The organism is Eilatimonas milleporae, assembly GCF_003688555.1.
GTDB lineage: Bacteria > Pseudomonadota > Alphaproteobacteria > Sphingomonadales > Kordiimonadaceae > Eilatimonas > Eilatimonas milleporae.
Map to the genome: position 1 here is coordinate 692,058 of NZ_REFR01000009.1, position 57,671 is coordinate 749,728.

The 57,671-nt window shown below is 62.5% G+C and carries 49 protein-coding genes and 1 tRNA gene (2 of these 50 cut by a window edge); 22 read left to right on the forward strand and 28 right to left on the reverse strand.

What is annotated here, in order from left to right:
- Positions 1 to 327 carry the 5' end (the start) of a patatin-like phospholipase family protein gene (locus BXY39_RS03840; RefSeq protein WP_170163602.1) on the reverse strand. 1,485 nt of this gene lie to the left of the window's left edge, so 327 of the gene's 1,812 nt are visible here — the first part of the coding sequence; it begins with the start codon at positions 325 to 327; its stop codon lies off the left edge, out of view.
- Between the two features lie 183 nt (positions 328 to 510).
- On the opposite strand from BXY39_RS03840, the gene BXY39_RS19285 reads away from it, so the two are divergent.
- A complete protein-coding gene (locus BXY39_RS19285; RefSeq protein WP_170163603.1) occupies positions 511 to 669 on the forward strand; it encodes a hypothetical protein in 159 nt (52 codons plus the stop codon).
- A 77-nt stretch (positions 670 to 746) separates the two neighbouring features.
- Here the strand turns inward: BXY39_RS19285 and BXY39_RS03845 are convergent.
- Both BXY39_RS03845 and BXY39_RS03850 read right to left on the reverse strand, forming a co-directional pair.
- Positions 747 to 823, reverse strand: a tRNA-Ile gene (locus BXY39_RS03845).
- Between the two features lie 109 nt (positions 824 to 932).
- Positions 933 to 1,151 (reverse strand): hypothetical protein, encoded by a 219-nt coding sequence (locus tag BXY39_RS03850; RefSeq protein ID WP_121937484.1) that lies wholly within the window; start codon positions 1,149 to 1,151, stop codon positions 933 to 935.
- Between the two features lie 416 nt (positions 1,152 to 1,567).
- Between BXY39_RS03850 and BXY39_RS03855 the strand changes: the two genes are divergently transcribed.
- Positions 1,568 to 2,401 (forward strand): flagellin, encoded by an 834-nt coding sequence (locus BXY39_RS03855; protein ID WP_121937485.1) that lies wholly within the window; start codon positions 1,568 to 1,570, stop codon positions 2,399 to 2,401.
- A 150-nt stretch (positions 2,402 to 2,551) separates the two neighbouring features.
- Here BXY39_RS03855 and BXY39_RS03860 read toward each other — a convergent pair whose 3' ends face one another.
- From BXY39_RS03860 to BXY39_RS03875, 4 genes are all read right to left on the reverse strand, one after another.
- The gene (locus tag BXY39_RS03860; protein WP_170163604.1) at positions 2,552 to 3,547 is read right to left on the reverse strand and encodes an aspartyl protease family protein; all 996 of its coding nucleotides are present in this window, start codon (positions 3,545 to 3,547) and stop codon (positions 2,552 to 2,554) included.
- 33 nt (positions 3,548 to 3,580) lie between these two features.
- The gene (gene rpoD, locus BXY39_RS03865) at positions 3,581 to 5,719 is read right to left on the reverse strand and encodes an RNA polymerase sigma factor RpoD (protein ID WP_121937487.1); all 2,139 of its coding nucleotides are present in this window, start codon (positions 5,717 to 5,719) and stop codon (positions 3,581 to 3,583) included.
- A 68-nt stretch (positions 5,720 to 5,787) separates the two neighbouring features.
- Positions 5,788 to 7,770 (reverse strand): DNA primase, encoded by a 1,983-nt coding sequence (dnaG, locus tag BXY39_RS03870; protein ID WP_121937488.1) that lies wholly within the window; start codon positions 7,768 to 7,770, stop codon positions 5,788 to 5,790.
- 374 nt (positions 7,771 to 8,144) lie between these two features.
- Positions 8,145 to 8,600: a GatB/YqeY domain-containing protein gene (locus BXY39_RS03875; RefSeq protein ID WP_121937489.1), complete on the reverse strand. Its 456-nt coding sequence runs from the start codon at positions 8,598 to 8,600 to the stop codon at positions 8,145 to 8,147.
- A gap of 305 nt (positions 8,601 to 8,905) precedes the next feature.
- Here BXY39_RS03875 and carA point away from each other — a divergent pair, with 305 nt between their 5' ends.
- The 3 genes from carA to greA all read left to right on the forward strand — a co-directional run bounded on the left by carA (position 8,906) and on the right by greA (position 14,058).
- The gene (carA, locus tag BXY39_RS03880; RefSeq protein ID WP_121937490.1) at positions 8,906 to 10,117 is read left to right on the forward strand and encodes a glutamine-hydrolyzing carbamoyl-phosphate synthase small subunit; all 1,212 of its coding nucleotides are present in this window, start codon (positions 8,906 to 8,908) and stop codon (positions 10,115 to 10,117) included.
- Between the two features lie 23 nt (positions 10,118 to 10,140).
- Complete coding sequence (gene carB, locus BXY39_RS03885; protein WP_121937491.1) at positions 10,141 to 13,392, forward strand: carbamoyl-phosphate synthase large subunit; 3,252 nt, start codon at positions 10,141 to 10,143, stop codon at positions 13,390 to 13,392.
- Positions 13,393 to 13,584: 192 nt separating this feature from the next.
- Positions 13,585 to 14,058, forward strand: coding sequence for a transcription elongation factor GreA (gene greA / locus BXY39_RS03890; RefSeq protein ID WP_121937492.1), 474 nt, complete (start codon positions 13,585 to 13,587; stop codon positions 14,056 to 14,058).
- Between the two features lie 215 nt (positions 14,059 to 14,273).
- On the opposite strand, the gene BXY39_RS03895 is transcribed toward greA, so the two are convergent.
- Positions 14,274 to 14,747, reverse strand: a complete 474-nt coding sequence (locus tag BXY39_RS03895; RefSeq protein ID WP_121937493.1) for an Lrp/AsnC family transcriptional regulator — start codon at positions 14,745 to 14,747, stop codon at positions 14,274 to 14,276.
- 469 nt (positions 14,748 to 15,216) lie between these two features.
- Here BXY39_RS03895 and BXY39_RS03905 point away from each other — a divergent pair, with 469 nt between their 5' ends.
- The 4 genes from BXY39_RS03905 (at position 15,217) to BXY39_RS03920 (ending at position 20,469) form a co-directional block, all read left to right on the forward strand.
- Positions 15,217 to 16,953 carry a PAS domain-containing protein gene (locus BXY39_RS03905; RefSeq protein ID WP_121937495.1) on the forward strand — a complete coding sequence of 579 codons (1,737 nt, stop codon included), beginning with the start codon at positions 15,217 to 15,219 and terminating at the stop codon, positions 16,951 to 16,953.
- A gap of 472 nt (positions 16,954 to 17,425) precedes the next feature.
- A complete protein-coding gene (locus tag BXY39_RS03910) occupies positions 17,426 to 18,031 on the forward strand; it encodes a peroxiredoxin (protein WP_121937496.1) in 606 nt (201 codons plus the stop codon).
- A 240-nt stretch (positions 18,032 to 18,271) separates the two neighbouring features.
- On the forward strand, positions 18,272 to 19,237 hold the full coding sequence (gene trxB, locus BXY39_RS03915; protein ID WP_121937497.1) for a thioredoxin-disulfide reductase: 966 nt from the start codon (positions 18,272 to 18,274) through the stop codon (positions 19,235 to 19,237).
- Positions 19,238 to 19,569: 332 nt separating this feature from the next.
- Entirely contained in the window at positions 19,570 to 20,469 is a 900-nt protein-coding gene (locus BXY39_RS03920) for a LysR family transcriptional regulator (protein ID WP_245998955.1), read from the forward strand.
- Between the two features lie 500 nt (positions 20,470 to 20,969).
- Here the strand turns inward: BXY39_RS03920 and proC are convergent, their stop codons facing one another.
- From proC to BXY39_RS03935, 3 genes are all read right to left on the reverse strand, one after another.
- Positions 20,970 to 21,842 (reverse strand): pyrroline-5-carboxylate reductase, encoded by an 873-nt coding sequence (gene proC / locus BXY39_RS03925; RefSeq protein WP_121937730.1) that lies wholly within the window; start codon positions 21,840 to 21,842, stop codon positions 20,970 to 20,972.
- A gap of 216 nt (positions 21,843 to 22,058) precedes the next feature.
- Positions 22,059 to 22,571 (reverse strand): type III secretion system chaperone family protein, encoded by a 513-nt coding sequence (locus BXY39_RS03930; RefSeq protein ID WP_121937498.1) that lies wholly within the window; start codon positions 22,569 to 22,571, stop codon positions 22,059 to 22,061.
- 290 nt (positions 22,572 to 22,861) lie between these two features.
- Complete coding sequence (locus tag BXY39_RS03935) at positions 22,862 to 23,206, reverse strand: accessory factor UbiK family protein (RefSeq protein ID WP_121937499.1); 345 nt, start codon at positions 23,204 to 23,206, stop codon at positions 22,862 to 22,864.
- A gap of 435 nt (positions 23,207 to 23,641) precedes the next feature.
- On the opposite strand from BXY39_RS03935, the gene lgt reads away from it, so the two are divergent.
- The 4 genes from lgt (at position 23,642) to BXY39_RS03960 (ending at position 27,549) form a co-directional block, all read left to right on the forward strand.
- Positions 23,642 to 24,478 carry a prolipoprotein diacylglyceryl transferase gene (lgt, locus tag BXY39_RS03945; RefSeq protein ID WP_121937501.1) on the forward strand — a complete coding sequence of 279 codons (837 nt, stop codon included), beginning with the start codon at positions 23,642 to 23,644 and terminating at the stop codon, positions 24,476 to 24,478.
- A gap of 21 nt (positions 24,479 to 24,499) precedes the next feature.
- A complete protein-coding gene (locus BXY39_RS03950) occupies positions 24,500 to 25,573 on the forward strand; it encodes a class I SAM-dependent methyltransferase (protein ID WP_121937731.1) in 1,074 nt (357 codons plus the stop codon).
- 4 nt (positions 25,574 to 25,577) lie between these two features.
- Complete coding sequence (pgeF, locus tag BXY39_RS03955; RefSeq protein ID WP_211332073.1) at positions 25,578 to 26,354, forward strand: peptidoglycan editing factor PgeF; 777 nt, start codon at positions 25,578 to 25,580, stop codon at positions 26,352 to 26,354.
- A 262-nt stretch (positions 26,355 to 26,616) separates the two neighbouring features.
- Positions 26,617 to 27,549, forward strand: a complete 933-nt coding sequence (locus tag BXY39_RS03960; protein WP_121937733.1) for a ribose-phosphate pyrophosphokinase — start codon at positions 26,617 to 26,619, stop codon at positions 27,547 to 27,549.
- A gap of 152 nt (positions 27,550 to 27,701) precedes the next feature.
- On the opposite strand, the gene BXY39_RS03965 is transcribed toward BXY39_RS03960, so the two are convergent.
- Positions 27,702 to 29,468: a methyl-accepting chemotaxis protein gene (locus BXY39_RS03965; RefSeq protein ID WP_121937502.1), complete on the reverse strand. Its 1,767-nt coding sequence runs from the start codon at positions 29,466 to 29,468 to the stop codon at positions 27,702 to 27,704.
- Between the two features lie 534 nt (positions 29,469 to 30,002).
- On the opposite strand from BXY39_RS03965, the gene BXY39_RS03970 reads away from it, so the two are divergent.
- From BXY39_RS03970 to ychF, 3 genes are read left to right on the forward strand one after another with little or no spacing between them, the layout of a single operon-like run.
- A complete protein-coding gene (locus tag BXY39_RS03970; protein WP_121937503.1) occupies positions 30,003 to 30,644 on the forward strand; it encodes a 50S ribosomal protein L25/general stress protein Ctc in 642 nt (213 codons plus the stop codon).
- 42 nt (positions 30,645 to 30,686) lie between these two features.
- A complete protein-coding gene (gene pth / locus BXY39_RS03975; RefSeq protein ID WP_121937504.1) occupies positions 30,687 to 31,439 on the forward strand; it encodes an aminoacyl-tRNA hydrolase in 753 nt (250 codons plus the stop codon).
- 3 nt (positions 31,440 to 31,442) lie between these two features.
- Positions 31,443 to 32,546 carry a redox-regulated ATPase YchF gene (ychF, locus tag BXY39_RS03980; RefSeq protein ID WP_121937505.1) on the forward strand — a complete coding sequence of 368 codons (1,104 nt, stop codon included), beginning with the start codon at positions 31,443 to 31,445 and terminating at the stop codon, positions 32,544 to 32,546.
- 57 nt (positions 32,547 to 32,603) lie between these two features.
- Here the strand turns inward: ychF and BXY39_RS03985 are convergent, their stop codons facing one another.
- Together BXY39_RS03985 and BXY39_RS03990 are read right to left on the reverse strand one after the other, a co-directional pair.
- A complete protein-coding gene (locus tag BXY39_RS03985; RefSeq protein ID WP_121937506.1) occupies positions 32,604 to 33,107 on the reverse strand; it encodes an SRPBCC family protein in 504 nt (167 codons plus the stop codon).
- A complete protein-coding gene (locus tag BXY39_RS03990) occupies positions 33,100 to 33,429 on the reverse strand; it encodes an ArsR/SmtB family transcription factor (protein ID WP_121937507.1) in 330 nt (109 codons plus the stop codon). Before BXY39_RS03990 ends, BXY39_RS03985 begins: the two co-directional genes overlap by 8 nt.
- 136 nt (positions 33,430 to 33,565) lie before the next feature.
- Here BXY39_RS03990 and BXY39_RS03995 point away from each other — a divergent pair, with 136 nt between their 5' ends.
- Entirely contained in the window at positions 33,566 to 34,729 is a 1,164-nt protein-coding gene (locus BXY39_RS03995; protein ID WP_121937734.1) for a P1 family peptidase, read from the forward strand.
- A gap of 21 nt (positions 34,730 to 34,750) precedes the next feature.
- On the opposite strand, the gene BXY39_RS04000 is transcribed toward BXY39_RS03995, so the two are convergent.
- The 3 genes from BXY39_RS04000 to BXY39_RS04010 all read right to left on the reverse strand — a co-directional run bounded on the left by BXY39_RS04000 (position 34,751) and on the right by BXY39_RS04010 (position 37,965).
- Positions 34,751 to 35,404, reverse strand: a complete 654-nt coding sequence (locus BXY39_RS04000) for a hypothetical protein (RefSeq protein WP_147453459.1) — start codon at positions 35,402 to 35,404, stop codon at positions 34,751 to 34,753.
- A 188-nt stretch (positions 35,405 to 35,592) separates the two neighbouring features.
- Complete coding sequence (locus BXY39_RS04005) at positions 35,593 to 36,906, reverse strand: metal-dependent hydrolase family protein (RefSeq protein ID WP_121937509.1); 1,314 nt, start codon at positions 36,904 to 36,906, stop codon at positions 35,593 to 35,595.
- A gap of 102 nt (positions 36,907 to 37,008) precedes the next feature.
- The gene (locus BXY39_RS04010) at positions 37,009 to 37,965 is read right to left on the reverse strand and encodes a DUF3108 domain-containing protein (protein WP_121937510.1); all 957 of its coding nucleotides are present in this window, start codon (positions 37,963 to 37,965) and stop codon (positions 37,009 to 37,011) included.
- 110 nt (positions 37,966 to 38,075) lie between these two features.
- On the opposite strand from BXY39_RS04010, the gene BXY39_RS04015 reads away from it, so the two are divergent.
- On the forward strand, positions 38,076 to 38,537 hold the full coding sequence (locus BXY39_RS04015) for a MaoC family dehydratase (protein ID WP_121937511.1): 462 nt from the start codon (positions 38,076 to 38,078) through the stop codon (positions 38,535 to 38,537).
- Positions 38,538 to 38,689: 152 nt separating this feature from the next.
- Here the strand turns inward: BXY39_RS04015 and BXY39_RS04020 are convergent, their stop codons facing one another.
- Positions 38,690 to 39,352 (reverse strand): protein-methionine-sulfoxide reductase heme-binding subunit MsrQ, encoded by a 663-nt coding sequence (locus tag BXY39_RS04020; protein WP_121937512.1) that lies wholly within the window; start codon positions 39,350 to 39,352, stop codon positions 38,690 to 38,692.
- Entirely contained in the window at positions 39,352 to 40,305 is a 954-nt protein-coding gene (gene msrP, locus BXY39_RS04025; RefSeq protein WP_121937513.1) for a protein-methionine-sulfoxide reductase catalytic subunit MsrP, read from the reverse strand. Before msrP ends, BXY39_RS04020 begins: the two co-directional genes overlap by 1 nt.
- Before the next feature lie 177 nt (positions 40,306 to 40,482).
- Here msrP and BXY39_RS04030 point away from each other — a divergent pair, with 177 nt between their 5' ends.
- Positions 40,483 to 41,115: a PAS domain-containing protein gene (locus tag BXY39_RS04030; RefSeq protein WP_170163605.1), complete on the forward strand. Its 633-nt coding sequence runs from the start codon at positions 40,483 to 40,485 to the stop codon at positions 41,113 to 41,115.
- 50 nt (positions 41,116 to 41,165) lie between these two features.
- On the opposite strand, the gene astB is transcribed toward BXY39_RS04030, so the two are convergent.
- The 4 genes from astB to BXY39_RS04050 are packed head-to-tail and all read right to left on the reverse strand — an operon-like array spanning position 41,166 to position 46,482.
- Positions 41,166 to 42,494: an N-succinylarginine dihydrolase gene (astB, locus tag BXY39_RS04035; RefSeq protein ID WP_121937515.1), complete on the reverse strand. Its 1,329-nt coding sequence runs from the start codon at positions 42,492 to 42,494 to the stop codon at positions 41,166 to 41,168.
- Positions 42,495 to 42,540: 46 nt separating this feature from the next.
- Positions 42,541 to 44,049, reverse strand: coding sequence for a succinylglutamate-semialdehyde dehydrogenase (gene astD / locus BXY39_RS04040; protein ID WP_245998959.1), 1,509 nt, complete (start codon positions 44,047 to 44,049; stop codon positions 42,541 to 42,543).
- Complete coding sequence (locus BXY39_RS04045; RefSeq protein WP_121937517.1) at positions 44,033 to 45,160, reverse strand: arginine N-succinyltransferase; 1,128 nt, start codon at positions 45,158 to 45,160, stop codon at positions 44,033 to 44,035. Before BXY39_RS04045 ends, astD begins: the two co-directional genes overlap by 17 nt.
- 47 nt (positions 45,161 to 45,207) lie before the next feature.
- A complete protein-coding gene (locus BXY39_RS04050) occupies positions 45,208 to 46,482 on the reverse strand; it encodes a hydrolase (RefSeq protein WP_245998960.1) in 1,275 nt (424 codons plus the stop codon).
- Positions 46,483 to 46,742: 260 nt separating this feature from the next.
- Between BXY39_RS04050 and BXY39_RS04055 the strand changes: the two genes are divergently transcribed.
- On the forward strand, positions 46,743 to 47,486 hold the full coding sequence (locus BXY39_RS04055; protein WP_170163606.1) for a response regulator transcription factor: 744 nt from the start codon (positions 46,743 to 46,745) through the stop codon (positions 47,484 to 47,486).
- Between the two features lie 76 nt (positions 47,487 to 47,562).
- Here the strand turns inward: BXY39_RS04055 and mmsB are convergent, their stop codons facing one another.
- From mmsB to BXY39_RS04080, 5 genes are all read right to left on the reverse strand, one after another.
- Positions 47,563 to 48,453 carry a 3-hydroxyisobutyrate dehydrogenase gene (mmsB, locus tag BXY39_RS04060; protein WP_121937520.1) on the reverse strand — a complete coding sequence of 297 codons (891 nt, stop codon included), beginning with the start codon at positions 48,451 to 48,453 and terminating at the stop codon, positions 47,563 to 47,565.
- A gap of 28 nt (positions 48,454 to 48,481) precedes the next feature.
- A complete protein-coding gene (locus BXY39_RS04065) occupies positions 48,482 to 49,552 on the reverse strand; it encodes an enoyl-CoA hydratase/isomerase family protein (RefSeq protein WP_121937521.1) in 1,071 nt (356 codons plus the stop codon).
- Between the two features lie 24 nt (positions 49,553 to 49,576).
- Positions 49,577 to 50,716, reverse strand: coding sequence for an acyl-CoA dehydrogenase family protein (locus BXY39_RS04070; protein WP_121937522.1), 1,140 nt, complete (start codon positions 50,714 to 50,716; stop codon positions 49,577 to 49,579).
- A 184-nt stretch (positions 50,717 to 50,900) separates the two neighbouring features.
- Positions 50,901 to 52,868, reverse strand: coding sequence for a S9 family peptidase (locus BXY39_RS04075; RefSeq protein ID WP_211332075.1), 1,968 nt, complete (start codon positions 52,866 to 52,868; stop codon positions 50,901 to 50,903).
- Between the two features lie 83 nt (positions 52,869 to 52,951).
- Entirely contained in the window at positions 52,952 to 55,765 is a 2,814-nt protein-coding gene (locus tag BXY39_RS04080) for a M16 family metallopeptidase (protein ID WP_121937523.1), read from the reverse strand.
- A 441-nt stretch (positions 55,766 to 56,206) separates the two neighbouring features.
- On the opposite strand from BXY39_RS04080, the gene BXY39_RS04085 reads away from it, so the two are divergent.
- Both BXY39_RS04085 and glmU read left to right on the forward strand, forming a co-directional pair.
- Complete coding sequence (locus BXY39_RS04085) at positions 56,207 to 57,232, forward strand: phytanoyl-CoA dioxygenase family protein (RefSeq protein WP_170163607.1); 1,026 nt, start codon at positions 56,207 to 56,209, stop codon at positions 57,230 to 57,232.
- A 71-nt stretch (positions 57,233 to 57,303) separates the two neighbouring features.
- Positions 57,304 to 57,671: the 5' portion of a bifunctional UDP-N-acetylglucosamine diphosphorylase/glucosamine-1-phosphate N-acetyltransferase GlmU gene (gene glmU, locus BXY39_RS04090; RefSeq protein WP_121937525.1), read on the forward strand. It continues 1,006 nt past the right edge of the window; the window shows 368 of its 1,374 coding nt (coding positions 1-368); its start codon is at positions 57,304 to 57,306; its stop codon lies off the right edge, out of view.

Consider the following 57,671-nt stretch of genomic DNA (forward strand, 5'->3'; position numbering starts at 1 on the left):
TTTGACGGGCGGAAACCGATGACGACAGGACGCCGCGAAGATGGCTCCGCAAACACCGCCGCCCGAGGCGCCGGTGATGATGCGCAATTTCACATGATGGCGGGGGACCATCGTGTCATCGTTCGCCTGCGCTCTTTCCTTCTCCTGATGCCAGCAATCCAGGGCCTCTATAAGAAAATCAAGGACACCGGCTGTATAAGCACCGGCGGAAACTGTGCCGCCGAGGACGAGACCGAATTCGAATGTTTTTTCCGGCACAGCATGGGGACCACTGCGATCATACGGATACCATTCACGTATATCGTCGATTTCGTGAGGTAGGGTCATGGCTCCCTCGTTTTCAAAAGTAACATTATTCATTAATATACAATTTTAGCGTTAATTTCTCCATTAAATACTGCCAAAAATCGCTATGCCCCTTTTTCGGATTGACAGGAAAACTGTAAAAAGCTGTCTAATCTCGCTGTATTCGACAGCAAGATGCGGTTTTGGTGTGATAACGCGGGACTGATGGACCGGCCCAGTGACGGCTTGCACAAAGCCATCGTTAGGCGCCTGGCGGAAGCGGACGCAACGGAAGAGGAAATCGCCGCTATCCTTGGTGACAGCGTACGAACCGCAGCGATCTACACGGGCGCGGGGCTGTCAAAACTGGACGGGTCGGAGTGATTTTTTACACCAATCTTGTAATCCGGTTGGTGTAAAATCAAAATTAAATATTATAAATCAATAACTTAAAATCTGCGTGGTGGGCCCGGAGGGACTCGAACCCCCGACCAAGCCGTTATGAGCGGCCCGCTCTAACCAACTGAGCTACAGGCCCATCCACGGCCCCGTGCCTAGCAAACACCGGCGGCTCCGCGCAACGGAAAATGCACGGCGGCGTTCACCTGCCCCGAAACAGGCCAGGCACGGGACAGGGGACACGCGCGTTACAGCGCGTCGATTTCCTCTTTCAGGCGGCTGGTTTTGTCGGTGACGATCCGTTCCAGAACGCGGATGCGGTCTTCCAGCGCGGCGATGCGCTTGTCCGTGGCCGCGTCCAGGGTTGCGGACTCGGCCAGTTTTTCCTTGGTTTTCAGCCATTTCTGGATGACGCTGGCGCCGACGGCGATAAACACCACCAGCACCACCATTTCAAACGGTCCCATGATGATCGGTCTCCCCCTCGCATATCGTTGTTATGTAAGACTGTCGTTCTTGTGAAACACTCGAAACTGTCTGGCAATATGGGGCGCGCCGGGGCCGGTTTCAACAGCCGCCGCCCTCGCCTTTTCATCTCCTGTATGCCCTGATACCCCGTGTGTCCCATGCCTCCACAGGGTCCTGAAGGGCGGGAGGGTTTTCATTTTGCGCCCCCCGCGCGGCCCATGGGGTCAATTTTAACCATCTGTTCGCAAAAATCCGTTAGTCTGCTAGGCAGGGTGCGGCAGAACGGCCCCCGCAAATCGTTGGCATGCCCTGTCGGGAACATCATCAGGGCGCGCCGCTGGGATAGACTATCGGAACAGGCCGTCTGCCATGAAACAAGTGAACTCTCACAAATTTACCAAGTCAGGGTGCGACCATGGTTGATTCAGTGAACACCAATGCAGGGGCCCTGACGGGCCTGCAATTCCTCGGCCAGACCAACCGGTCCAACGCCGCCACACGCAATCAGATTTCCAGCGGCCTGCGCATTTCGGGCGCGCGCGACGGCGCCGCCACCTTCGCCATTGCCCAGCAGCAGCGGGCCGAGGGTGCCGGGCTGCGGGCCGTCGGCGATTCGGTGGCGCGGGGCCAGTCCACGGCGGATGTGGCGCTGGCCGCCGGCGGCGAGGTCTCCAGCCTGTTGCTGCAACTGCGCGAAACCGCGGTCGCCGCATCGGACGAAGGGCTGGACGACGCCAGCCGCCAGGCCTTGAACGAACAGTTCACCGTCCTGCGCGATCAGATCACCACCACGGTGAACGGCGCCGAATTCAACGGCACCAACCCGCTGGCCCCCGGCGGCGGCGACATCGCCGCCATCACCAACGCCGACGGCACCGAGACCCTGTCGGTTTCCAATCAGGACTTTTCGCTTGGCGGCGGCACCGTCAGCCTTGGCGCGGGGCAGGAAATCGCCACCGCCGCCGACGCGCAGAGCGCCGTGGCCGCCATCGACGCGTCGCTGTCGGCGGTCAATGCGTCACTGTCCAGCATCGGCGCCGGCGCCGAACGGCTGGAACAGGTGGAAACCTTCAACCGCACGCTGGCCGACACGAACGAGGTCGGCATCGGCAATCTGGTGGACGCCAATCTGGCCGAGGCCGACGCCGAACTGGAAGCCGGCCAGGTCCGCGAACAGCTCGGCGTGCTGGCCCTGAACATCGCCAACCGCCAGCCGCAATCGATTTTAAGCCTGTTCAACAACGGCTGACCGGGCACACGAACACCGCGTTTACAGGGCCGTGCGGGCAGGGATGCCGGCACGGCCTTTTTCATGCGTCTTGCCCGTCCCCACCATCGCCCGCCACACACATCACACGCCTTACACATCACACTGGCCGCATAGGGCCTTGGGGACCTGTCAGTCGTCCGCCTCCGGCGGGCGGTTGCCGGCCTGGGTGATGAACAGGCGCCACTGGCGGAAGTCGATCGCCATTTTGTCCTGAAACAGGAAATCGGCGCCGAGGATCATCGCCGGCACCTTGTGCGCGTAAAAGGAACTGAACACAGGCAGGTCCGAGACCAGAACCCGGGGCAAATTCAGCGCCACGTCGCTGAACAGCGGCCGGTCCAGCAGCAACTCCCGCGCGCCGACCTGACCGTTCGCCGATTCGACAAACACGGTCTTGCCGTAGCGGGCGCTGTTCTCGGCCGTCAGGGCGTCCGCCGCCGGCACATTGACAACGCTGCGTTCCGCCCCCGTATCGACAATGGCGGGAATTTCCACCGTGCCCACCCGCAAATCCAGGGCCAGCGAGCCATAGCCCACCGGCCGCCCGTGCAGGACAGTCCAGTCCAGGTCCGGCAGGGCGCCGCCATGGGGCAACAAGCGCACACCGCCCGCCTCGCCCAGAAAGGCCAGCACGCCGCCGCGCAGAAATTCCAGCCCGATCAGGCCCTGCGGCTCCGCGCGCGGCACGCGGTACCGGCTTTGCGGCAGGGCGACGGTGCGGCGCAGCAGCACGGAGCGTCCCAGCGCCTCGACCCGGCCCAGCCGGTACAACGGCAGGCGGCGCGGCCCCGTCGCCGTCATCACCCGGCGCGAGCGGAAATCGTCCAGCGGCAGGCGCAGATGCCGCGCCAGGTCCTCGAACAGAACCGTCTTGCTCGCCGCGCTGTCGACGACAAAGGGAAAGGGGCCGCGCCCGTCCACCATGGCCAGCACCATGACACGGCCGGCATAATCCCGCTGGAACAGAAACGTATCCGTGTCCGCCGCGTCGGCCGCGTGCGCACGCGGCAGGACAACGACCGGCAGCCAGGCCAGCACAAGCAGAACAAGACGCACCATGACGGACAGCATAAGGCCCCCGGCGCCGCGCGGCGTCAAGGGCCTTGCCATATCCGCGACAGGCACGCCCGGTCCCTGTCCGGGCATGACCCGTGCCGGTCAGTTGTCGAGGAAACTTCTCAGCTGGCGTGAACGCGACGGGTGCTTCAGTTTTCTCAGCGCCTTGGCCTCGATCTGGCGGATACGTTCCCGCGTCACGGAAAACTGCTGACCCACCTCTTCCAGCGTGTGGTCGGTGTTCATGCCGATGCCGAAGCGCATGCGCAGCACCCGCTCCTCCCTCGGGGTCAGCGAGGCGAGGACCCGCGTCGTCGTCTCGCGCAGGTTGGACTGGATCGCCGCGTCCACCGGCAGGACGGCATTCTTGTCCTCGATGAAATCGCCGAGATGGCTGTCTTCCTCGTCGCCGATGGGGGTCTCCAGGCTGATCGGTTCCTTGGCGATCTTCATCACCTTGCGCACTTTTTCCAGCGGCATGGACAGACGCTCGGCCAGCTCTTCCGGCGTCGCCTCGCGGCCGATTTCATGCAGCATCTGCCGGCCGGTGCGCACCAGCTTGTTGATGGTCTCGATCATATGGACGGGGATACGGATGGTCCGCGCCTGATCGGCGATGGACCGGGTGATCGCCTGCCGGATCCACCAGGTGGCATAGGTGGAAAATTTGTACCCCCGGCGGTATTCGAATTTGTCCACCGCCTTCATCAGGCCGATATTGCCTTCCTGAATCAGGTCCAGGAACTGCAAACCCCGGTTGGTGTATTTCTTGGCGATGGAAATCACCAGCCGCAAATTGGCCTCGACCATTTCCTTCTTGGCGATGCGGGCTTCCTTTTCGCCCTTCTGCACCGTGCGCACGATACGGCGGAACTCAGCCGCGTGCAGACCGGTGCGGGACAGGATTTCCGACACCTGTTCGCGCAGATTGATCACCGCGCCGCCTTCCTCGGCGGCAAAGGCGGCCCAGCCGCGCCCTTTCAGGCCCGCGACCCGCTCCAGCCAGCCGTCTTCCAGCTCATTGCCTTCATATTCGGTCAGGAACGCCTGCCGGCTGACCTTGTGGCGCTCGGCCAGACGCAGCAGCCGGCCGGACAGGCTCATCAGCCGCTTGTTCAGGCCGTACAGCTCGTCGACCAGTTCCTCGATGCGGAAATTGTTGAACTTGACCGAGCTGACCAGCTCGATCAGTTCGCTGCGCAGCTTCTTGAACCGCCGCTCCTGCGCCGCGCTCAACTCCTCGCCCTGCACCGCGGCGGCCAGGCGGGCATCCTGCAACTTGGCGTATTTCTTGTGGGTGGCGGTGATCAGCTGAAACTTCTCGATCGTGTCCGGCTTCAGATGCGCCTCCATGGCGCTGAGGGACATGGCGACCTCGTCCTCCTCGTCCGCCGCGCCGTTGGCATCGGATGACCCTTCGCCGCCCTCGCCGTTTTCACCGGCTTCGCCATTGGCGGCACCGTCGGCGGCGCCCTCTTTCTGCTGTCCGTCGGCGCCCTGTGCGGCGGTGGCCCCACCGTTCACGGCCTCGCCGTCCACGGCTTTGCCGTTCGCGCCCCCGCTGTTACCGTCCGCGCCGTTACCGTCCGCACCGGCTTCATCCGTCACCGGCGCGGCGGCCTCGGCCATCACATCGCCGGCATTCTCATTTTCCAGATCGCTGGAATCCGGTTCCTTGCCCAGGGTCGCTTCCAGGTCGATGATGTCGCGCAGCAGCATCTGCTCGTTTTCAAGCCGCTCGGCCCAGTCGATGATCGCCTGAAAGGTCAGCGGGCTCATGCACAGCCCTTCGATCATGGTGGCACGCCCGGCCTCGATCCGTTTGGCGATGGCGATCTCGCCCTCGCGCGACAACAGCTCGACCGAGCCCATTTCGCGCAGATACATGCGCACGGGATCGTCCGTGCGGTCGCCGGCCTCGCGCTTTTTCTCGGTGGTCTTGAACTCTTCCTGCTCGGCGGCTTCTTCTTCCTGCGCGCCGCCTTCGCCCTCGTCCGGCTCGTCACCCTCGATGACATTGATGCCCATCTCGGACAGCATGGTCATGATGTCCTCGATCTTTTCCGAAGACATTTCCTCGGTCGGCAGGGCCGCGTTCAGCTCATCGTAGGAGATGTAGCCCCGCTCCTTCGCCTTGGCGATCATCTTCTTGACAGCGGCTTCCGTGGTATCGACCAGGGGGCTGTTGCCCTCTTCGCGTCCGACGTCCTTTTCTTCTTCTTGATTCGCCGTGGTGGCCATCCATTCGTCTCCGGATTTCGTGTAAACGACTCGCGTCTGCGACGCGACTCGCGTCTATAGCATAAATCTCAACTGCGTAAGCGGTTTGATTCGAGGCCGTAGCCCGGTTTGTCCACCGCCGTTTCCTCGGCCGCGCGAAACGCTTCCTGCGCGGCGAAAAACCGCGTCTGGGCCTCTTCGCTCATATCGGCCCGGTAATCGGCCTCCGCCGCCTTGTAGGCTCCCCAGGCCTGCGTCACATGGGCATAGCGCGCCATGACATGCTCGAACCCCGTAATGGCATCGGACAAGGCCGCGTCTTCCCAGGCGAACCATTCATTCCGCAAAACAGGGTCGGCCTTCAGTTTTGTCAGCCAGTCCCCCGCTCCCTGCGTGATCAGATGGGTTGCCACCCGCTCGCGGTCAAGGGGGCCGGCCCCGTTACCGGCCGGCGCATCCGCCGGATCGCCCTTCAGGCCGTCCATCAGGCATTCCAGCAGCAGGTCGCGCAGACGGTCCAGCCCCGGCACGGTGAACTGGGTCTCGGCCACCGCCTCCTCATGGCGCACCAGAATCTGCGGATGATGGACCAGCGTCAGGATCATCAGCCGTTCCAGCCGTTCCAGAACCGGGCTGTCGCCGGCGGTGCGCCCCAAGGCAGTGCCCTTGATGCCGCCGTCCTGCTGCCAGGCATACCCCGGATTGATCCCGCCCTTCATGCGGCCTTTCGCGGCATGGGCGCCGCGCCCGCTCCGGCGTGCCGGCCCGCCGCGTGGTCGCCGCCCGGCGCCGTCACGGCCGAAGGTCTCGTTCAACCGGCGCCGGAAATCCTGCTGGTACAGTTTGCGAATCGTCTCGTCGTCAATCTCGGCCAGGCGGGTGAACACCGCCTTTTCCAGCCCGGCGCGGCGCTCCGGCGTGTCCGCCGGCACCCCGTCGCTCAGGCCGTGCCACAGCATGTCGGCCAGTGGCGCGGCCCTGTCCATCAGCGCCTCGAACGCCCCGCGTCCCTCGCGGCGGACCAGGCTGTCGGGGTCGTCCCCCTCGGGCAGGAACAGAAACCGCAGGGACTTGCCCGGCTTCAACAGGGGCAGCGCCCGCTCCACCGCCCGGTTCGCCGCCCGCCGGCCCGCCTTGTCGCCGTCGAACGCCAGCACCGGCTCGTCCGCCATGGCCCACAGATGGGCGATCTGTTCTTCCGTCAGCGCGGTGCCCAGCGGCGCGACCGCGGCGTGCAGGCCGGCCTCGCTCAGGGCGATGACATCCATATAGCCCTCGCCCACGATCACATGGCCGACGTCATAGGCCGCCTTGCGCGCCTCGGCCCAGTTGTACAGGGTGCGGCCCTTGTGAAACAGGGTGGTCTCGGGGCTGTTCAGGTATTTCGCCTTCACGTCCGCCGACAGCGCCCGCCCGCCAAAGGCGATCACCCGGCCCTGACGGTCGGTGATGGGAAACATCAGCCGGCCGCGAAACCGGTCATAGGGCTCGAACGGCTCGCCGCCGTCCTCGGGTGCGATCAGCATGCCGGTGGCGATCAGGTCCTTTTCCGCGATGCCGCGCTCGGCCATGGCGGTTTTCAGGGCCGTGCGGCTGTCCGGGGCATAACCCAGGCCGAACCGGGCCACCGTGTCGTCCGACAGGCCGCGCCCGCGCACATAGTCCAGCGCCGCCCGCCCGCCGGCGCCGTGCAGCTGGCGCCGGTACCATTCGGCCGCCACGCCCATCACCTCGGACAGGGTCAGCCGTTCCTTCTGGCGCTCGGTCTCCTCGCGGGTCTGGCGCGGCATCTCCATCCCGGCTTCCGTCGCCAGCCGATCGACCGCCTCCAGAAACTCCAGCCCTTCGGTGTCCATGACGAAATCGATGACCGACCCGTGCGCCCCGCAGCCGAAACAATGGTAAAAGCCCTTCTGGTCGTTGACGGTGAAGCTGGGCGTCTTTTCATTGTGAAACGGGCACAGGCCGCTGAACTCGCGCCCGGCACGGCGCAGCTTGACCCGCCGGCCGATCACGTCGGACAGGGTGAAGCGGGCTTTCAGCTCTTCCAGAAATTGGGGTCCCAGCGCCATCGGCGCAATCTTCCTTAACCACCAGCGCCATCGGCGCGATCTTCCTTAACCATCGGCGCCATCGGCGCAATCTTCCTGAACCATCAGCGCCATCGGCGCATCCTGCCTAACAGTTCGGCGCCACGGGGCGCGTGGTCTTTACGAACGGCCGAAGGGTAAAACACCAAGGGATGCGCCGTCCGGTGCCGTCCCCCGAATGCCGGCACAGTCAGCGTACGGGGCGAGCGGTCCGGGCACAAGGGCGGCGGCCCGGACATACTGACTTTAAGACATACCCATAAGGCATATCCATTCAGGCCCGACAGTTCAGACGCGTTAAATCAGACCGGTAAAACAAGGCCTGTCAAATCAGGCCAATCGAATCAAGCCGGGGCTCAGCTCAACAGTCCCTTGACCGTGGCGCTGGCCTTGGCGAAATCCATCTGCCCGGCATAACGGCCCTTCAGCGCGCCCATGCAGCGCCCGATGTCCTTCAGGCCCTCGGCGTGCAGTTCCGCGACAATGGTGGCGCAGGCCGCCTTGATTTCCGACTCGTCCATCTGGCGCGGCAGAAAACTCTCGATGATATCGATCTCGGCCCGCTCCTGCTCGGCCAGTTCACAGCGCCCGGCCTCTTCATACGCCTTGATGCTTTCGCGGCGCTGTTTGACCATCTTGGCGAGAATCTCGGTGATGACCGCCCCGTCGTCCCGGTCCTCAATATCCTTGCCGCGGTCGGCGATATCGCGTTCCTTGATCGCGGCCAGGATGAGGCGGACGGTGGACACCTTGCAGCTGTCCTTCGCCCGCATGGCGTCCTTCAGGGCGTCATTCAATGCATCACGCAACATTATGTCCGTCCCTTACCTTCTTTCGCACGAAAAGGATTCATACCCGAGGCAGCGCCCCGGGTCAAAGTCCTTCTCATTTTGTTAACTAACTGTTTTAAAAGCCTTTTTCTTTTATTCGGCTTTTTCTTGACGTGGTCTGGATTGCTCCATAGGCTACGCGCCCCAATGGTGGGTGGCGCCCAAATATCCAAATCGCGCGCGCTTTTACCTCCACGGTCCGCCCTTGGCAAGTGTCTTGGGCGCATCAGACTGGGGGGACGCTGCACACGCCCCTCTTTTTTCCCGCGGCAACCGCACTCAAGACAATGGAGACCACGGTGGTGACATCCCCCTCCGTTCCAACCCCGCACGCCACGTCCCCGCACCCGCAAACAGACCGTCCAACCGGCCTGCTGGTGCTGGAAAACGGCACCATCCTTGAGGGCACCGGCTTCGGCGCCGGCGGCCACGCGGTCGGCGAGGTCTGCTTCAACACCGCCATGACCGGCTATCAGGAGGTACTGACCGACCCGTCCTACGCCGGGCAGATCATCACCTTCACCTTTCCCCATATCGGTAATGTGGGGACGAATGACGAGGATGTCGAATCGCAGGCCCCGGCGGCGCGCGGCCTCATCGTCCGCGACGATGTCACCGCGCCGGCCAATTTCCGGTCCGCCGGCACCCTGCGGGACTGGGCCGCCGGGCGCGGCATTGTCGGCCTGTCCGGCATCGACACCCGCGCCCTGACCCGCATGATCCGCGCCGGCGGCGCGCCGAAAGGCGTCATCGCCCACGACCCCGACGGGCGCTTCGACCGCGAGGCTCTGCTGGCGGCCGCGCGCGACTGGCCCGGACTTGAAGGGATGGAACTGGCAAAGGACGTCACCTGCACCGCCCCGTATGACTGGACGGCGACGCGCTGGCGGCTGGACGGCGGATACGGCACGCAGGACGCCCCGCGCGCCCATGTGGTCGCCGTCGATTACGGGGCCAAGCACAATATCCTGCGCTGTCTCGCCAGTGCCGGCGCCCGCGTCACCGTGGTCCCCGCCGACACCGGGTTCGACGCCATCATGGCGCTGAAGCCGGACGGCATTTTCCTGTCCAACGGTCCCGGCGACCCGGCGGCCACCGCCGCCTATGCCGTGCCCGTCATAAGGCGGCTGATCGACACCGGGCTGCCGATCTTCGGCATCTGTCTCGGGCATCAGCTGCTGGCGCTCGCCTTCGGCGCTGCAACCTTCAAGATGAAACAGGGCCACAGGGGCGCCAACCACCCGGTCAAGGACCTGCGCACCGGCAAGGTGGAAATCACCTCGATGAACCACGGCTTCGCCGTCGACGCCGACAGCCTGCCGGACGGCGTCGCGGTGAGCCACATCTCGCTGTTCGACGGCACGGTCTGCGGGCTGCACCACACGGAAAAACCGATCTTCTGCGTCCAGCAGCACCCCGAGGCCAGCCCCGGCCCGCAGGACAGCTTCTACCTGTTCGAAGAATTCATGACACTGATCGCCAGCGCCAAGGGCGCGTGATCCCAGGCCCCGGAAACAGCACCATGCCCAAACGCACAGACATCAACAGCATCCTGATCATCGGCGCCGGCCCCATCGTCATCGGTCAGGCGTGCGAATTCGACTATTCCGGCACCCAGGCGGTCAAGGCGCTTCGGGCCGAAGGCTACCGGATCATTCTGGTCAATTCCAACCCCGCCACCATCATGACCGATCCGGACATCGCCGACGCCACCTATGTCGAGCCCATCGACCCCGCCGTGGTCGAAAAGATCATCGCCGCCGAACGTCCGGACGCGCTGTTGCCCACCATGGGCGGACAGACGGCGCTGAACACCGCCCTGGCCCTGGCCGAGAGCGGCGTGCTGGACCGCTACGGGGTCGAGCTGATCGGCGCCGACGCCGACGCCATCGACAAGGCGGAAAACCGCGAACGCTTCCGCGCCGCCATGGAAAAGATCGGCCTGGAATGCCCGAAATCGGAAATCGCCCACACCCTGGACGAGGCCATGGCCGCCCTCGACAGCGTCGGCCTGCCGGCGATCATCCGCCCGTCCTTCACCATGGGCGGCACCGGCGGCGGCGTCGCCTACAATGTCGAGGAATACAGGGAGATCATCGCCAGCGGCCTCGACGCCAGCCCCAAGACCGAGGTGCTGATCGACGAATCCGTTATCGGCTGGAAGGAATACGAGATGGAGGTGGTGCGCGACCGCGCCGACAACGCCATCATCATCTGCTCGATCGAAAATGTCGATCCCATGGGCGTGCACACCGGCGACAGCATCACCGTCGCCCCGGCACTGACCCTGACCGACAAGGAATATCAGATCATGCGCAACGCCTCGATCGCGGTGCTGCGCGAAATCGGGGTCGAGACCGGCGGCTCCAACGTCCAGTTCGCGGTGGACCCGGCGACCGGCCGCATGCTGGTCATCGAAATGAACCCCCGCGTCAGCCGCTCGTCGGCGCTGGCATCCAAGGCCACCGGCTTTCCCATCGCCAAGATCGCCGCCAAACTGGCCGTCGGCTACACGCTGGATGAACTGGACAATGACATCACCGGGGTCACGCCCGCCGCGTTCGAGCCCACCATCGATTATGTGGTCACGAAAATCCCCCGCTTCACCTTCGAGAAGTTTTCCGGCACCGAGCCGCTTTTGACCACGGCGATGAAATCCGTGGGCGAGGCCATGGCCATCGGCCGCAACTTCGCCGAAAGCCTGCAAAAGGCCCTGCGCTCCATGGAAACCGGGTTAAGCGGGCTGGACCCGGTGGCCTTCGCCGCCGACGGCGACACCCCGGCCGACCGGGACGACATGCTGGCCGAACTGGCGCTGGCCCGGCCCGACCGCCTGCTGAAAATCGCCGAGGCCCTGCGCCGCGGCATCGGGGTCGACGGCATTCACGCCGTCAGCCACTATGAACCCTGGTTCCTGCGCCAGATCGAGGCCATCGTCCACGCGGAACGCCGGGTGGCGGACCACGGCCTGCCGGCGGACGCGGGCGGGCTCGGCGCGCTGAAATCCCTCGGCTTTTCCGACGACCGTCTGGCCGCGCTGGCCGGCCTGCCGGTCGCGGACGTGCGGGCGGCCCGCCAGGCGGCGGGCCTGCGCCCGGTGTTCAAGCAGATCGACACCTGCGCCGCCGAATTCGATGCGCGCACGCCCTATCTCTATTCCACCTATGAAACCGCGCATGCCGGCGCGCGCCCTGCGTGCGAGGCCAATCCCAGCGACCGGGAAAAGGTCGTCATCCTCGGCGGCGGCCCCAACCGCATCGGCCAGGGGATCGAGTTTGACTATTGCTGCTGCCATGCCTGTTTCGCACTGACCGACGCCGGGTTCGAGACCATCATGATCAACTGCAACCCGGAAACCGTGTCCACCGACTATGACACCTCCGACCGGCTGTATTTCGAACCGCTGACGGCCGAAACCGTCCTCGACATCATTGCCCGCGAGAACGAGGCCGGCACGGTCAAGGGCGTGATCGTCCAGTTCGGCGGCCAGACGCCGCTGAAACTCGCCCATGATCTGGAAGCCGCCGGGGTGCCCGTCCTCGGCACCAGCCCCGACGCCATCGACCTGGCCGAGGACCGCGAGCGGTTTCAGGATCTCGTCAACACGCTGGGCCTGAAACAGCCCGACAACGGCATCGCCCGGTCCATGGACGAGGCGGTGACGGTGGCGGCCGAGGTCGGCTATCCGGTGCTGATCCGCCCGTCCTACGTGCTCGGCGGCCGCGCCATGGAAATCGTCCATGACGAAGCCGGTCTCAGGCGCTACATCAGCGCGGCGGTCCAAGTCTCGGGCAAAAGCCCGGTGCTGATCGACGGCTTCCTCAAGGACGCGGTCGAGGTGGATGTGGACGCGCTGGCCGACGGCACCGACGTGCATGTGGCCGGCATCATGGAACATATCGAGGAGGCCGGCGTCCATTCCGGCGACAGCGCCTGCGCCCTGCCGCCCTTCAGCCTGTCGGACGCCATCATTGACGACATCCGCACCCAGGCCGAGGCACTGGCCCGCGCGCTCGATGTGCGCGGCCTGATGAACGCGCAGTTCGCGGTCAAGGACGGCACCGTCTACCTGATCGAGGTCAATCCCCGCGCCAGCCGCACCGTGCCCTTCGTCGCCAAGGCCGTGGGCAGCCCCATCGCCGCCATCGCCGCCCGCGTCATGGTGGGCGAGCCGCTGTCCGCCTTCGGCCTGAAATCGCCGCGCCCCGACCATGTGGCGGTCAAGGAAGTGGTGCTGCCGTGGGCGCGCTTCCCCGGTGTCGACGTTCTGCTGGGCCCTGAAATGAAATCCACCGGCGAGGTCATGGGCATCGACACCGATTTCGCCACCGCCTTCCACAAGGCGCAGCTGGCCGCCGGCACACATCTGCCGAAAACCGGCCGGGTGTTCGTCTCGGTGCGCGACGGCGACAAGCCGGCGCTGGTGCCGGTGGTGCGCCGGCTCATCGACCTTGGTTATGAGGTGGTCGCCACCTTCGGCACCGCCGAGTATCTGACGGCCGAGGGCCTGTCCGTCGACCGCGTGTTCAAGGTGGTGGACGGCCAGCGCCCGCACGCCGTCGACATCATGAAAAACGGCGAGGTCGCGCTGGTCATCAACACCAGCGAAGGCCGCAAGTCGATCCGCGACAGCCTCAGCCTGCGCCGCACCGCCCTGATGATGAAAATTCCCTATTTCACCACCATGGCCGCCTCCCGCGCGGCGATCGAGTCCCTTCAGGCGGTGCAGACGGATGCCCTGACGGTGAAAAGCCTACAGGCCCACCAGGGATGAACAGGTCTTGATCCATCACGCGTTTTACGCTAGACAAAAAAATTGCGCCGGCCTTTTTTAGGTCGGCGTTCGCCTTTTAGTCATGGCCAAAACATTACCGGGACGCAAGGTGACTGGCGCGGACGGCCCCCGGCCTCCGGCGGACTGTCAGCCATAGCGTTTTGTCCCGAACGGAGAAACGGAAATAACGACATGACCGAAAAAGTGCCCATGCTGATGGACGGCTACCGGGTTCTGGAACAGGAACTGAAACAGCTGAAATCCGTTGAACGCCCCTCCGTCGTGCAGGCGATCGAAGAGGCGCGCGCCCATGGCGATCTGTCGGAAAACGCCGAATATCACGCCGCCAAGGAACGTCAGGGCCATATCGAAGGCCGCATCATGGAGCTGGAATCCAAGCTCTCGCGCGCCGAAGTGATCGACCCGACCGCCCTGAAAGGCGACAAAATCGTCTTCGGCGCCACCGTCACCCTGGCCGACGAGGACGATGCCGAAGTGATCTACCAGATCGTCGGCGCCGATGAAGGCGACGTGAAAGCGGGCCGCATTTCCTATCAGTCCCCCATCGCGCGGGCCCTGATCGGCCGCAAGGTCGGCGACGAGGTCGAGGTCAGAACCCCCGGCGGCGAACGCTATTACGAGGTCGTCGAGGTCGCTTTCAAATAAGGCCGCGGCCCCCATAAACCGCGTGTTCAAACAAGACATCGGCACATCGGCGCGCGGGCGTACAGGCCCCCGCCCCGAAACACACCGGACACGACAAAGGGCGCCCTCAGCGCCCTTTTTTGCAGTCCGATCCCTATGCCCCGGCCCCACGCTGCGACCGGGTCCCGCAAAAAGCCGCATCCCTGATCAAGGGCGGCGTCCTTGGCGGGCGTCTTTTACAGCGGCAGGGGCACGCCCGGCACATGTTTGGAATTGCGGATGGTCAGCGACGTTTTCACGCTGGCCACATTGGGGGCCGGCGTCAGCGCGCTGGTCAGAAAGCTCTGGAATTCCGCCAGGTCATGCGCGACGATTTTCAGGATGAAATCGATCTCGCCGTTCAGCATGTAGCATTCGCGCACCAACGGCCATTCCTGGACCTTCAGCTCAAACGCCTGAAGGTCGCTTTCCGCCTGGCTGTGCAGGCCCACAAGGGCAAAAACCGTCAGGCCGTAGCCCAGCGCCTCCTGATTCAGGTCGGCGTGATAGCCCTGGATGAAGCCCTCATCCTCCAGCGCCCGCACCCGGCGCAGGCAGGGCGGTGCGGTGATACCCACCCGCTCGGCCAGATCGACATTGGTGATGCGGCCCTCATTCTGTAGCGAAGCCAGAATTTTACGGTCGACAGCATCCAGCTTGACACGTCCCATGACGCCAAATCCTCCAGACAATGAACTGTTGAGGTATCATAATGAAACCCAAGCCGGAAACAAAGTTCCAAATTTTGATAATTTTATTTCTAAAACAAAATCGGACTGGCGTCCTGAGTCGTTTTGCATAGTATGGAAAGGCTGATTCGGCTTGGCTTACCGGTGCCGGCCCGCCTTGACCGTGACGCTCTGACTGCGATGCCCTGTCCGCGATTTGTCCACTGCCACAGGGGCGGGGATCGATCCGGAAGATTTTTCGCATCCGCGGTGACCGCAAAGACGACACTGAAAAACAACAACACTGTCGGCACCGCAATAATAAAAACATTCATCAAGGGACGGAAACGCAGCGCTCCAGGCACCCTTTCCATCGTGGAAAGCGCCTCATCAAAGGGCAAGGTCAACTTGCCGCCGGAGGGTAAAGGGCGCGCTGCCTGTTAATTGGTATGCTGTGTCCAGCACAGGGTCTATGAACGCGATCGATACGCGCATACGCGAACTGGTGGACTATGTCAGAGTGCATGGTGACGAAGACCGGACGGCGCTGTACCGTAATCTGATCGACCTGTTCCTGACCGGCAAGGCTCCGGTCAAGCAACCGACCCGCGCCCAGTTGCTGGACGTGGTTGAGGCCCTTCTACCGCATGTTGATCGCGACAGCCGGCAGACCGCCGCCGACCTTCTCGCCGGCCTGTCCGACCCGCCGATGGACCTTGTCATGCGGCTCAGCCGTGACGAGGCCGCACTGGTGCGCAACCTGCTGCACCGCGCGCCCTATGACGAGGACGATCTGATCGCCCTGATCACCCGCACCGGGCGCGGCCATCACAGCGAACTGGCCACGCGCAACGACCTGTCCGCCAATGTCTGGATCGCGCTGGCCCGCGCCCGACCGGCGGACGACCGGCATGACGGCCCGTCGTCCTTCTCCTTCTGGCGCGATACACCGGACGGGGCCGGCAAGGATAAGGGCGGCGCCACGGTCACGCCCCTGCCGACGACCGGCACCGACCCGGAAGGCTCAAGAAGTCAAGAAGACTCAAAAGAGCAAACGGAAGACCGGGCACCGGATCACACCGCGCATCCCCCGAAGAGCGATACTGGGAGTGATACCGGGAGTGAAACAGGGGATACCGCAGGGGATCACAGGGCCGCATCCTTGCGGATTTTGCGCCGGGACGAGGATTTGCTTGTTGAGCATTTTCCCGAAAATAAAGTAAGCACAGACATCAACAGTCCGGAGGCTGCGGAACAGCACGGCGCTCCGGCGGAGATTTCGGGTGAAGACACCGGGACGCAAACGGCAGACATAAGCCCTGCGCCCGGCGACGGCGGCGCGCCGGCGAACGAGGCACCGCAAACGGCGCACCGGCGGCACGACACCCGTCATCAGGCAGGCGGTACAATGGGGGACGAACAGTCAGGGACACGGACGGGTCCGGATACGGAACCTGCCGGCTGGTCCTGGTCAAGCGACCGGGACGGCTTCGTCACGTCCGTGTCCGCCCAGGCCCATCTGCTTTTCGACAAGGACAGCGACGGCCTCGTCGGCATGGCCATGCTCGACCTGCTGGCGCTCAACAACAAGCTGGGCCATCCCATAACCCGCGCCCTGCAACGGCGCACACCCATCCATGACGCCCCCATTTACCTGTCGCATCTGCCGAAAGGCCATCGCTACTGGACGCTTGAAGCCACGCCCCGTTTCAGCCCCGCCGGCGGCCTGTTCGAAGGCTATGACGGCCATCTGACCCCTGTTGTTCCCGGCGCCCTGGAAAACGATCTTCTCGCCGCCGGCGGGCAAACAGGCACTGTACCCGGCGAAACGGTACGGCGCGCTACCCTAAGCGGCATGGCCGGGGACAGCACCGGGCACGAGGGCGGGGACGAAGACGACGGCGACGACCTGTTCCTGCCAGAAACGCCCGCAGGCGGCTCGGACACGCCGAGACCGACGCTCAGGGATTTGACCACTGCGAAACAGTCGGCACCGCCGATCGCTCCGGTCCCGGCCGACGCCGGCCCCGGCACACCCCGGACCGCCGACCAGGGTCATGACGACGCTATGCGCAAAACCCTTGATGTGCTGGAGACCGCCGTGTCGCAACTGCTGGAACATGGCCGCGCGTCCGGCAATATCGACACCCGCCTCCAGGCGGAAATCGCGGCGGCCTGCGTCCGCACACTGAAGGATCAGGTCGGCTGACCGCTCTGCCCGGTATCTCTGCGGTCACCTGTCTTCCACGTCGCCGCCCGCACCTCGGCACCCGCACCCGCTCGCACCGGCACGGGCGCCCCTCACGCGACCACCGCCTTGCGCCCTCCCGCCCTGGAACCTATCCCCTGATGCCTGTCCCCTGATGCCTACTCTCAGGCACTGACGCCCAGATATCTGCCGCCAGGCACTTAGCGGCCCGCGCCACATGAAATCCTGTGAAAATCGTGTGAGTGCATAAAAGTTGTTTGGACTAACTTTCATGCATTCATGATGTCGATCTTATGATCGGAAAAATCGATTAAATCCATCGAAAGAAAGCGATTGCCTCACCATATACATTCGATATGGTGCTTTTCGGCGCGGTACCCGGCCTCCCCACCCAAAAGGCAAGGACGGACAGACACCACACGCGGTATGGCGCCTGCTTTGTTGACCCTGTTGATTATTAAGGAATGTGATTATGACTGCCCTGATCGGTAAACAAGCCCCCGACTTTACCGCCGCCGCCGTTCTGGCCGACGGCTCGATCGACGAAAATTTCACCCTGTCCTCTTATCTGGACGGCAGCTACGGCCTGCTGTTCTTCTATCCCCTGGATTTCACCTTCGTCTGCCCGTCTGAAATCCTGGCCTTCCATAACCGCATTCCGGCCTTTCAGGAACGCAATGTGAAAGTCATCGGCGTGTCCGTGGACAGCCAGTTCAGCCACTTCGCATGGCGCAACACCCCGGTTGAAAAAGGCGGTTTGGGTGCGGTGAACTTCCCGCTGGTCGCCGATATCAAGAAATCCATCGCCAGCGACTACGGCGTGTTGTTCGAGGATGACGGCGTGGCCTTCCGCGGCACCGCCCTGATCGACCGCGACGGTATTGTCCGCCATCTGTCCATCAACGACCTGCCGCTCGGCCGCAATGTCGATGAATACGTCCGCCTCGTCGATGCGCTGCAATTCCACGAGGAACACGGCGAAGTCTGCCCCGCCGGCTGGCAGAAGGGCGACAAGGGCATGGTCGCGGACGCCGACGGCGTGGCGTCCTATCTGGAAGAAAACGCCGCCGCGCTGTAAATCGCGGCTGCAGCAAACCCACGCACCCCGGACACGACCGTCCGGGGTGCGGCCCGCCAATGGCGCAGGCGTCACGCGGGCGGGCTTTTGGCGAAACTGCCATCGACCTCTCTCATAACTGTGATCGGGATTGTGCGTTGGTAATGGATGCGCCAGACTTTATGTAGGGACTGAAGGGGTTGCGGGCCGCACCGGTACCTGCCTCACCACGCTGAAACGAACGCTGTTGGAGCGGATATTATGAGCACGACAAAACATACCAAATTGCTGATCATCGGGTCCGGCCCGGCCGGCTATACGGCCGCCATCTACGCGGCGCGCGCCAGCCTCGACCCCATGATCGTCACCGGCATGCAGGCCGGCGGGCAGCTGACCATCACCACGGACGTGGAAAATTATCCCGGCTTCGCCACCGCCGTTCAGGGACCGGACCTGATGGAAGCCATGCGCCAGCAGGCCGAAAATGTCGGCACCGACATCATTTACGACACCATCACCGAAGTGGACCTGAAAGCCACGCCGAAACGCGCCATCGGCGACAGCGGTACCATCTACACCGCCGATACCGTGGTCATTTCCACCGGTGCGCAGGCAAAATGGCTCGGCCTGGAAAGCGAACAGGCCTTCAACGGCTACGGCGTCTCGGCCTGTGCCACCTGTGACGGTTTTTTCTACCGGGGCAAGGATGTGGTCGTCGTCGGCGGCGGCAACACCGCGGTCGAGGAAGCGCTGTATCTGTCCAATCTGGCGAAAAGCGTGACGCTTCTCCATCGCCGCGATTCCCTGCGCGCGGAAAAAATCCTCCAGAACCGCCTGTTCAAAACCGAAAACGTGACCGTCAGATGGGACAGCGTTCTGGATGAGGTGGTCGGCACGGACAACCCCAAAAGCGTGACCGGTGTACGGATCAAAAACACCAAGACCGGCGCGGTCGAGGATTTGGCTGTGGACGGTGTCTTCATCGCCATCGGCCACACACCGTCGACACAGATTTTCAAAGGCCAGCTGCCCATGGACGATGAGGGATATATCCTCAAGACGGCCGACAGCACGGCCACCGACATTCCGGGCGTCTACGCCGCCGGCGACGTAACCGACAAGGTTTATCGCCAGGCCGTGACGGCGGCCGGCATGGGCTGCATGGCCGCGCTGGAAGCGGAGAAATATCTGGCCGCCCTCGAAGACGCCACGGAAGAGGCCGCCTGACAGCCGACAGGCCATGGGCTGCTTGGCCCCAATCAGCTCTCAATCCTCCCCCACTGCCCCCGCCGGCGCCGTCATGGCGCCGGCCCCTGCTCCGGGCAACCTGACGCCCTGACGCCGCATCTTTTATTTCTGCGTTATCCCGTTTACCTGCCGCTGCCGTCTGGAACAGGCATGCCCCAAACGGATGCTTGCCTGTAACCCTGCGGACTGGCTATCGTCCTCATCCTGCACAGCCATCGGTCACGGGGACCACCCGAAACCGCGCGCAAAACCCGCAAACGTACCGGGACGGTCCCGGCAGCCCGGACCGTCAGGATGGGGAGCAAAACACCATGTCCTTGGATTGGGACAAATTGCGCATTTTTCTGGCCGTCGCCGACTCCGGTTCCTTCACCAGCGCCGGCGCACGCCTGAACAGCAGCCAGTCGGCGGTCAGCCGCCAGATAAAAACCCTGGAAGACAGCCTGAACACCGCCTTGTTCACGCGCCATGCCCGTGGCCTGGTCCTGACACAGGAAGGGGAAAGCCTTTACAAGACCGCCCGTGACATTCACCACAACATCGAGGAGGTGGAACGCAGCCTCAGCGAATCGCGGGAACGCCCCTCCGGCCTGCTCAGGGTGACGACCATGGTCACCTTCGGCGCCATATGGCTGACCCCGCACCTGAAACAGTTCATGGACACCTATCCGGACATCGATCTGCAACTGATCCTCGACGATGACGATCTGGACCTGGCCGCCGGTGAGGCCGATATCGCCATCCGTCTGCACGATCCGGAACAAAGCGATCTGATCGCCCGGCCGCTCGCCACTTTTCATGCCCATATCTATGCAAGTCCGGAATACCTGGACCGGCGCGGCACCCCGGTCACATTACAGGATCTGGACAGCCATGACATCGTCACCTACGGCACCACCACCATATCCACCATCCGGGACCTGAACCTGATCTCGCATATCGGGCGCACCAGCACCCCGCGTGAGGCACGGCTTCAGGTCAACAACATGTACGGCATCCTCCATGCGGTCGAAGCCGGCATGGGCATCGCCATCCTGCCTGATTATCTGGTGCATAACAGGCGGCGCCTGGTACGGATTCTGCCCGATGTGGACATCGCCTCCTACAACAGTTTCTTCTGCTATCCACCCGAATTGCGCGGGTCTCTCAGGGTCACTCTGCTGCGGGATTTCCTGGCGCGCCAGCTCCGGGCGGAAAGCAATCTGTTCTGACCGAAAGGCCGCCATGCAGGGTCGGTTCCATATGGCCTATACACCCGCACCATCCGACAAAGGCCATGCAATGAATGCATGGCTGGCGTGATCAATTCATGGGTTCTCCCAAGTATCCGACATCCTTATATATCATAGGCGAACGCTGCACTGCAGCAGACTTGATGACGCTAGTTTTGAGTATCGTCATTACGAGCCGGCCCCGGGGTACCTCCCCTCCCCCCTACTTCCCACCCGGGGCCGGCTTAAAAACTCTGCGGTGCAGCGCGCGAACCTCCCAATCGTTACTTTCAAAGCCCCGGTTTCCGGGGCTTTCTTTCTGTCTGAAGCAAACATGGATTGATAAGAGCGCGATGTGATGGCGGCGCTGGCCACCGACGGACGGCTTTGCGCCGGTGCTGATGCCCGATCGGTCTCGTATACCGCCGTGTACGCAGATAGGCCGCTTTTCCCCATATCCTCTCTTTGGAAAGGCGCCCTGTCCTCAACCGCCTTTCGCCTCAGTCGTCTCCGGCCAGGGCGCGGCCTCTGTCGCGGGCGGCACGGACGGCCTGCCTGACAAGGGGGGCCAGACTGTCCGCAGCCATCAGAACATCCAGCGCCGCCGCCGTGGTGCCGCCCGGGCTTGTAACCTCGTCGCGCAGTGTCGCGGCGGGTTTGGAAGGGTCCGCATCCATCAGACAAGCGGCACCGATCACCGTCTGGCGGGCCAGAAGATCGGCGCTCTCGGGATCAAGCCCCACATCGCGCGCCGCAGCGGCAAGGCATTCGACGAAATAGAACACATAGGCCGGCCCGCTGCCGGAGACCGCCGTCACACTGTCCATCAACGCCTCATCGGCGATCCAGACGGTTTTGCCGACGGCCCCCATCAGCGCCCCGGCAAGCTGTTTATCCCCGGCGTCGCAGCCGGGCCCGACAAGACCCGTCATTCCCTGGCCGACGGCGGCCGGCGTATTGGGCATGGCCCGGATCAGCCTCGGACGGTCAGAAAGCCCAGGTGCAGTCCCGGAAACAGTCCCAGCGGAAAGCCCGGCGGCCAGACTGGCAAGCGTCGTGCCCGCCGCGACTGAAATGACCAGCGTTTCCGGTCCCAGAAGGGCTGCCAACCCCGGCAGCACCGTCCCCATGATTTGCGGCTTGACGGCGATCACGGCCGTGCGCGGGACAGACATGGCGGCAAGCCCTTCGGGAGACGCCGCCCAATGTTCGCCCGGCACGTCCGGCAGTGCGGACCGATCGCACGCGGGGTCCAGCACCCACAACGCATCGCTTGTCAGCCCCCGTGCCAGCCACCCGGCGGCCAGTGCCTGCCCCATCCGGCCGCAACCGACCAGCAGAAGCGGCATATCCGGCGAAAACTGTTCGAACATAAACACGGCCTCCTCTTCGCTGGGGAACGGCCGCAAACGGCGCGGACGTTCCCTCTGCCCGGCTTATCCGTCATCGGCATCCAAAACGCCACAGACAAAAAAGAAGCGGCCCGCGAAAGCCGCTTCTTCCATTGGCAGACTGGATACTCCGAACAGGTCGGTACCCGTCACCGTGCTGTCCGGCCCGGCAGACAGCCGGTCAAGGACAGGAAGTCGTCAGGCGTTGCCCATACAGTCCAGCATGGCCGCCTCGATCGCCTCTTCCGGGGTTTTGCCACCCCACATGACGAACTGGAAAACGGGATAAAAACGCTCTGACTCGCCAAGCGCGGTTTCAATCATGGTGATCACATGATCCTGGGAAATGGCGCCGAAAATCGGGTCATTGGCCAGGCTGGCATGACGGAACAGCAGGGCATCCTCCTCGGCCCAATATTCAAAATGCCCGATCCACAGACGCTCATTGATCAGGCCGATGGACTTATAGATCATGTCGCGGCGTGCCGGCGGCACTTTCAGATCAAACAGACAGGCGAATTGAAGGGTTTTAAAGTCGTCTCGCCAGAAAAGGCGGAATTGAAGATCGGTATATTCCCCTGACAGGAAAAGCGTCAGCTCGTCATCACTGTGTCGCTCATAGCTCCATTCATTGGTTCCGGCGAGCTCTTCAGCCATGTCCACTGGATTAGCGGTATAAGCTTCGCTATGCCCGGTATTCAATGTTGTCATTGCGTTTCCCCTGGAGAGATCCGCCGGGCTATAGGAGACCGGCAGATCAAGTTGCGCCGGTCTGCGTTATCGCTTTTGAACCAGAGTCACTGTATCTGGCTTCCCTGCTAATAACGAATACCATATTTAGCGTGCCATCACTGAGTAGACGGCGCAAGGGTGAAGTTGTCTCATTTTGCAGGCAACATGGCATTCTCCGCAGAATGTCACAGAGTCGCCCGGCCCAATTCCTGACTCATTTCAGAGTCTTAAAAGACGGCCTTGAAGCAGGGGGTCGGCTTTGATTTTTTTCATGAATCTTTTGTGGCCGGTTTCGTTTTGCGAGACGCCGCCGGTTTCCGGGCCGATGCGGTGGCCCGTTTCGGCTTTGCCTCCGCCGGTTTCGCCGATGTGGTCCGGGCCGCTTTCAGGCTGTCGATCTCGGCGCGCAGGGCATCATTTTCCGCACGGGCCTTTTCCACCATGGCCTTGACCGTTTCAAACTCATCGCGGGTGACAAGGTCCATCCCGTCAAGCTGACGCTGCAACCAGGCACGGAACGTCTCTTCCATCTCACTGCGCGCGCTGTTCATGGCACCTGCTGCATTGCTCGCCAGCTTGGCCAGATCGTCGAAAAAGGGGTGATTGGTCTGCATCCGCTCTCTCCTCGATAAACCCGTATGGCCGTTTTCCAAAACGCTGTCGCGGAAAACGGCCCCTGATACGCATATGAGGCACCATTGCCGCGAATGCAATGGCCGCCACTCAGAATGCCCCGTCTCGCCGCGATCGTCACTCTGCGGTCTTCCCTAAAGAAGATCTTACCTGTAAGCGATCTTGCAAGGCAGTGCGCGGGACTTCACCCGATCGTGCGCTTGACACGGCGCCCGGCAGCCTCAAGATGGGCGCCGTTCCGGCCATACCGGCCACCGTTTTGCCGGCTGTGCTTTTCCGGCAGGCCACACCGGCCCGCCGGAAGGACGGGGTCAGGTGCCGCCTCCATGCAGGGCTGGATTTTGTCAAAGAAACGGCCTTATCGCGCAAGAGCGGGCTTCTGCGGGGGCGAGGGTTCGCCACGACTGGGATGATAGATGATTGAAATTCTGGCAGGCCTGACGGCAACCACCGCCGCCCTTCCCTACCCCGAGATCGATCCCGTCCTGATACGGATCGGTCCGCTGGTGATCCGCTGGTATTCGCTGGCCTATCTTGCCGGACTGCTGTTCGGCTGGTGGTATATCAAGCGGCTGGCCCGCAAACCCGGGGCGCCGATGTCGCCGCAGCATGTGGACGACTTCCTCACCTGGGCGGTGATCGGCGTCGTCGGCGGCGGGCGCCTGGGTTATGTCCTGTTCTACAATCTGCCGAAATATCTGGCCGATCCGCTCGCCGTTCTGCGCCTGTGGGACGGCGGCATGTCTTTTCACGGCGGACTGATCGGTGTGATCCTCGCCGTCATTCTGTTTTGCCGCCGCAACAATCTGGACCTGTGGAAAGTGTCCGACGCCGTGGCCACCGTTGCTCCGCTTGGACTGTTTTTGGGACGGATCGCCAATTTCATCAATGGCGAGCTGTGGGGCCGGGCAACCGATGTGCCGTGGGCCATGGTGTTTCCCGGCGACCCGCTCGGACTGCCCCGCCATCCAAGCCAGCTTTATGAAGCGTTCGGCGAGGGCTTGCTGTTGCTGGTCCTGTTGATGAGCCTGTATAATTTCACCGATCTCAGACGGCGCTGGCCGGGCTTCATCGCCGGGCTGTTTTTCATGGGCTATGGCCTTGCCCGCCTGCTGGTGGAATTCGTCCGCGAGCCGGATGCCCATCTCGGTCTGATGGCGGGCATTTCCCGTGGGCAGCTGCTCAGCATCCCGATGTTGCTGTTCGCCCTGTGGCTGATGACACGCCGCCATCCGGGCAAAGCGGCCTCCTGACCGAAAAGGCGGGACATGCCCATGACCCCCTTGAAAAAGCGGCTGATCCGGCAGATCGCAACCACCGGGCCGATAACCCTGGCCGATTACATGGCGGCCTGCCTGCTTGATCCACGCCACGGATATTACAGCACCGCCCCCGTCTTCGGCGCGGATGGGGATTTCATCACGGCCCCCGACATCAGCCAGATGTTCGGCGAGATGATCGGCCTGTGGTGCACGGACCGCTGGCGCGCCATGGGCAGCCCGGACACCCTGCGGATGATCGAACTGGGACCGGGACGCGGGACCCTTATGGCCGACATGCTGCGGACCGCGCGCCGGATTGCCGGCTTTCATGACGCGATCACCGTCCATTTTATCGAACGGGGCGCGGCCCGACGGAACGAACAAAGCGCCGCCGTTCCGTCCGCCACCTGGCATGACAGCCTGAACGGCGTGCCGGACGGGCCCTGCCTGATCGTCGCCAACGAATTTTTCGATGCCCTGCCCATCCATCAGTTCGAAAAACAGGGGGATATCTGGCAGGAACGTCGCGTGGCGGCGGATGGGGATCGCCTGGGCTGGACACTGACGGCCCCAGGACCGCAACTGGCGCTTCTGGCGCCCGGTCTTGACGACGCGCCCGCAGGCAGCATTGCCGAGGTCTGCCCGGCGGGTCTGTCCATCGTCGGGCAGATCGCGGACCGGCTGAAACGGTATCCCGGCTGCGCCCTGATCATCGACTACGGACACAGCGTGTCCGCCACCGGCGACACCTTTCAGGCTGTCAGCGGCCATGCCTATGCGGACCCGTTCGACGCACCGGGACAGGCGGACCTCACCGCCCATGTGGATTTCGCCGCCCTGCGGCGGGCCGCCCTTCAACGCGGTATCGAGGCCCCGCCACCAACGGAACAGGGGACGTTTCTTATGACCCTTGGCATCGGCGAACGGGCCGTCCGCCTGTCCGAAGGCCAGGACACGGAACGGCAGGCCCGGCTTCTGGCGGACCTGAAACGCCTGACCGCCCCCGATCAGATGGGTACCCTGTTCAAAGTGCTGGCACTGGCAACGGACGGCCTTGCCCCGCCCCCCGGCTTTGGGCCAAGCTGACGACATGACCCGGACACGCACGGTTCCGCATCTGGCCACTCCCTTTATGGAATGCCCTCACGGGTTTTTCGGGCGGCGGGGGGGCACGTCACGGGGGGTGTATGACAGTCTCAATTGCGGGCCCGGCTCCGCCGATATACCGGCGCGGATTGCCGAAAACCGGCGCATCGCAGCCAATTGCCTGTCCGGGGGACGGGACACACCGTTGCTCAGCCTGTATCAGGTGCATGGTGACCGGGCCGTCACGGTGCAAAAGGACTGGGCCGGTGACCGCCCCCAAGCCGATGGCATGGTCACGGACCGGCCCGGCCTGATCCTCGGCATTCTGACGGCGGACTGCGCCCCGGTGCTGCTGCACGACCCGGCCGCCGGCGTCATCGGCGCCGCCCATGCAGGCTGGAAGGGCGCGCTTACCGGCATTCTCGAGGCCACGGCGGATGCCATGATGTCCCTGGGTGCCACGCGGGAGAACATTCGCGCCGCTATCGGACCGGCGATTTCCCAGACCAGCTATGAAGTGGGCCGCGACATGCACGCGGCGGTTCTGAAATGCGATTCGCAGGCTGCGGACCACTTTGCGGACGGCCGCGATGAGGATCATTTCCAGTTCGATCTGGAAGGGTACGCTGCCCGCCGGCTGAAGGCTGCGGGTGTCACCCGCATCTGGTGCGCCGGGATCGATACCTATCAAAACGGCGATTATTTTTCCTATCGTCGGTGCACGCATCGGGGCGAAACCGATTATGGCCGGCAGGTTTCCGCCATCATGATCGCACCATAGATTCGCGGCGCCGGAACTGCCCGGCGTCTTCGGCAATTCCGTCCCGGCCGACGAGGGCGCCGGCCGCGCGGCCGGACTTTACAAAAGGGGGCGGGCACTGCTAGACCCGCTTGCGCGCGTGGACCGACGGTCCACGGGATAACTGGCGAAACCGTCCGGCCGGCACGGCTTGACCTTTCCGCCGCTTGGGGATGAAAAGCCGGCGTGGTCCGCACTCTCGGGGCACAGACCGGCCGGGGTACACGGAGACCAGGGCATGGGCATGAAAATTCTGTCCGGCAACGCCAACCCGGAGCTTGCCGAAGCGATTGCCGCCTATCTGAACATGCCGCTGACCAAGGCAAAGGTCACACGCTTCTCGGACGAGGAAGTCTTCGTCGAAATCCATGAAAATGTCCGGGGAGAAGACGTTTTTCTCATTCAGCCAACCCACTATCCCGCCAATGACAATATGATGGAACTGCTGGTCTGCATCGACGCCCTGAAACGCGCGTCGGCACGGCGGATTACAGCGGTCATTCCCTATTACGGATACGCCCGCCAGGACCGTAAACCAGGACCGCGAACACCCATCTCAGCCAAGCTGGTCGCCAATCTGATCACCACGGCGGGGGCCGACCGCGTTTTGACCATCGATCTGCATGCCGGCCAGATCCAGGGCTTCTTCGATATCCCGACCGATAATCTCTATGCCATGCCGGTGCTGGTCCGGGACATGAAGGAAAAATTCACCGACAAACGGCTGATGATCGTCAGCCCGGATGTGGGCGGCGTGGTGCGTGCCCGTGCCTATGCCAAACGGGTGGACGCACCCATCGCCATCATCGACAAACGCCGCGAGCGCGCCGGCGTGTCGGAGGTCATGAATATCGTCGGCGACGTGGAAGGGTATCACTGCGTGCTGGTGGACGATATCGTCGACAGTGCCGGCACCCTGTGCAATGCCGTGCAGGCACTGATGGATACCGGCGCGGAATCGGTGTCCGCCTATGTGGCCCACGGCGTGCTGTCGGGCCCGGCGCTGGAACGGATCGATGCCAGCAATATGACCGAACTGGTCATCACGGACAGCATCCGGCCCACCGACGGTGTCCGCGCGGCGGAAAAAATCCGCGTCGTCAGCGTCGCCCCCCTTCTGGCCGAGGCGATGAACCGCATCGCCCACGAGACCAGTGTTTCCAGCCTGTTCGACTAAACGGCGCCCCGCCGAACAGGACGCCGTTTCGTTTGAGCAACCCGTCACATGCGCGAGCATATGACAGCGAGTGCCGGGCTGCTGATAGCTGTCTCGGCCAAGTGACCGTCAAGTGACAGAACCGGGTGCCAACACAGTACTCATCCGCGTCCTCAGGCGCGGACTTTTTCCAGGAACCCGTCCACTGCCTGGCGCATGACACCGGCCAGGCTTTTCAAATCCTCGGCCGATTCACTCAGGCTGGTGGCACTGTCACGATTCTCCAGGGCATTGTCCCGCATGCTTTGCATGGAATCGGCAATCTCGTTGGTGCCCTTGGCAACATCGGTCACATTGCGGGCGATTTCGGCGGTGGATGCATCCTGTTCCGTCACCGCGGCGGCAATCGCACCGGTCGATTCATCGATATTGCCGACCATGGACTGGATCCCGCCGATGGCATCCTCCATGGATGAGACGGCTGACTGCATGCCCGCGACCTGTTCACGAATATCATCAGTCGCCTTGGCCGTCTGGCTGGCCAGGGCCTTGACCTCGCTGGCCACGACCGAAAACCCTTTTCCGGCTTCGCCGGCACGGGCGGATTCAATCGTCGCATTCAGGGCCAGAAGATTGGTCTGCTCGGCAATGTCGTTGATCAGTCCGACCACTTGCCCGATATTTTCAGCCGCGCCAGCCAGTGCGGACATGTCATCGGTGGTTCTGGCTGCCTGATCGACCGCACCGCGGGCGGACCGCATCGAGGCCTCGCTGCGTTCACTGACTTCGCGCACGGCGGTCGCCAGTTCATCGGCCGCCGCCGCGACCGATGACAGATTGTCCGACGCCCTTTGCGTGACATCTGCCATCTGCGCGGTCTGATCGGACGTGGACGAGGCATTGCCGTTCATGGTCTGGGCCTTGTCCGCCATGGCCTGTGCGGCCGCGGATACGTCGTCAACGATTTCCAGCACGGTTTTTTCAAACTCATCGGCCATGGCGGCCATGGCGGCCACCCGGGCTTCCTCGGTCTGACGGCGTGTTTCCTCTTCACGCTGACGCTCGCGCTCCGCCGCTTTGCGCTCTTCGGCTTCCTGCGCCAGGCGTTTTTCCTCGGCCCGCTGACGTTCCTTTTCGGCCTCGGCTTCAAGCGCCTGCTTTTCCACAAGGCTGTCACGGAAAACCTGCAACGCCTGGGCCATCGCGCCGATATTGTCGCGCCGGCCAAGCCCTGGGATTGTCAGCTGAAGATCGCCGGCCGCCAGCCGTTCCATTGCCTTGTGCAGATTATCGACCAGCGCGGTCAGTCGATTGCTGATCATCATCGCAAGGATTGCCACCAGAAGCCCGATCACGATGGTCGCTCCGATCATGCGCTGGAGCATGGACCAGTACTGCCGGTCCACATCGTCGATATAGAAACCGGTCCCGATAACCCAGTCCCAACCGGATACGGCTGCCACATAGGATAATTTCGGCTCCGCATCGGTTTCGCCGCGACGCGGAAAATAATAATCGACGAAGCCTTCGCCCTTTTCCCGCGCCGTCTTGGCAAATTCGACAAAAATTCTTTTGCCGTTCGCATCCTGGAAACCGCTGCCGTCGGATTGATTCAACTGCGCGCTGGGGTGATAGACCAGAAAAGCGTTGAAATCATTAATCCAGTAATAATTGTCGCCGTCATAGCTCAGGTCGGCGATGGCGGCGATGGCCTGTGCCTGTGCTGTTGCACGGTCCAGCACGCCGGACACTTCCTGCCCGCGATAATAGGCGACAAGGCTTTTTGCCACCTCGGATAAAGCGCGTGCCCTGGCCTCCTTCTCGGCCAGGAGACTGTCTTTGACAGGTAATGCAGCCCCAAAGCTCAATAAAATCAAACTCAAAACCATCAGCCCCATCAAAAGACGCAGACCTTCTTTGATAGAAATGTTCGATAGCATCTCCACAACCCTTATTTTTATAATAGCTTTTACTTTCCGCGACTTTCATTGAAAGCCGTGGAATTTTTTTCAGCTTATCCGTTAGCTGCCGGCGCAACCTAATGCTTCTGCTTAATGTCTCAGGGACCGGTGCAGAATGGGAAGCAGACATCCATACCGGCACCGGGCATGCAACCAGGGGTGCGGTTTAAAAAAATATCCAATTTTGTGATGTATCACCGAACGGCCGGCTCACCGGAAAAACGTCATCACACGGACGACTCCTGACAGTCGGCCGATCTGACAAAGAATACGGCCATGGTGTCCGGAAAGATATTGCCCGGGATGCGCACCATCACCACACGACTGGACGGACTACGTCATGTAAAGGCTCCTTGCCTTTCTCCTTGCCAATCTTCGTGATTCACGGTAAATCCCGCGCGACTCGGATGGGGCCGCCTGTTCGGGAAATCCCCCGTGCGCATCCCTGGAGGCGTTTCGGGGTGTCGGGCAGGATGGGCCTGTCCGGCGTCTCAGGTTCAAGGATGATCAGAAATGGCAGACGTCGTTTCCATCAAGGCAGAGCCGCGTGATCGGGTTGGTAAGGGAGCCTCCCGCGCCGCACGCCGCTCCGGCTATGTGCCCGCCGTCATTTACGGCGACAACAAGGATCCCGAAGCGATCCAGATCCCGCAGAACGAAGTGATCCGTCTTATCAACAGGGGCGGTTTCCTGTCGCACACCTATGAAATCGATGTGAGCGGCAAAAAATCAACCGTTCTGCCACGCGATCTGCAACTACATCCCGTCTCGGATGTTCCCATGCATATCGACTTCCTGCGTCTGGCCAAGGGGGCCACGGTCGTCATGTCCGTGCCCGTGAGAGTGGTCGGCGAGGATGTGGCGCCGGGCTTGAAACGGGGCGGTGTGATCAATCACACCCGCCACGAGATCGAGCTGGAAGTCCCCGGTGATAAAATTCCCGAAGCGGTGGAGGTATCGGTCGCCGAACTGGATATCAACGATGCCGTGAAGATTTCCAACGTCACCCTGCCGGAAGGCTGTAAGCCGACCATCACGGACCGTGACTTTACCATTCTTGCGGTTGTCGCGCCGTCAGGCCTGAAATCGGCCGAAGCGGGTGCCGAAGCAGAGGCCGAGGCGGAAGACGAAGGCGAAGAAGGCGGCCAGGACTAAGGGCCCGCCCCCTGGCTCCCGTGACTGTGGGGAGGCTCTGTCATGCTGCTCCTTGTCGGTCTCGGAAACCCGGGCGACAAATATCGGAAGAACCGGCACAATATCGGTTTCATGGCGGTGGATGAAATCATCCGCCGCCATGACTTTTCCGCGCCGCGCAAACGCTTTCAGTCCACTCTCTGCGAAGGCCGTATCGGGCGCCACAAAGTGCTCGCCCTGAAGCCGCGGACCTTCATGAATGAAAGCGGGCGTGCCGTTGGGCAAGCCATGCGATTTTACAAGCTGACCGCCGGAGACGTCATTGTTCTCTATGACGAACTTGATCTGGCCTTCGGCAAGGTAAAGGTCAAAGCGGGCGGAGGCGCCGCCGGCCACAATGGGATCCGCTCCATTGCGAGCCATATCGGACCGGATTTCATCCGTGTCCGCCTTGGCATCGGTCATCCGGGCGACAAGGCGAAGGTCACGGGCCATGTCCTGGGCGATTTTGCCAGAAACGAGGAAACAGCTCTCGACGCCCTTCTCGGCGCCGTGGCGGATCGGATCGGGCGGCTTGCCGATGGCGATGCCCCGCGCTTTATGAGCGATGTGGCCCTGACGCTGGCGCCGGCCCATAACAATTCGGAGAAAAGAAACGCTCCGGAAAAACCGCTGCCAGACAAACCGTTGTCAGAAAAACCGCTGTCGGAAAATACGCCGGACACGGCCCGGACGGCGGCAAAACCGGCCACCACCGGCACAACAACCGAAGGCCCCCTGGCGGACGCCCTGCGGGCCCTGAAAAAGGAAGACTGAGCCATGGGGTTCAAATGCGGCATTGTCGGCTTGCCCAATGTAGGTAAATCGACCCTTTTCAACGCGCTGACCAACACCGCTAACGCGGCCGCGGCCAATTATCCCTTTTGCACCATCGAACCCAATGTCGGGCAGGTGCCCGTGCCGGACCCGCGTCTGTACAAGATTGCCGGTATCGCCAAATCCGCCAATGTGATCCCGACACAGCTCAGCTTCGTGGATATTGCCGGGCTCGTCCGTGGCGCCTCGAAAGGCGAGGGTCTCGGCAACCAGTTCCTTGCCAATATTCGCGAGGTCGACGCCATCTGTCATGTCCTGCGCTGTTTTGAAGACGACGACATCACCCATGTCGACGGCCGCGTCGACCCGGTCGCGGACGCCGACACCATCGAAACCGAGCTGATGCTTGCCGATCTGGAAAGCCTGGAAGGCCGCGTCCAGGGACTGACGCGCAAGGTGCGTGGCGGCGACAAGGAGGCAAAAGCCACCCTTGTCGTGGCGGAACGGGCCATGGCCGTCCTGCAGGACGGCCAGCCCGCCCGGGCTCTGGACGTTGACGGTGACGAAGAGACCCGCATTCTCAAAAACCTTCAGCTTCTGACCACAAAACCGGTCCTGTATGTCTGCAACGTGGACGAAGACAGTGCCGCGGACGGCAATGTCCACACCGCCGCCGTGAAAGGCATGGCGGACCGGCAGAATGCCGGCATGGTCATCATTTCGGCCTCGGTCGAGGAGGAAATCGCCCAACTGGACGACGATGCGGAAAAAGCCGAATTTCTTGAAACGCTGGGCCTTGGCCAGACCGGTCTTGCCCGCGTGATCAAGGCCGGTTACGCCCTGCTAGACCTGATCACCTATTTCACCGCCGGCCCGAAGGAAAGCCGGGCCTGGACCGTCGCCCGCGAGACCAGGGCCCCGGCGGCGGCCGGCGTTATTCATACCGATTTCGAAAAGGGGTTCATCCGCGCGGAAACCATTTCCTATGACGATTATATCACCTGCAATGGGGAACAGGGCGCCAAGGACGCCGGCAAAATGCGTCTTGAAGGCAAGGACTACATCGTCCAGGACGGCGACATCATGCTGTTCCGCTTCAATGTGTAACGCCCGGCAGGCTTTTTAGCAGGACGTGGCCCGACCTTAGCAGGACGTGGCCAAATCTTAGCAGGACGCAGCCAGACCGGCCGCCCGGCATTCCAGCCAGCCCTGGTCCGACCGTCCTTCAGCCAGTGCGCCCAGAACGGTGATATGCTCGTCCCAGCCCGGGTCATGGTCCTTGCGCAGCGCCCGGCCGCGCTCCGTCGTCAGAGCATCCCACCCCTTGTGCGACAGCGTCAGGCGCGTAGTGCCGCCACGGTCCTCAAGGATAAACTCGACATATGTATCTTCATAACCGAACTGATTGTCAGTCCAGGTAAAGGCAAGACGCCTGTCCTCTTCCAATGCCGTGATATGGCAACGGATCTCTCCATCCCAGTCGCCGTCCGGCACCGGATCCATGTAAAAACGGACCGTCTCACCCTGCTTCAGGCTGCCGTGAAATGGCATCAGCCATTTGGCAAGTTTCTCCGGTTCGCTCAACCAGGCCCAGACACGCGCGGGCGGCGCGGCGATATCGATACTTTTCACAATATCGGGGATCGGATCGCAAAGATTGTCAGCCATCGCTCCACTCCTCGCTTTCAATTAGGTCCTTCAGTCTCGTCAGGCGTGTCTCCCAGAACCGGTCGATCTCTGCGACCCACGCCTTCAAATCCTGCAATGCAGCAGGGTTCAGACGGTTGATCCGCTGCCGTCCCTGCTTTTCGGTTATGACGATGCCGCTTCGGCGCAGGATGTTCAGGTGCTTGACAACGGCAGGCCGGCTCATGCCGTCGATCCTGTGTGCAACCGCTCCGGCCGGTAGATCCTCGCGTGCCAGCATGGCAATTACCCGACGCCGGGTCGGGTCCGCTATGGCGCTGTATATGTCGTGCTCGGGTATCATGATCTTTTTGGACAGTGCCTTAAATGTAACTTATTGGTTACTTATATAAGAAACTATTTGGTTACGTGTCAAGAGGCTTGATCGGCCTGTCCGGACTGATAGGCTGAAAACCGGTGGGGGAGAAAAGATCATGATGATGCGATGGCTTCTGCCGGCCGCCCTGATCCTTCTGGACGGCTGGACACCCGCGAATGTATCCACGGCGGCGCAGGACCACCAGCGCGCACGGTCTTTCGGTGTGGCGCCGGGCGTACTGACGCCTGGCCCTCACAATGCCATCACGGATGTCGCCGGTGTACGGGTCGGCCATGTTACCCTTGCCGAGGGCAAAGCCCTGAACACCGGCGTCACGGCCATTATTCCGGCACCGGGCAATCTGCGGACATCGAAAGTGCCGGCGGCGGTCCATGTCATCAACGGGTACGGCAAACTGGCCGGCATCAGCCAGGTGCGCGAACTGGGTGAAATCGAAACACCCGTAATTCTGACAAACACCCTGTCAGTCGCCGAGGGTCTGGCCGGCACCGTGGAATGGACACTGGCACAAAAAGGAAATGAAGATATCCTGTCGGTCAATGCGGTCGTGGGCGAAACCAATGACGGGTTCCTGAACGATATCCGCGCCCGCGCCATTACGAAGAATCACGTCAGAACCGCGATCGAAACAGCACGCGGCGGTCCCGTGGCAGAGGGCAATGTGGGGGCCGGCACCGGAACCGTCGCCTTCGATTTCAAGGGCGGCATCGGCACATCCAGCCGGCGCCTGCCTGAAACCCTCGGTGCCTGGACGGTCGGCGTCCTTGTCCAGGCCAACATGGGCGGTATCCTGACCATAGACGGCATCAGGGTCGGTGAACGGCTTGGACGTTATTTTCTGAAAGACGACATCGCGGGCGACACCAGCGGCGATGGGTCCATCATGATTGTCGTCGCCACGGACGCACCGCTCAGCGACCGCAATCTGCTCAGACTCGCCAAACGGGCGGTGGCGGGCCTGGCCCGCACCGGGGCCAGCCTGACAAACGGTTCCGGCGACTATGTCATCGCCTTTTCCAGCCATCCCGAAACCCGCCGTGCAGAGACGACCGAACCGCCGGCATGGCCCGAACTGCCAAATGACGCCATGTCCCCCCTGTTCCAGGCGGTGGCCGAGGCCACGCAGGAAGCCATATACAATGCCCTCTTTGCCGCCGAAACGGTCACCGGTCATCGTGGCCGGGTCGAGGCCCTGCCGATGGACAGGGTGAAGCAGTTTCTGTCCGCAAGCACAGCCAAGGGAAAGCGCACCGCATCCCCCTGAGAACAGACGAAAAAACGGGTGCTAAAGCCGGCGTTCGATGCCGAAGGCCGTTTTCAGATAGGGAAGACTGAATTGCGCATACAGCAAAAGCGGCGTTATCAGAACGGCGGGTTTGTATATCCCCCAGACTGTCGCCAGGTTGACCGCCATCAGACACAGCACGACCACATGGTCGGCGATGAATCCGCGAAGGGAAAACGGCTCCAGATGGGCGGCCGCCGGTCCCCAGGCCTGCGGCCATAGCCGCCGGACGGTCGGCAGGACAACATAAAAAGCCAGCAGTATCAGGCCAATGATCATCATACCCCGGTGAACGTCGACAATCTCTGTGCCGTCACCGAACACATTGACCTGTAACGCCAGCAACGTCCCCCACAACGGGGCACTGGCCAGCAACAGCCCCCCGATAATACGCTCCATGACGGCTGAACGCGGCCATTCCGGAGACACATCCTCAAACCGCTCGATATGCGCCTCCCACATCAGGGCAAGCGAAACGATCTGGATGCTCAAAGCCAGTTCCCAGAACAGACGGGATTTGATCAGATTTTGCCCCGCACCGAAGGCATCGGCGAATAAAATGGCCGCAACGGTCAGCCATGCCCCTGTCAACCACAGGGAAACAGCACCGAAAACAGCACGCCGATCGACCAGGCTGATTGCACGACTTTCCACCACCACATGCCCTACCGCTGATTGCCGGCGCCCATTCCAATGCGGCACTGCGCAGGCGCCGGACAGGCCGGCCCGCGCTTGTCAATTATTAGCCGATTGCCGCCATAAGCTCAATAAAACGACTGACCGGATGCAAAATGGCGAATAATCTTGTCCATCGCCGACGAATGCCGTCACCGGCCCCACCGTCATGGTTGCTTGTGAATAACGCCGCCCTTCATGACAAAATTGACCGCCAGCACAGCCCGGATATCGTCAAGAGGGTCGCCGGCAAAGGCGACGATATCCGCATGCTTACCCGGTTCAAGCGTACCGAGACTGTCAGACATGTCGATCAGATCGGCGGCATTGACGGTCATGGACTTCAGCACATCCATGGCCGGCATGCCGGCCTCATTCATCAGCACCGCTTCCTGTCCATTGGTCCCATGGCGCGATACGCCGCTGTCAGTGCCGAAAGCAACCTTTACCCCGGCGGAAAAGGCTTTGGCGAAATTACCCTTCATGTCATTGCCGACACGCAGGGCTTTTTCCCGGATGGCCTGCGGCATGAATCCACTGCCTTCAGCCATCTTGACCACTGTGTCCCCGGCCAACAGGGTCGGCACCAGATAGGCGCCTGTTTCCTTGAACAGACGGATACTCTGCGCATCGGCATAGGACCCGTGTTCAATACTGTCGACACCGGCCCTCAACGCGGCATTGATCCCTTCGGCGGCATGGGCATGGGCGGCCACTTTACGGCCAAGGGCATGGGCGGTGGTGACGATTTCCTTCAATTCGTCATCGGCGACCTGTTGACCGGTTCCGGTTGTGGTATCCGACAGGACACCGCCGGTGGACTGGATCTTGATGACATCGGCGCCGAACTTGATCGCCTGACGCACGGCACGGCGGCAGTCATAGGGGCCATCGCAAGCCGTTTTCGGCGTGTACAGCTCCAACAGATCGTGCCGCATGCCGTCCACGTCGCCGTGCCCGCCCGTGACGGTCACATTGCCGGCCCCGACAATGCGCGGACCCGCAACCCAGCCCTTGGCAATGGCATCGCGCAAAGCAAAAAGATGCGTCGGTTCCGCCCCCAGATCCCGAACAGTGGTAAATCCCGCCATCAGCGTCTTGCCCGCGTAACTGACGGACCGCATGCCAACGTCCGCATCGGACAGACGCAGACGGTCCCGGTCATTCGCAGGACCCAGTTCTCCCTGGATGTGCACATGCATGTCCATCATGCCCGGCATGACGAAATGATCCCTCAAATCGACCAGTACGGCATCATCGCCGAAACTTTCCGCATCGCGGTACCCTTCAAGGCGTTCGCGGATCCGTCCGTTTTCCACCACAAGCGTCTGACGGCTGCGCGGCGGTTCGCCCGGCCGGTCCAGAAGGGTTCCGGCATGGATGACCGTTACCCCGCCTCCTTCGGCCAGAACGGCACTTCCGCCCAGCATAACAAGGGTCAAGGCTGTCAGGGCCGCCGCCAGGGACGCCATACCCCGCATCGTGTATCGCGCGCTTACGGTTTGCTTCCACGTCATTGTCGTCTCCCTCCCGGTTCGCAGTAAAAAAACCTCCCCGCCCTTACGGGATAGGCTTGTTTTTCCCTATCGGCCCGTGTCCCGAGGCACGGCCATGGGCGGGCCGTCCTCCCGGCTGAAATCCTTCAGATACATGCGCACGGTTCCCCATTCCGTCTCGGTCTCCGCCCGGACGGGCAGCATGCGGCCGTCGCCGAACACATCCTGGAACCACATGACGATGCCGTCCTTCTGCGGGTCCGGCGTATCGTCTTCCGCCTTGCGGCGGCGTGATCGTCCCTCCCGCTTTTGCCGTTTGCGCCGCTTTTCCTCGGCCCGGGCACGTTTTTCCTTCTCTTCCTCGCTCAGGATCAGATGCCCGGCTACCAGCGCCAGGGTCAACCGGCAGGGCACCGCCTCTCCAGCAACCGGCGAAAACCGGGACTCTTCCAGTACGCTCACCGTTTCGCCCTCATCGCAGCTCAGCGTCACATCGGAGACGGTACGCCCATCGAAGGACCGTAAGACCTGCGGCTGTTCGGCCGCGCGGGCAACCACCGGATGATCCAGAAGTCTTATGATCAGGGCTGTCGGGTCGGGGGCGGTCTGCAGCGTTTCGGGCACCGGTTCGCGGGGATAATCCTGCAACCACTCTTCCGGCCAGTCTTCCTGCATATCCTGAAGGCGGCCGTCGCGGCCGAACCGCATGCTGCGGAAAAAACTGTCGCCTCCCCAGCGCCCTTCCGACCTGTACTCCCCCGCCATGGCGGTGCCGGCCTCACGGCGTCCTTTGGCCGTCACCAGGCTTTCCCCCTTGACGAAAACGCGCAGGGCTCCGCGTGTACGCGATGTGATCGCCACATCGTAGGACAGACCGTTCGATGTCACGTCCGTCACGGCCGTATAGATGATGAAGCCGTTCCAGACGAAATTATATGTGGCCTTGATCCGCTCCGCCGCCGCGGCGGGCAGGCAAAGGAAAACCCCCAGCCAGACAGCTGCGCAGACGGTCCCCAGTCTTGTTCGGACACTCCCCATGGTCATGCACACTAATCCCGTTTGACCTGCGAGCCAATCCCGGCTTCACTGTCGCCCTTCATGATTTTCATCACGTGATTATCGCACGTTAACCATCGCGGGGGATTGCCGTCACCATGTTCAAGATTTTTTATGAAGATATCGAAATCGGCGTCGAGGAGACCTATGGCAACTATGCCGTCACCCGCGAAGAGGTGATCGACTTCGCCGGCAAATACGATCCGCAGCCCTTTCATCTGAATGACGACATCGCGAAACAGTCCGTTTTCGGGGCGCTGTGCGCCAGCGGCTGGCACACTTGCGCAATGGCCATGCGCATAATGGTCGACCGCATGATGGCCGAAGGGTTCGCCGGCATGGGCTCACCGGGCGTGGACAATATCCGCTGGAAAAAACCCGTCTTCCCCGGCGACACCCTCAGCGTCAGAATGCGCACCACCGAAAAACGGCCATCCGCCTCGCGCCCCAATATCGGCCTGATCAAAGGCGCCTACGAAGTCCTCAACCAAAAGGACGAAGTGGTGATGACCATGGAAACGAATGCGATGGTTTTACGGCGCACACCGGCAGCCGGTTGAGAATAGCGGAATACCCCTTTTGAGGCCGGCACCCCGGAATACGGCACTGCGAGATTAAGGCACGCGAAGACACGGCGCTCGGAGGAAATGTCTTTTACGCAAACAACCGATATACGGCGCCGCCGGAAACCCGGCCTGAATGGCAGTCGTCATTAAGGCCGGGACAAGCCGGCGGGCCGCTTCCGGTTCTGTGTTCGGTGAAACAGGCGGCGCACCACCGGCAAACGCAACAGCATCAGTCCGGCGAATATGGCGGCATAGATAAGGGGCTCGGCCTGTATACCCTTGCGCATCATGTAAAAATGCAGCAGCGCCAGCGGCACGATGAGATAGACCAGCCGGTGCAGGCGTTTCCAGCGCCTGGCGCCAAGTCTTTTCACCCAGCCGGATGTACTGGTCCATGCCAGCGGAACCAGGGCCACAGCCGCCGCCATCCCGACCGTGATATAGGTGCGCTTCACAATATCCCGCCACAGGGCCGCCCAGTCCAACAGCAGATCCAGCCAGACATAACTGACAATGTGCAGCAGCACATAAAAAAAGGCGAACAGCCCCATCATCCGGCGAAACAGGATAGGCTTCTGCGTGCCCAGAGCGCTTGCCAGCGGTGTCAACGCCAGCCCTCCCAGAAGGATACGCAGGGCCCAGTCGCCGCTGAAACGATTCGACGTTTCATGGGGATTGAACCCAAGGCCGTGCGGCTCCCCGGCAAAGGCCAAAATCCAGTTTGCGACCAGCCAGGCCGCCGGCAGGCTGAGCAGAAGAAAGGCTATCGGTTTGCCGTAACGCTTCAGCGCCCGCGCTGAAACACCCATCAATAATATTGCCTCAAATCCATACCCTGATACAGGTGGGCGACCAGTTCACCGTATCCGTTGAATTTTTCCGTCCGGCGCCGGCCGAATTCGCCGATACGGCGTTCCGTCGCCTGGCTCCATCGCGGATGCGGCACATCCGGGTTCACATTGGCGAAAAATCCGTATTCACGCGCATTCTGCCGTTCCCAGGTGGTGCGCGGACGCACATCCGTCAGCGTTATGCGGACAATGGACTTGATCGACTTGAAACCGTATTTCCACGGCACGACCAGACGCAGCGGCGCACCGTTCTGGTTCGGCAATTCCTTGCCGTACAGACCGACGGCGATCAGCGCCAGCGGATTGGTCGCCTCGTCCAGACGCAAACCCTCCACATAGGGCCAGTCGACCACGGGCCATTTCAACCCCGGCATTTGCTTCTCGTCGGCCAGGGTTTCAAAACGGACATATTTCGCGCCCGTCTGCACGCCCACCTTGTCCAGGAGGGACGCCAGCGGCACACCGATCCAGGGGACCACCATCGACCAGGCTTCAACACAGCGCAGGCGGTAGATGCGTTCTTCCAGAGCCGAAAAATCCACCAGGTCCTCGAATGCATAGGCGGCGGGGCGTTCGACCATCCCGTCAACGGCAACCGACCAGGGTTTTGGCTGCAACCGCCATGCGTTGCGCGACGGGTCGGACTTGTCGACACCGAACTCATAATAATTGTTGTAGGATGTGATGGCCTCTTCCGGCGTCAATTCTCCACCCGGATCAAAGGATGTCTTTGCATGGGGTAACGGCTGCAATATCCGATCCTGCGGTGCCGACTGAACGGCAAGACCCACAGCGCCGACGCCGGTCAGCGCCCCGGCGGCCATCAGAAAACGACGCCGGTTCAGATAGACCGGCTCCGGCGTGACAGCGGCTTCCCGTTCATCCCATGGTCTTCTATGTCGTATGCGCATACCTGATCATCCCTTCAGGCGTGACAATAATCCACCTCTGTTAAATATCCAGTAACGACCTCCGGCATATCCATCACGACGCCTTGCGGACACCGTGAAGATGCGGCATAGGTGATGAAATTCAAAAAAGAATACGCACTATCTGGGCTGGCAACTGAAGGTTTCGAGTACAATTTAATGAGTGGTTTATGGGATATCGGTTCCCTCGGTCAGGAGGAACCGGCATATCGTTTCATTCGGCATTGGCGCAACCTGCAACGGACATCAGGCTGCCTGATTCCGCCGAAAACCCTTCTGTCCCCGAACAGCATCAAATCGATCCTGCCATACGTCTATATCAGTGAATGGACCGACAGTGCCGATCTGACGATCCGCCTGTGCGGGACCGGACTGGCCGGCAAATTCGGCATGGACATGACCGGCAGAAATGTCTTCGACTTCATTGACCCGGCAGAGGTCGCCGCACAAAGACGATTTTACGGCGCCATGCTGGACCAGCCCTGCGGCGGCGCGCAGGAACGCCTGTTCCGCAATGGCCGGCGGGTGCCGTTCCTCTTCGTCAGTCTGCATCTGCCATTGACGGACGGCGACGGCAAAATCCGGTATTTCGCCGGTATCGGACGGGCGGCGCCCGCGCCCGTCATGTCCGTCCTTGCCACCCAGCATCACCAGACCGATACGTCGATGACACTGCGTCAAACCTGTCTGGACATCGGCGCCGGCCTGCCCGCACTGGCTGGCGATGAGGACTGGCAGACCGATATATTGCCCTATGGCACGCCGGGCCCGGATATGCGGCCCCACGGTTGATCAGCCCCCAACGGCGCCTGCTTCCGGCCGGACGCTGGACGGCTTCCGACCTATTTCTGAAAGGCGTACAGACTGCCAAGCCCAAGAATACCGGTCAGATCGTCAAGGGCCGCCATCCCTTCTTCCATCAGGGCAGGATCGCCAAGATCCTCGGGCAAAAGACGGTCACGGTAATGACGGTGTGCCCATGCCTCCAACTGCTCAATACAGTCGGCGTCCAGTATCGCTTGGGCACCCAGCGCCTTCAGGTCGTCCTCCGACAGGACAACCCGCAGCCGCAAGCAGGCCGGGCCACCGCCATTGCGCATGCTTTGCCGAACATCGAGAATTTCACAATGGCCGATCGGCCCGCCGGACGCGATCAGATCGTCCAGATAGTCCTTGACCGCCGGCGTTTCATTCACCTCGCCCGGCAGGATCAGGGTCATCCTCTCGCGCCCCGGCACACTGACAAGCTGACTGTTGAACAGATAGGATGTCACCGCATCCTGAAGACCGACCCTGTCTGCCGGCACGGTGACACACTGCAATCCGTCGCCATATGCGGCATTCAGATCCCGGCCAAGACCGTCCGGATCGGCAAACGCCTCCTCATGATGGAAAAAAACCGGTCCGTTTGAGACCGCCACCACATCATTATGGAACGCGCCGGCATTGATGGCTTTGGCGCTCTGACGCGCAAAGACAGTCCGGGACGGGTCAAGCCCGTGCTGGCGGGCAATGGCCTCGCTGGCCTCGCGGGTCTGCCGGCCGGGATAGGACAGATCCCTGTCCGTTTCGAAGGCATTGCGGCCATAGACAAACAGCGCCACGCCCGGCGCACCGTACCCATCACTGAAACGGCAGTGATTGGCCGCGCCTTCATCGCCCATATGATGCCCGCCGATCAGCGGATCGTGATGGGCAAAGCGATCACCTTCGGGAAAGATGCGCCGAAGCACGGCGGCTGTCGTATCGGGTTCAATGGCGCGATGAAACATGGCCGCCAGATTGGCGGGGGTGAAATGGATGCGGCCATCGGCCGTGTCGGGTGCGGGCGACACGGTGGCCGCATTCGCCGTCCACATGGTGGCAGCGGATGTGACATTGACCAGCAGGGCCGGATGCCGGGCGGCGGCGGACAGTATCTCGGCGTCCCTGCCCTGAAAGCCCAGCGCCCTCAGCGTTGGCAGGTGCGGACGTTCGTGGGGCGGCAGGACACCCTGCACCAGTCCCAGGGACATCAGGTGGCGCATTTTGGCAAGCCCCTGCAGGACCCCCTCACGCGGATTGGCCACGCGCCCCTTGTTACTGGCCGACGCCACATTGCCATAGGACAGCCCGGCATAATTATGGGTCGGGCCGACCAGACCGTCGAAGTTCACCTCATGATATCTCATCGCTTGCCTCCTGCGCGCCCTGAAAATCGTACGGACGCGGGTGCCTTTACAATTTCAGTCCCAGGTTCAGCCCCTGGGGAATGCCGTCAATGCGGACACAGCCGTCGGTACGGTCCATGCTGGCAACCGGATATGCACAGTAATCCGCCGCGTAATAGGCACTGGGCCGGTGATTGCCGGACCAGCCGATCCCGCCGAAAGGCGCCGTCGAGGCGGCGCCTGTCAGTTGCTGGTTCCAGTTGACGATCCCGGCACGGATCCTGGGATGAAAATAGTCATACAGCGCCCTGTCGTCCGAAATCAGCCCGGCGGCCAGGCCGAACCGGGTGTTGTTGGCCTCACGAACGCCGGCCTCGAAATCCGCCACACGGATCACCTGCAGGAAAGGGCCGAAAATCTCATCGTCGGGTCGGTCGGCGACATCCGTGACATCCATTAGACCGGGCGTCAGAAAGGCATCGCCGCGCGACAGTCGGCTGACCGGACGTAAAATACGGCCGCCGGCCTTTTCAAGCCTGCCGACCCCGTCCAGAACCCGCTCGGCGGCACCGGCGGAGACCAGCGGCCCCATGAAGGACGCCTCCTCATCGCACCAGGCACCGACGCTGATCCCGTCCATGATCTCGCCCAGGCGCTTGACAAAGGCATCGCCCTGCACGCCTGCGGGCACAATCAGCCGGCGGGCGCAGGTACAGCGTTGACCGCTTGATACAAAGGCCGAGAGCACCGTCAGCACGGCGGCGGCGTCCAGATCGCCGGCGCCGTGCACGATCAGCGGATTGTTGCCCCCCATTTCCAGGGCCAGAATAACCTCGGGGCGGTCGGCGAGCATACGCGCGATCGCCCGCCCGGTGGCCGCACTGCCCGTGAACAAAATACCGTCGATGGCGGGATGACCGGCCAGCGCCGCGCCCGTGTCGCGTCCCCCCTGCACCATATTGAGAACCCCGTCCGGCAAACCGGCTGCGACCCAGACCGCCACCATATATTCCGCGACCGCCGGGGTCAGGTCGCTGGGCTTGAAGACGACGCTGTTGCCGGCGATCAATGCCGGAACGATATGCCCGTTCGGCAGATGACCGGGGAAATTATAGGGCCCGAACACGGCCATGACCCCGTGCGGGCGGTGAACCAGACGGGCGGTCAGGACGCCTTGATCATTTTGCTTGCGGCCGGTGCGCTCCTCATACGCCGCAATGGAAATATCGACCTTGCGGATGATGGCCGTCGCTTCCCCCGTGGCATCCGCCAGCGTCTTACCGGCCTCTTGGGCGATCAGACGGGCCAGCGCATCCTTGTCGGCTTCCAGACGGGCGGCGAATGCGCGCGCGACACCGGCCCGATCCTCGAACGGTACCAGGGACCAGTCCTCAAATGCCGCGGCGGCGGCCCTGACGGCGGCGTCGACCTGACGGTCTGTCGCCGCATGGCCCGACCATAACAGGCTGTCTTCGGCCGGATCGCGGGACTGAAAACTGGCTCCGTCACCCGCCGACCATTGACCCGCGATGAAATTGCCTTTCGAGGCCGCGGCCATGTCATCCTTCTCCTTCATCTGGTGTTGCGTCCGTATCGGGCGGCAGCGCCTGCGGGGCGCCGGCACCCTGTTCCTGTGTCCGCGCGTCCTTTTTACGTTCTACGGGGGCATAACGGATTCTGTCCCCCGCACCGATCCCGAGCGCCGCACCCGCCTCACGGGGCAACCAAAGACCGCTGTGCGTTTCCACGACCCGGGTCAGGACGACACGGAAATGATCCAGGGACGGGTTGGCGGCCAGATGGTCTGCGGCCAGATGGTCCGCCGGACGCTCAGGCGCATCCACGAGGCCGGCAAGGATATCCTCCCGGCTGGCGCGGACGGTCCAGATACCGCGCCGATGCACTTCCATCGCCGGCCCGCCGTCGAAAATGTCCACCGCGCCGGAAAAACGAAACCCTTCCTGCTCCAGCAGTCGGATGGCCGGGCGCGCACCGTCATGCGGCCTGCCGATGACATCCTGCGCCGCCTTGGGCAGCAGCGCCGTGTAAATGGGGAATTTCGGCATCAGGTCGGCAATGAACTGGCTGTTGCCTTCCCCGTTGATCCGGTCCGCCGTTTTGAAATCCATGCCGAAAAAATGGCGCCCGATCGACTCCCAGAAAGGGGAATTGTCGTTGTCGTCCACCCACCCCCGGATTTCGGCAATGACCTGATCGGAAAACCGCTGCGGATGCGCGCCGAGAAGCATGTAACGCGCCTTGGACATCAATCGCCCCAAACGGCCCTGTCGATAATCCGGGTCCAGAAACAGCGTCGCCATTTCGCAGGCCCCGACAAAATCGTTGGACAGGTTCAAAAGCGACGTATCGATGCGCATCTCCGGATCGTGGCTGACCTGTGTCTGGTGCAGCAGCCGGTAACTGTAAAACGGTTTGTCCAGTCCGACACCCGCGACAATGGCGCTGGTTCCGACGATCCGACCGCTCGCTCCCTCTTCCATCACCAGAAGATAGGTCCGTTTCTGCCGGCCCGTTTCAAGAGGGCCGAATGCCGCCAGCGACTCTTCGATCCTGGCCGCCAGCGTCGGTTCATGCGCCGGCAGGGTTGTCAGGCCCGTGCCGGCTTTCCGCGCAAGCTCCAGCAAGCCCTCCAGATCACCACCGGCAACCGGACGCACAATAAACATGTCCGTATGTCTCCCTCGTCTTCTGCGCTCGCCAGTCGGTCGCCCGTTCAAGCGGCGGAATCGGTGCGACGTTCCTGCAGGACATCGTCAAACCGCCCTGCCGCGATTGCCATCAGGATAAGCGCGGACAAGCGGGCTCTTTCCGTCAGGCTGGCGGCAATCATGAATTCATCGTGACTGTGGATCTTGCCACCCCGCACACCCAGCGTATCCACATTGGGCAACCCCGCCGCCGCCAGATTGTTGCCCTCGCAGCATCCACCGGTCGGCTTGTAATCAATCCCGATCCCAAGCGCCGCGCCGCAATCGCGCACCCGGTCCATCAGGAGCCGGTTCGCCTGGCTGAGGGGTTTGGGCGGACGGTTGACACCGCCATGCAGGCGGACATGAAAGCCGTCCTCCTGTTCGTGGCGTCTGACCAGATCCGAAAGGGTCGCGGCCAGCCAGCCCGCGTCATCCGACTGCTCCAGACGCACATTGAAACGGCACCAGGCAAGATCCGGCACCACATTGGGGGCACTGCCGCCATGGATCACAGCCGGGTTCACCGTCAACCCGTCACGCGCGCCCGTCAGCGCCGCCAGGTCGGCAACGATTCTCGATAAATGCACAACAGCATTGCGGCCGCTGTGGAATTCCCGGCCCGCATGTGCGGACCGCCCTTCCACCACCAGGGTATAATTGCCGCTGCCCTTGCGCGCGCCGGCCAGTGTCCCGTCCGCCAGCGCCGGTTCATATGTCAGGCCGATATCCGCCGTCTTCGCCCGGTCGGCCAACAACGGTGCCGATGCGAGAGACCCGGTCTCCTCGTCCGGCGACAGAATGACCTCCCAGTCCAGCCTGCCGGCCAGCGGGCTCTCCTCAAAGGCCCGCAGGGCCTCCAGCATCACCAGAATGCCGCCCTTCATGTCCGCCACACCGGGACCGTTCAAAATTCCGTCGCCCGTCCACCGCGCGGACTGAAAACTGTCCTCTTTCGGAAAAACCGTATCCAGATGCCCCGTCAGCAAGACCCGGCGGTTGGCGCCGGACCGTTTGGCAATGCTCAGTGCCGGCGCATTGGGCACCCGCTCAACCTGTCCCAGTGCGTTGACGGTTTCCGTATCCCTCAAGGAGACGGCTGTCAGCTCCGCGCCAAGGTCGCCGGCATGGGTGCGCACCAGTCCGTCCATGACCGCTATACCCTCCGAGTTCCGGCTGCCGCTGTTGACGGCCGACCAGGCGATAAGGGTGTCAATCAACTCGCCTTCACGCCCATCGATACGGGCAAGAGCATCCCGGCACTGATGCGGTGCCGGCAGGGTATCCATGAAGTCCGTCACAATGGCATTCCCATATCAGGGCATGGGCAAACCGACAGTCTAACCGTTGGTTTAGAAGGCATGCCCGCCTTGGTTTAAGTCAGACCGTTTATCGCAGAACAGCCTCCGTTTATCGCTTAGGCGCCGGGAGATCGATGAATTTCGTTATCTTGTATTGCCAGGTATACAGCTTGGTGTAAGCTTTGCCTGTCCCAATCGACACATAACAAATGGCCGATACAGGCCACAAGGGACGAACGACAGACAGTGGGGATAATAAAATGAAAGCACTTATCGTCGATGGCGAGGAATTGTTTCGCCTATCCATGAAGGAAGTCGTATCCGTAGCGGCCTCCTTCGACAGTATCCTTGAAGCCGGCAACGAACATGAATTCCTTTCCGCCACCGCGCGCGAAAGGGATTTGGGTCTTGTCGTCCTTCATCCGTCGTCCTTGGCGACATCGCAAAGCGGCACCACCTACCAATGGCAGGACCTTGTCCGCCGTCTCTATCCGAACTGCGCGATCGTGACCGTGCATGATGAAGAGACCGCGACGGCACAGGACGGCGAACAAACCGTCAATGTGCCTCGCGCCGCCCGTGTCGGGCAAATGGTCCGCGCCGTCCGCCGGGCCCTGAAACTGCCCCTGGAAGGGTTCGGGTCGGTCTCGGAACGTCCGGGACGGCCGGATATCCGTGCCGCTCTCAAGGAGGAGGGGGGCGACCACGCTGCCTACAGCGACACCCAGCCTGCAACCGATGTCGAGCTGGAGCGTCTTTCGCATCGGCAGCGTCAGATCCTGACCATGGCCGCCGACGGTCTGCCGAACAAGGAAATTGCCGCGCGTCTCGGTATCGCCGAAGGAACGGTCAAAGCCCACATGCACGCAATTTTCAAGGTTCTCGGCGTTTCCAACAGGACGCAGGCCGTTTTGCGTTTCGGGGCCGGCGGGCGCCCGCGCACCGGGTACAGCACGCAAAACCCGGCCCGTTGGGGCGCCGCTTTCGCAAGCGCGGCCAGTTAAAAGCAGGCCGTCCGTTCCCAGGGCTGGCTTAAACCTCTCTGGAAAAGGGTACGAAAATCAGGACGGGAGGTCGGCGTCAGCCGATCTCCTTCAGCATGTTTATGATGCCTGAAAAATCCATATCGCCGTGGCCGTTGTCCGCCATGGCGGTATAAAGCTTGTGCGCGTGCGCGCCGAGCGGCGTCGCCGCCCCTGTCTCCCCCACCGCATCCATGGCCAGGTTCAGGTCCTTCAGCATCAGCGCAGTGGCAAAACCGGGTTGATACGCGCGGTTCGCCGGCGACGACGGCACCGGCCCCGGTACGGGACAATAGCTTGTCAGGGACCAGCACTGGCCGGATGCATTTGCGGCGATATCGTAAAAAGTCTGATCCTCAAGCCCCAGGGCACGACCGAGCGTAAAGGCCTCGCACACACCGACCATGGAAATCGCCAGCAGCATATTGTTGCAGATTTTCGCCGCCTGGCCATTGCCGCTGCCCCCGGCATGGACGATTTTTGCCGCCATGGGCTCCAGCACCGTCTCTGCCCGGTCGAACGCCGTCTGCGACCCGCCGACCATGAAAGCCAGCGTGCCGGCCGCAGCCCCCGATACGCCGCCCGAAACCGGCGCATCCACCATGTCAAAGCCGCCGGCCTCGGCGGCGGCGGCAACCCTGCGGGCGGTTTTCACGTCAATGGTTGAACTGTCCACCAGCAGCGCCCCCGGCGCCGCCCCCGCGATAATGCCCTCCGGGCCGCAATAGACCGTCTCGACAACGGGGCCGGACGTCAGCATGGTGATCACCACGGACGCCCCGGACAGTGCCTCCCCCAGCGATCCGCAGGCCGTCGCCCCGGCGGCGGATGCCGCCTCCAGCGCATCGGCACTCAGATCGTGGGCGCGAACCGCGTGGCCGGCCGCCAACAGATTCTTCGCCATCGGCAGACCCATATGGCCAAGGCCGATAAATGCAATCGTGGTCATTGTTCTGTCTCCCCCAATCAATACGGTCTCAGCGGTCTTCAAGACCGGCAAGCAGTTCTTCCTCCGCCGGCAGCGGCGCGAAATGGGCATCTATGGCGGCTGGCTCCACCCTGTCCAGGCTGGCCGGTTCCCATGTGGGCGACTGATCCTTGTCGATCAGGATCGCCCGAACGCCTTCATGAAAATCATGTCCGGCAATCACACGGCTGACCATGCGGAACTCCATGGCCATCACGTCCCGGAAGCAGTCACACGCCGCCCCGCGCCGCAATTGTTCCAGCGTCAGTTTCATCGACGTGGGCGATTTGCCCGTCAGAAGGCCGTATTGCTTTTGGGCCCAGTCATCCGGGTCCCGTTGCAGATTGTCGAGAATGGCGGTAACACTGTCTTCTGCGAAATGGGCGTCGATCTGATCCATGTCCCTGGCGATCGGTGCCGGCTCCGGATCCGCATGCAGGCCGTCCAGAACCGCCTTGACACCCTGATGGTCGGATGTGCGCAGATCCGCCAGACCGTCCAGCGCCGCGGCCACCTGTGTGCTGGCGATCACATGACTGGCCAGGCCCAGCGCATAAAGATCCGGCGCCTTCAACCGCGCGCCCGTCAGCGCCACATAGGTACCGGTCTCGCCGGGCATGCGCGGCAGGAACCAGCCGCCGCCCACATCGGGAAACAGTCCCAGACCGGTCTCCGGCATGGCGAACAGTGTTTTTTCCGTGGCGACCCAGAAATCGCCTGGCATGGACACGCCGACCCCGCCGCCCATCGTGATACCGTCGACAAAACTGACATAGGGTTTGGGAAACTCGGCAATCGCGATATTCATCCGGTATTCGTTGAAGAAAAAGTCGCGCCACTCGGCACTGCCCTCGGTCCAGGATCGGGTCACCCTGACCACATCGCCGCCGGCGCAAAAGGCTTTTTCGCCGCTGCCGACAATGGCGACCACCCGCACCGCCGGGTCGGACGCCCACAGGCCGAGACGCTCAGAAATGGCAGCGCACATGTCCGCCGTCAGGCTGTTCAGGGCCTTGGGCCGGTTCAGGGTGATCAGCCCAAGATGGCCTTTGACGTCAAACAGAACGTCACTGTCACTCATGGTGTGTCCTTATTTTGCTTGGCTTCACTCTTTGAGAAGGGCGCGGGAAATGACGACACGCATGATTTCATTCGTGCCTTCCAGAATCTGGTGGACGCGCAAATCCCGTAAAATCCGTTCAATGGGATAGTCCCGCAAATACCCATAGCCGCCATGCAGTTGCAACGCCTCATTGGTCACACGAAAGCCGACATCGGTGGCAAACCGCTTGGCCATGGCAGCAGCCGGGGTGGCATCCGGCGCCTTGCGGCTGACCTTGTCGGCGGCGGCATAGGTCAAAAGCCGCGCGGCCTCCAGCTCGGTCGCCATATCCGCCAGTTTGAACTGGCTGGCCTGAAAATCGGCGATGCGCTGACCGAACTGACGGCGGTCCTTGGTGTAGGCGATCGCCTCATCCAAAGCGCGGCCCGCCCCGCCAAGCGAGCAGGCGCCGATATTCAGCCGCCCGCCATCCAACCCCTGCATGGCGATCCTGAAACCGTTGCCCTCGCCGCCCAGCAGGTTTTCAGCCGGGACCCGGCAATCTTCCAGAATGACGGCGGCGGTGGGCTGACTGTTCCAGCCCAGTTTTTTCTCCGCCGCGCCAAAGGACAGCCCGGGGGTGTCTTTTTCAATGACAAAGGCACTGATCCCTTTCGGTCCGGCATCGCCGGTGCGCGCCATGACGATGTAAATGGCTGACTCGCCGCCGCCCGAAATAAAGGCTTTCGACCCGTTCAGCACATAGGAATCGCCGTCCCTGACCGCACGGGTGCGCAGGCTGGCGGCATCCGAACCCGCGCCCGGTTCCGTCAGGCAGTAACTGCCCAGATTTTCAAGGGTGACAAGGTGGGGCAGAAAACGGTCCTTCTGATCGTCATCGCCAAAACGGTCGATCATCCAGGCCACCATATTGTGGATGGAAATCATCGCCGCCGTCGACGGACACCCCCGCGCCAGCTGTTCAAAAATCAGAACCGAAGCAACACGGTCCAGGCCGCAGCCGCCGGCCTCCTCGCTGACATAGATGGACCCGAAGCCCAACTCTCCCGCAGCGGCGGCGACATCACTCGGCCAGTGCTTCATCTCGTCCCAGCGTGACGCGAAAGGCGCGATCTGTTCGTCACCGAACTGGCGGGCCATGTCCTGGATCGCCCGCTGATCCTCATTCAAACTGAAATCCACTGATCTCCCTCCCAAGAAGACCGATACACATCACATATGCCGTCCCAAGACGCACAGTCCTTCATAAAGAAGGCCGGCGGGCAAGAAAACCGCCCGCATCGGCTTACCGGCACTCCAGGCGCAGCGTCCGGATCAACTGGCAGTCAGCCGATCCGTTGCAGGCCCGCATGCCGACCGTCTTTTCTTACCGGCCTGCACGCTCCCCGTCCACCGCGCCGCCGTCGGACAGATGTTTTTCCAGAAACGCGGCCAGTTGCCTGTAAAAGGCGATGCGGTTGGGCAGCTTGCGGACGCTGTGCCCCTCATCGGGGAACCGCAGATACGTGACCTCGATCCCCCTCTCGCGCAGGGCCTTGACCATGCGGTCGGATTCGCTCACCGGGTCGCGCGGATCATTGGCGCCGTGCTCGAAAAACATCGGCGCCGCGATTTTATGCACCGTGTTGATCGGTGAATTCTCGGCATAAAAGGCCTGCCAGCGCGGTTCGGAAATATCGCCATACTCGATCCGGTCGCTTGCCTTCAGCCCCGGCGAGGCCTCCTGCAGGGCCCGCACCCAGTCGGACACACCGACAAAGGAGGCCCCCGCCCGGAACACGCCGGGATAGGCCCCCATCACGGCATTGACCATGTATCCGCCATAGGATCCGCCCATCACCGCGGCACGGTCCGCGTCCACCCGGCCGTCCGCTTTCATCCATGCAACCGCGTCCGCCAGGTCGCGCACACTGTCCAGCCGCTTCTCCTGATTGTCGAGCCGGGCATAGGTCTTGCCGAAACCGGTCGAGCCGCGCACATTGATATCCAGAACGGCAATCCCCTTGCCGACCAGATACTGGGTCACCGGCTGCCACCGGGGCCGCGCCTGCGCCGTCGGGCCGCCATGTACATCGACAACGACAGCCGGCGCCGTCACCCCCTCCGGCAGGTACAACAAACCGTGGACGGTCACACCGTCGCGGGCGCTGAAACGAATTGCCTCGGGGGCGACCATATCGGCGCTCCGCAATCCCGCCAGGTTGGAGGAAACCGCATGGCGCACCGTGTCATCCTTTAAGGACCACAGGTAAATATCACCGGGCAGGCCGGGCCCCGAAACCGATATCGACAGCAGAGGGGCGGCAGCCCCCTCGGCCCAGTCCAGCCGGTACACACCGGCCGGCAGTTCGGGCACGGCCACGTCGCGTCCGCTGGCCAGATGACGCACATGCAGCCGGCTGTACCCGCCGTCATTGGTGGTCCATGCCAGATACCCGCCGGCCAGCGCCACCTCGTCCACGTCCCGCTCACCGGCATCCAGCAGCACCGTCTCGCCCGCCGTCATGTCCATATAGGCCAGCGCCTGATAATCGCGCCCGTCATTGGTCGCCATGTAGAAACCGGCCCCGTCGGGACGCCATTCTATCTGGGTATAGGCGGCCGATATCTCTGGCACGAAGACAGGGATCATCTCACCCGTCGTCACATCCAGGCTGTGCAGATTGTTGCCGTCCTCGCCCCGGGTTTCCGACACCAGAATGCGGGTCCCGCCCGGCTGCCAGGCCACCGGGAAAAACCCGTATGTACCTTCATACACCATGCGGGCCGTGCCGGTTGTCAGATCGGCGGCATAAATATCAAAATCGCGGCCGTTACGCTCGGTCGAGGCATAGACGAAGCGATCCCCATCCACCGAAAAATCACCAAAGCGCCGGAATCCGTCGGAAAAGGGCAGAACCAGCCTCTCCTCCAGGCCGTCCGCCGTGATCAGGTAAAAGGCTTCCCGTTCATCGCCGTTGTTATCGGCCCCATACAGCAGATACCCGCTGTCCGGATGCCAGCGGTAGAAGGTCACACCGTTGCCGAAGGTCAGTTGGCGCGGCGGGCTGCTTTCATGCGCCTTACCCAGCGTCATCAGCCAGATCTGCGGTGTGCCCGTCACCCGGCTGATATAGGCCAGGGATCGTCCATCGGGGCTCAGGTTCGCCCCATACGCCCCCTGTGCCAGCAGAAAGCGCGTGATATCGGCCGGTTTTTCCCCCGCCAGCCCCAGGGATACGGGACCGGTCTGCGGTATATCCTCCGCATAGGGCCAGTCCGCTTTGTCCCGATCATCGCCGGACGCCCCTTGCGCCAGCATAAAAGCCGCCAGAACGGCATACATGCGTCTCATCGTGGCCTGCCCCCTTGATTGCACATGGCGGCCCCGCACCGGCAGGACCGTCCACCCTGTTCAACCGTTGTGATACAAACGGTTTACTCTATCGGCACGCCATTCTGGTCCCAGATCTCGACAGTGCCAAGATCCAGATCGCGGATTTCTTTCTCGATCCGGCTGCGGTCACCGACAATCAGCCATGTCAGCGCTCCGGGTCTGATATGGGCATTGGCCGCACCCCGCACCGCATCGAGAGCCAGGGCGTCATACCGGCCTTTCAGCATCGCCGGATAGTCATAAGGCCGGTCGAATCGGGCGCCGGACAGCAGCGCGCCGAGCACCGCGCCCGAGGTTTCGAACTGACCCGGCAGACTGTTGGTCTTGGTCTGGACCATACGGCTCAGCTCTTCCGCGCTGGCCGGACGGCCGCCAAGCAGCCCCTGCCCCAGATAGCTGTTGAACTCGCTGAGCAGTTCGCGGATCGAGTCCCTGGTGCGGTCCGTCTGCACCGGGGCATAGACAAGCCACATACGCTGCCCGCGCGCATCGAAATTGATGGTATAGGCGCCGTATGCCCACCCCTTGTCCTCGCGCAGGTTCATATTGACGCGGGCGGTGAACTCGCCGCCCAGTATGTCATTGGCCGTGTCCAGTTCCAGCGCGTCCGCCGCCCCGGTCGGCGGCAGCAGATGACCCGCCAGGATCAGCGACTGCGGACTGCCCGGCTTGTCCATGATGATGACGCGCGGCGCGGGCGGCAATGCCACATCGGCGATATTTTTCGCCGGCACCGGCCCCGCCGGGGCCTGCCAGTCGCCGAAGGCCGTCTCCAGAAGCGGCAGGGCCTCGTCCATGGTGATGTCGCCGACCACATACACGGTCGCATTGTCCGGACGCAGCCAGTCCCGGTGGAAACCGGCCAGATCGTCGCGGCCGAGCGCGCCGATCGAGGCTTCGGTACCCGATCCCGTATAGGGAATGGCATATGCGTGCCCCTCACCGTACAAAAGCGGCGGCAATGTGCGCAGGGCCAACTGCACGGGCTGTGCTTTCTCGCGGGCGATCTGTGCCATCCAGCGCTGTTTCAGACGGTCGATCTCGACCGTGTCAAAGGCCGGGTTGCGCACCACATCCGCCATCAGGTCAAGCGACGGTGCAAGATTGGGTTTCAGCGCCGACAGCCGCACCTGGCTCATGTCCAGATTGGACCCGGTGGACAGGCTTGCCCCCAGTCGGTCGGTTTCCGCCGAAATATCCAGCGCCGAACGCGTTGCCGTTCCCTCGTCCAGCATGGCCAGCGTGAAGCTGGACGTGCCCAGCGACCGGCCCTGGTCGGCGGCGTAGCCCGCGTCGAACTGCAACGCCACATTGACGACCGGCACCGTGACCCGGGTGGCCAGCACCACGGTCATGCCATTGGCCAGCGTCGCCTCGCTGACGGCTGGAAAGCTCAGCTCGGGCAGGGCACCGACGGCGGGCAGGCGGCTGCGGTCGGCGCCGGCCTCCGCTGTGGTGTATTCAGGATAAGGACGAACGGACAGCTGATAGTGTCCCGGCTCCAGCCATGTCCGCGCGGCGCGCGTCACATCGCCGGTGCCGGCTGCATTCAGCCAGTCGAGGACCGTGCCGTAAAATCCCGGATCGCCGGCATAAAGGGCCCCTTGCGCCAGGGCCACTGCCTTGCCGCCGAAACCGCCGACCTCTTCCAGTCCGCGAACAACGCCGGCGATGATGACCGTCTTGGCCCGCGACACCTCGTCAGGGGTCGGACCGTCGCGGAGAAAATCGGCCATGACATCGTCGACAATGGCCTCGACCTCGCCCGCGTCCGCACCGTCCTTCAGATCAATCTGGATTTCGAAATTGCTGGCCAGCTCAAAGGGTTGCAGCTGAACCGACACCTCGGAGGCCAGCTGCCGCTCATAGACAAGCGCCTGATACAGGCGTGACGTCTTGCCGCCGCCCAGCACATCGGCCGCCAGGCGCAGCATGTGGGCATCGCGCTCGGTGCGCGGCGCCGCCGCCCAGTTGCGGTACAGTCGGGCATTGGGGACCCGGTCGAACATTTCCTCCACCGTGTTGGTGGTTTTGACAGGCACCCAGGCCTTGTGCCGACGCAGGGCCGGTCCGGCCGCGATGTCGCCGAAATATTTCTCCACCAGCGGACGGGCGGTCGCGCCGTCAATATCGCCGGCCAGCACCAGCACCGCGTTGGCGGCGCCGTAATAGGTCCGGAACCACTCCTTCACGTCCTCCAGACTGGCCGCATCCAGATCCGCCATCGACCCGATGGTGGAATGGCGGTAGGGGTGGCCCGGCGGAAACAGGCCTTCCAGCTGGCGGTATTGCACCGTGCCGAAGGGCTGGTTGTCGCCCTGGCGCTTTTCATTCTGGACGACACCGCGCTGCTCATCCAGTTTGGACTGGCTCACCGCCCCGAGCAGGTGGCCCATGCGGTCCGATTCCATCCACAAGGCCATGTCCAGCGCCGGCGTCGGCACGGTGGCGAAATAATTGGTCCGGTCGAACCAGGTGGTGCCGTTCATACCCGTCGCGCCCACCTCCTCGAACGGTTTGAAAAATTCGTCGTCATAATTTTCCGTACCGTTGAACATCAGATGCTCGAACAGGTGGGCGAAACCGGTTTTGCCCTCGGGCTCGTCCTTGCTGCCCACATGGTACCAGACGCTGACGGCCACAACCGGGGCCTTGCGGTCCTCATGCACCACCACGCGCAGACCGTTGTCCAGCGTGAAGCTTTCAAACGGTATCTCCACCGCCATGTCCAGGCCCGGTGCCGGCTGGTCCGTGATCGCCCGGTCCCCGGTCGCCGTGCCGCCCGGTGCATATCCGTCACAGGCCGCGACCATCGGCAGCATGGACGCCGCCACCAGCAATCCCTTGATCTTCATGAAGTCTGTCCCCCGCTGAGAAAACCTTGCCGTGAAATCCTTGTCACGTGCCGCGCCGGAACCATGAAAACACACGCCATACTGGAATTATGACCGGCCTGCACGCATTGATAACCGCAGCGATGGTAAACGGACCGGCCGCGAAACACAAATGCATCGGCCAAGATCGGCACGAGAGCATCACGAGCATAGAGCGCACACCGCCACCCGGCCTGTATCTTCTGGCTGTCTCTTCTGGCCGTCTCTGGCCCTGTTTCCGGGCCTGCCCGCGAACACAACGGGGGGCAACCGGCCACACCCGGTCAGTGGCTTGCACCGGTGCGGCGAAACGCCCATGAAATCTGTCGTGACGCCGGCCGGGATGCCGGATAGAACATGATGTCGGAGACATCGCACGCAGCGGTCAGGTTCGGGCACGGCCGTGCCATTCAAGGAGCGCCCATGGCACATTTGCATAAAATCCATATGTGGCCGCTGTGGATTGCCGGCGTTCTGGGACAGGCCAAATCCTTCCGGGCCAATCCGGTTCTGGGTTCGCCCGCGCTGAACATGCTGGGCCTTCATGTCGCCCGCCTGCTTCTCGCCCACGGCGTCATGGGTCTGCGCTGGGCCATGCTTCGCCCGCTGATGCCGGCAGGCCAGCGCCGGGCGTTCCACAGGGACGGGTATGTGGCCCTGCCGGGATTTCTGTCCGCGGACGAGGTGGCCGCCATTCGCGCGGAACTGCCGGACCTAGACGGAACCCCGCGCCAGATGGTACAGGGGGATACGCTGACCCAGCGCATCCTGTTGGACCGCACGGCCACCCGTACCACGCCGCGCTTGCGTACGCTTTTGTCGTCGCGGCGCTTCCTCGGCGGTCTCTGCTATGCCGCCGGCAAATGGCACCGTCCGGTCTTTTATGTGCAGCGTATCCGCAACGGCGCCCGCACAGGCGGCCGCGACCCGCAGAAAACCTTGCATTCCGACACGTTTCATCCATCGATGAAAGCCTGGCTTTTCCTTGAAGACGTGGATGCCGCCAAGGGGCCATTTACCTATGTGCCCGGCTCGCACCGGCTGACGGCAAAACGCCTGAAATGGGAATACGGCATCAGCCGCCGTGCTGCCCGGCTGAAGGACGGCTATTCGGAAAAGGGCTCGCTGCGCGCGGATGCGGCCGATCTGCGGGCACTGGATCTGCCGCCGCCGCAGGCGCTTACCGCCAGGGCCGGCACGCTGGTCATCGCCAACACCCACGGCTTTCACGGCCGCGGCCAGGCCGAGGACGGTGCCAGCCGCCTGGAAATCTGGGCCTATGGCCGTCACAACCCCTTTCTGCCCCTGCCAGGGTTTGGTCTCATGGCCCTTGGCCGCCTTGAGGATGCCGTCCTGCAACGCTACTGGCGTTACAAGGACAGGCAGGCTGCAAAACGCGGCGGCCGCGCCACATGGCACCCGATTGAACAGGGCGACATGTTCGGCTAGACAGAAACCCACATGATCGAGCGACAGGTCAGCGGCAACACTGCTGCTGACGGACAAGGGACGCCCATCCTATGGCATCAGACGGTTTCGCGGCGGTGATCCTGGCAGCGGGCAAAGGCACCCGCATGCGCTCAACCCGCCACAAGGTCCTGCACGAGGTCGGCGGCAAGACGCTTCTGGCCCATGTTGTTGATACCGTCTCCGGCCTGTCCCCGGACAGGACGGTCCTTGTGGTCGGCGACCGGGCCGAACAGATTGCCGAGGCTTTTCCCGGCATCCCGGTTGCCCGCCAGTCACCGCAGCTTGGCACCGGCCATGCCGTCATGGCCGCGTTGCCCGCTTTGGACGGTTATGACGGCGATCTTCTGGTGCTGTACGGCGATGTGCCGTTCGTGCCGACGGACACCATCGCCGCCATGCTGATCGCACGCCGGCAGCC

Coding starts and splice junctions, on each gene's coding strand:
- BXY39_RS04045 (WP_121937517.1), bottom strand. CDS start 45,160: ATGTTTATTGTGCGTCCGGTTGCCGGTGGTGATCTGGAGGGCTTGCTG.
- BXY39_RS03950 (WP_121937731.1), top strand. CDS start 24,500: ATGACCCCCTTGAAAAAGCGGCTGATCCGGCAGATCGCAACCACCGGG.
- dnaG (WP_121937488.1), bottom strand. CDS start 7,770: ATGGCGCTGGGACCCCAATTTCTGGAAGAGCTGAAAGCCCGCTTCACC.
- BXY39_RS19285 (WP_170163603.1), top strand. CDS start 511: ATGGACCGGCCCAGTGACGGCTTGCACAAAGCCATCGTTAGGCGCCTG.
- carB (WP_121937491.1), top strand. CDS start 10,141: ATGCCCAAACGCACAGACATCAACAGCATCCTGATCATCGGCGCCGGC.
- BXY39_RS04065 (WP_121937521.1), bottom strand. CDS start 49,552: ATGAGTGACAGTGACGTTCTGTTTGACGTCAAAGGCCATCTTGGGCTG.
- BXY39_RS03960 (WP_121937733.1), top strand. CDS start 26,617: ATGAAAATTCTGTCCGGCAACGCCAACCCGGAGCTTGCCGAAGCGATT.
- rpoD (WP_121937487.1), bottom strand. CDS start 5,719: ATGGCCACCACGGCGAATCAAGAAGAAGAAAAGGACGTCGGACGCGAA.
- BXY39_RS03970 (WP_121937503.1), top strand. CDS start 30,003: ATGGCAGACGTCGTTTCCATCAAGGCAGAGCCGCGTGATCGGGTTGGT.
- carA (WP_121937490.1), top strand. CDS start 8,906: ATGGAGACCACGGTGGTGACATCCCCCTCCGTTCCAACCCCGCACGCC.
- msrP (WP_121937513.1), bottom strand. CDS start 40,305: ATGCGCATACGACATAGAAGACCATGGGATGAACGGGAAGCCGCTGTC.
- mmsB (WP_121937520.1), bottom strand. CDS start 48,453: ATGACCACGATTGCATTTATCGGCCTTGGCCATATGGGTCTGCCGATG.
- BXY39_RS03855 (WP_121937485.1), top strand. CDS start 1,568: ATGGTTGATTCAGTGAACACCAATGCAGGGGCCCTGACGGGCCTGCAA.
- BXY39_RS03930 (WP_121937498.1), bottom strand. CDS start 22,571: ATGACAACATTGAATACCGGGCATAGCGAAGCTTATACCGCTAATCCA.
- BXY39_RS03920 (WP_245998955.1), top strand. CDS start 19,570: ATGTCCTTGGATTGGGACAAATTGCGCATTTTTCTGGCCGTCGCCGAC.
- pgeF (WP_211332073.1), top strand. CDS start 25,578: ATGACCCGGACACGCACGGTTCCGCATCTGGCCACTCCCTTTATGGAA.
- BXY39_RS04080 (WP_121937523.1), bottom strand. CDS start 55,765: ATGAAGATCAAGGGATTGCTGGTGGCGGCGTCCATGCTGCCGATGGTC.
- BXY39_RS04055 (WP_170163606.1), top strand. CDS start 46,743: ATGAAAGCACTTATCGTCGATGGCGAGGAATTGTTTCGCCTATCCATG.
- BXY39_RS04085 (WP_170163607.1), top strand. CDS start 56,207: ATGGCACATTTGCATAAAATCCATATGTGGCCGCTGTGGATTGCCGGC.
- proC (WP_121937730.1), bottom strand. CDS start 21,842: ATGTTCGAACAGTTTTCGCCGGATATGCCGCTTCTGCTGGTCGGTTGC.
- BXY39_RS04005 (WP_121937509.1), bottom strand. CDS start 36,906: ATGCGGGGTATGGCGTCCCTGGCGGCGGCCCTGACAGCCTTGACCCTT.
- BXY39_RS03990 (WP_121937507.1), bottom strand. CDS start 33,429: ATGATACCCGAGCACGACATATACAGCGCCATAGCGGACCCGACCCGG.
- BXY39_RS03895 (WP_121937493.1), bottom strand. CDS start 14,747: ATGGGACGTGTCAAGCTGGATGCTGTCGACCGTAAAATTCTGGCTTCG.
- BXY39_RS03995 (WP_121937734.1), top strand. CDS start 33,566: ATGCGATGGCTTCTGCCGGCCGCCCTGATCCTTCTGGACGGCTGGACA.
- BXY39_RS04010 (WP_121937510.1), bottom strand. CDS start 37,965: ATGACCATGGGGAGTGTCCGAACAAGACTGGGGACCGTCTGCGCAGCT.
- astD (WP_245998959.1), bottom strand. CDS start 44,049: ATGAAGGAGAAGGATGACATGGCCGCGGCCTCGAAAGGCAATTTCATC.
- ychF (WP_121937505.1), top strand. CDS start 31,443: ATGGGGTTCAAATGCGGCATTGTCGGCTTGCCCAATGTAGGTAAATCG.
- trxB (WP_121937497.1), top strand. CDS start 18,272: ATGAGCACGACAAAACATACCAAATTGCTGATCATCGGGTCCGGCCCG.
- BXY39_RS04075 (WP_211332075.1), bottom strand. CDS start 52,868: ATGAGACGCATGTATGCCGTTCTGGCGGCTTTTATGCTGGCGCAAGGG.
- BXY39_RS04020 (WP_121937512.1), bottom strand. CDS start 39,352: ATGGGTGTTTCAGCGCGGGCGCTGAAGCGTTACGGCAAACCGATAGCC.
- lgt (WP_121937501.1), top strand. CDS start 23,642: ATGATTGAAATTCTGGCAGGCCTGACGGCAACCACCGCCGCCCTTCCC.
- astB (WP_121937515.1), bottom strand. CDS start 42,494: ATGAGATATCATGAGGTGAACTTCGACGGTCTGGTCGGCCCGACCCAT.
- BXY39_RS04030 (WP_170163605.1), top strand. CDS start 40,483: ATGAGTGGTTTATGGGATATCGGTTCCCTCGGTCAGGAGGAACCGGCA.
- BXY39_RS03910 (WP_121937496.1), top strand. CDS start 17,426: ATGACTGCCCTGATCGGTAAACAAGCCCCCGACTTTACCGCCGCCGCC.
- BXY39_RS03965 (WP_121937502.1), bottom strand. CDS start 29,468: ATGCTATCGAACATTTCTATCAAAGAAGGTCTGCGTCTTTTGATGGGG.
- BXY39_RS04015 (WP_121937511.1), top strand. CDS start 38,076: ATGTTCAAGATTTTTTATGAAGATATCGAAATCGGCGTCGAGGAGACC.
- BXY39_RS03985 (WP_121937506.1), bottom strand. CDS start 33,107: ATGGCTGACAATCTTTGCGATCCGATCCCCGATATTGTGAAAAGTATC.
- BXY39_RS03875 (WP_121937489.1), bottom strand. CDS start 8,600: ATGTTGCGTGATGCATTGAATGACGCCCTGAAGGACGCCATGCGGGCG.
- BXY39_RS03850 (WP_121937484.1), bottom strand. CDS start 1,151: ATGGGACCGTTTGAAATGGTGGTGCTGGTGGTGTTTATCGCCGTCGGC.
- greA (WP_121937492.1), top strand. CDS start 13,585: ATGACCGAAAAAGTGCCCATGCTGATGGACGGCTACCGGGTTCTGGAA.
- BXY39_RS03905 (WP_121937495.1), top strand. CDS start 15,217: ATGAACGCGATCGATACGCGCATACGCGAACTGGTGGACTATGTCAGA.
- BXY39_RS03935 (WP_121937499.1), bottom strand. CDS start 23,206: ATGCAGACCAATCACCCCTTTTTCGACGATCTGGCCAAGCTGGCGAGC.
- pth (WP_121937504.1), top strand. CDS start 30,687: ATGCTGCTCCTTGTCGGTCTCGGAAACCCGGGCGACAAATATCGGAAG.